The sequence below is a fragment of the Sphingopyxis sp. genome (assembly GCF_034380315.1).
In the GTDB taxonomy this organism is placed as follows: Bacteria; Pseudomonadota; Alphaproteobacteria; order Sphingomonadales; family Sphingomonadaceae; genus Sphingopyxis.
Map to the genome: position 1 here is coordinate 340,267 of NZ_JAXMPB010000003.1, position 57,671 is coordinate 397,937.

At 60.2% G+C, this 57,671-nt stretch carries 53 protein-coding genes, 1 pseudogene and 1 riboswitch (2 of these 55 only partly in view); of the genes and pseudogenes, 22 read left to right on the forward strand and 32 right to left on the reverse strand.

Annotation, left to right across the window (positions count from 1 at the left end):
* The 3 genes in view from U0S50_RS07515 to U0S50_RS07525 are tightly spaced (at most 51 nt apart) and all read right to left on the reverse strand, a layout consistent with a single transcriptional unit that may run on beyond the window.
* Positions 1-702: the beginning of a translocation/assembly module TamB domain-containing protein gene (locus tag U0S50_RS07515; RefSeq protein WP_322308149.1), read on the reverse strand. The gene continues 3,549 nt to the left of window position 1, outside the view; only the first 702 of its 4,251 coding nucleotides appear in the window; the start codon lies at positions 700-702; its stop codon lies off the left edge, out of view.
* Positions 702-3,212, reverse strand: a complete 2,511-nt coding sequence (locus U0S50_RS07520; protein ID WP_322308150.1) for a BamA/TamA family outer membrane protein — start codon at positions 3,210-3,212, stop codon at positions 702-704. Before U0S50_RS07520 ends, U0S50_RS07515 begins: the two co-directional genes overlap by 1 nt.
* A gap of 51 nt (positions 3,213-3,263) precedes the next feature.
* Positions 3,264-4,727 (reverse strand): protein adenylyltransferase SelO, encoded by a 1,464-nt coding sequence (locus U0S50_RS07525; protein ID WP_322308151.1) that lies wholly within the window; start codon positions 4,725-4,727, stop codon positions 3,264-3,266.
* Positions 4,728-4,810: 83 nt separating this feature from the next.
* Positions 4,811-5,000, forward strand: a riboswitch (cobalamin riboswitch).
* A gap of 76 nt (positions 5,001-5,076) precedes the next feature.
* Between U0S50_RS07525 and U0S50_RS07530 the strand changes: the two genes are divergently transcribed.
* From U0S50_RS07530 to U0S50_RS07555, 6 genes are read left to right on the forward strand one after another with little or no spacing between them, the layout of a single operon-like run.
* A complete protein-coding gene (locus U0S50_RS07530) occupies positions 5,077-7,071 on the forward strand; it encodes a TonB-dependent receptor plug domain-containing protein (protein WP_322308152.1) in 1,995 nt (664 codons plus the stop codon).
* Positions 7,071-7,895 carry an ABC transporter substrate-binding protein gene (locus U0S50_RS07535; protein WP_322308153.1) on the forward strand — a complete coding sequence of 275 codons (825 nt, stop codon included), beginning with the start codon at positions 7,071-7,073 and terminating at the stop codon, positions 7,893-7,895. Before U0S50_RS07530 ends, U0S50_RS07535 begins: the two co-directional genes overlap by 1 nt.
* Positions 7,892-8,875, forward strand: a complete 984-nt coding sequence (locus tag U0S50_RS07540; protein WP_322308154.1) for an iron ABC transporter permease — start codon at positions 7,892-7,894, stop codon at positions 8,873-8,875. The genes U0S50_RS07535 and U0S50_RS07540 overlap by 4 nt, the downstream gene beginning before the upstream one ends.
* A complete protein-coding gene (locus U0S50_RS07545; RefSeq protein WP_322308155.1) occupies positions 8,868-9,644 on the forward strand; it encodes an ABC transporter ATP-binding protein in 777 nt (258 codons plus the stop codon). The genes U0S50_RS07540 and U0S50_RS07545 overlap by 8 nt, the downstream gene beginning before the upstream one ends.
* 58 nt (positions 9,645-9,702) lie before the next feature.
* Complete coding sequence (galE, locus tag U0S50_RS07550; protein ID WP_322308156.1) at positions 9,703-10,722, forward strand: UDP-glucose 4-epimerase GalE; 1,020 nt, start codon at positions 9,703-9,705, stop codon at positions 10,720-10,722.
* Positions 10,719-11,714 (forward strand): NAD-dependent epimerase/dehydratase family protein, encoded by a 996-nt coding sequence (locus U0S50_RS07555; RefSeq protein WP_322308157.1) that lies wholly within the window; start codon positions 10,719-10,721, stop codon positions 11,712-11,714. Before galE ends, U0S50_RS07555 begins: the two co-directional genes overlap by 4 nt.
* 10 nt (positions 11,715-11,724) lie before the next feature.
* Here the strand turns inward: U0S50_RS07555 and U0S50_RS07560 are convergent.
* The 4 genes and pseudogenes from U0S50_RS07560 to U0S50_RS07575 all read right to left on the reverse strand — a co-directional run bounded on the left by U0S50_RS07560 (position 11,725) and on the right by U0S50_RS07575 (position 14,405).
* Positions 11,725-12,862: pseudogene (locus tag U0S50_RS07560) on the reverse strand (nucleotide sugar dehydrogenase).
* Positions 12,863-12,958: 96 nt separating this feature from the next.
* The gene (locus tag U0S50_RS07565) at positions 12,959-13,267 is read right to left on the reverse strand and encodes a hypothetical protein (protein ID WP_322308158.1); all 309 of its coding nucleotides are present in this window, start codon (positions 13,265-13,267) and stop codon (positions 12,959-12,961) included.
* A complete protein-coding gene (locus tag U0S50_RS07570) occupies positions 13,234-14,037 on the reverse strand; it encodes a protein adenylyltransferase SelO family protein (protein WP_322308159.1) in 804 nt (267 codons plus the stop codon). The genes U0S50_RS07565 and U0S50_RS07570 overlap by 34 nt, the downstream gene beginning before the upstream one ends.
* Positions 14,038-14,042: 5 nt before the next feature.
* A complete protein-coding gene (locus U0S50_RS07575) occupies positions 14,043-14,405 on the reverse strand; it encodes a protein adenylyltransferase SelO family protein (protein ID WP_322308160.1) in 363 nt (120 codons plus the stop codon).
* Between the two features lie 240 nt (positions 14,406-14,645).
* On the opposite strand from U0S50_RS07575, the gene U0S50_RS07580 reads away from it, so the two are divergent.
* Entirely contained in the window at positions 14,646-16,577 is a 1,932-nt protein-coding gene (locus U0S50_RS07580) for a nucleoside-diphosphate sugar epimerase/dehydratase (protein WP_322308161.1), read from the forward strand.
* Positions 16,578-16,584: 7 nt separating this feature from the next.
* Here the strand turns inward: U0S50_RS07580 and U0S50_RS07585 are convergent, their stop codons facing one another.
* The 18 genes from U0S50_RS07585 to U0S50_RS07670 all read right to left on the reverse strand — a co-directional run bounded on the left by U0S50_RS07585 (position 16,585) and on the right by U0S50_RS07670 (position 35,582).
* Positions 16,585-17,091, reverse strand: a complete 507-nt coding sequence (locus tag U0S50_RS07585; RefSeq protein WP_322308162.1) for a hypothetical protein — start codon at positions 17,089-17,091, stop codon at positions 16,585-16,587.
* An 11-nt stretch (positions 17,092-17,102) separates the two neighbouring features.
* Complete coding sequence (locus tag U0S50_RS07590) at positions 17,103-18,041, reverse strand: hypothetical protein (RefSeq protein WP_322308163.1); 939 nt, start codon at positions 18,039-18,041, stop codon at positions 17,103-17,105.
* Positions 18,042-18,157: 116 nt separating this feature from the next.
* Positions 18,158-19,402 (reverse strand): DegT/DnrJ/EryC1/StrS aminotransferase family protein, encoded by a 1,245-nt coding sequence (locus U0S50_RS07595; protein ID WP_322308164.1) that lies wholly within the window; start codon positions 19,400-19,402, stop codon positions 18,158-18,160.
* A gap of 1 nt (position 19,403) precedes the next feature.
* Entirely contained in the window at positions 19,404-20,060 is a 657-nt protein-coding gene (locus U0S50_RS07600; protein ID WP_322308165.1) for an acetyltransferase, read from the reverse strand.
* Positions 20,061-20,072: 12 nt separating this feature from the next.
* Complete coding sequence (locus tag U0S50_RS07605) at positions 20,073-20,693, reverse strand: sugar transferase (protein ID WP_322308166.1); 621 nt, start codon at positions 20,691-20,693, stop codon at positions 20,073-20,075.
* A gap of 15 nt (positions 20,694-20,708) precedes the next feature.
* Entirely contained in the window at positions 20,709-21,938 is a 1,230-nt protein-coding gene (locus U0S50_RS07610) for a glycosyltransferase family 4 protein (RefSeq protein ID WP_322308167.1), read from the reverse strand.
* Entirely contained in the window at positions 21,935-23,764 is a 1,830-nt protein-coding gene (locus U0S50_RS07615) for a hypothetical protein (RefSeq protein ID WP_322308168.1), read from the reverse strand. The genes U0S50_RS07610 and U0S50_RS07615 overlap by 4 nt, the downstream gene beginning before the upstream one ends.
* A gap of 72 nt (positions 23,765-23,836) precedes the next feature.
* A complete protein-coding gene (wecB, locus tag U0S50_RS07620) occupies positions 23,837-24,940 on the reverse strand; it encodes a non-hydrolyzing UDP-N-acetylglucosamine 2-epimerase (RefSeq protein ID WP_322308169.1) in 1,104 nt (367 codons plus the stop codon).
* Complete coding sequence (locus tag U0S50_RS07625; RefSeq protein ID WP_322308170.1) at positions 24,937-26,043, reverse strand: glycosyltransferase; 1,107 nt, start codon at positions 26,041-26,043, stop codon at positions 24,937-24,939. Before U0S50_RS07625 ends, wecB (U0S50_RS07620) begins: the two co-directional genes overlap by 4 nt.
* 60 nt (positions 26,044-26,103) lie before the next feature.
* On the reverse strand, positions 26,104-27,261 hold the full coding sequence (locus U0S50_RS07630; protein WP_322308171.1) for an N-acetyl sugar amidotransferase: 1,158 nt from the start codon (positions 27,259-27,261) through the stop codon (positions 26,104-26,106).
* Between the two features lie 167 nt (positions 27,262-27,428).
* Positions 27,429-28,652 (reverse strand): hypothetical protein, encoded by a 1,224-nt coding sequence (locus U0S50_RS07635; RefSeq protein ID WP_322308172.1) that lies wholly within the window; start codon positions 28,650-28,652, stop codon positions 27,429-27,431.
* Positions 28,653-28,820: 168 nt separating this feature from the next.
* On the reverse strand, positions 28,821-29,573 hold the full coding sequence (locus tag U0S50_RS07640; RefSeq protein ID WP_322308173.1) for an AglZ/HisF2 family acetamidino modification protein: 753 nt from the start codon (positions 29,571-29,573) through the stop codon (positions 28,821-28,823).
* Positions 29,570-30,184: an imidazole glycerol phosphate synthase subunit HisH gene (hisH, locus tag U0S50_RS07645; protein WP_322308174.1), complete on the reverse strand. Its 615-nt coding sequence runs from the start codon at positions 30,182-30,184 to the stop codon at positions 29,570-29,572. The genes U0S50_RS07640 and hisH overlap by 4 nt, the downstream gene beginning before the upstream one ends.
* Positions 30,168-31,412: an oligosaccharide flippase family protein gene (locus U0S50_RS07650; RefSeq protein WP_322308175.1), complete on the reverse strand. Its 1,245-nt coding sequence runs from the start codon at positions 31,410-31,412 to the stop codon at positions 30,168-30,170. The genes hisH and U0S50_RS07650 overlap by 17 nt, the downstream gene beginning before the upstream one ends.
* A gap of 31 nt (positions 31,413-31,443) precedes the next feature.
* The gene (locus U0S50_RS07655; protein WP_322308176.1) at positions 31,444-32,562 is read right to left on the reverse strand and encodes a DegT/DnrJ/EryC1/StrS aminotransferase family protein; all 1,119 of its coding nucleotides are present in this window, start codon (positions 32,560-32,562) and stop codon (positions 31,444-31,446) included.
* Positions 32,563-32,567: 5 nt separating this feature from the next.
* Positions 32,568-33,143 (reverse strand): acyltransferase, encoded by a 576-nt coding sequence (locus U0S50_RS07660; RefSeq protein ID WP_322308177.1) that lies wholly within the window; start codon positions 33,141-33,143, stop codon positions 32,568-32,570.
* Between the two features lie 16 nt (positions 33,144-33,159).
* The gene (locus U0S50_RS07665; RefSeq protein ID WP_322308178.1) at positions 33,160-34,125 is read right to left on the reverse strand and encodes a Gfo/Idh/MocA family oxidoreductase; all 966 of its coding nucleotides are present in this window, start codon (positions 34,123-34,125) and stop codon (positions 33,160-33,162) included.
* Positions 34,122-35,582 carry a nucleotide sugar dehydrogenase gene (locus tag U0S50_RS07670; RefSeq protein ID WP_322308179.1) on the reverse strand — a complete coding sequence of 487 codons (1,461 nt, stop codon included), beginning with the start codon at positions 35,580-35,582 and terminating at the stop codon, positions 34,122-34,124. Before U0S50_RS07670 ends, U0S50_RS07665 begins: the two co-directional genes overlap by 4 nt.
* Before the next feature lie 317 nt (positions 35,583-35,899).
* On the opposite strand from U0S50_RS07670, the gene U0S50_RS07675 reads away from it, so the two are divergent.
* Genes U0S50_RS07675 through U0S50_RS07685 form a run of 3 tightly spaced genes read left to right on the forward strand, consistent with a single transcriptional unit; the run spans position 35,900 to position 36,950 of the window.
* Entirely contained in the window at positions 35,900-36,217 is a 318-nt protein-coding gene (locus U0S50_RS07675; protein WP_322308180.1) for a hypothetical protein, read from the forward strand.
* A 26-nt stretch (positions 36,218-36,243) separates the two neighbouring features.
* Complete coding sequence (locus tag U0S50_RS07680; RefSeq protein WP_322308181.1) at positions 36,244-36,522, forward strand: hypothetical protein; 279 nt, start codon at positions 36,244-36,246, stop codon at positions 36,520-36,522.
* Between the two features lie 35 nt (positions 36,523-36,557).
* A complete protein-coding gene (locus U0S50_RS07685; RefSeq protein WP_322308182.1) occupies positions 36,558-36,950 on the forward strand; it encodes a hypothetical protein in 393 nt (130 codons plus the stop codon).
* A gap of 262 nt (positions 36,951-37,212) precedes the next feature.
* Here U0S50_RS07685 and U0S50_RS07690 read toward each other — a convergent pair whose 3' ends face one another.
* The 5 genes from U0S50_RS07690 to U0S50_RS07710 all read right to left on the reverse strand — a co-directional run bounded on the left by U0S50_RS07690 (position 37,213) and on the right by U0S50_RS07710 (position 43,805).
* Complete coding sequence (locus tag U0S50_RS07690) at positions 37,213-38,379, reverse strand: hypothetical protein (protein WP_322308183.1); 1,167 nt, start codon at positions 38,377-38,379, stop codon at positions 37,213-37,215.
* A 44-nt stretch (positions 38,380-38,423) separates the two neighbouring features.
* On the reverse strand, positions 38,424-40,610 hold the full coding sequence (locus U0S50_RS07695) for a polysaccharide biosynthesis tyrosine autokinase (RefSeq protein WP_322308184.1): 2,187 nt from the start codon (positions 40,608-40,610) through the stop codon (positions 38,424-38,426).
* 18 nt (positions 40,611-40,628) lie between these two features.
* Positions 40,629-41,366, reverse strand: a complete 738-nt coding sequence (locus U0S50_RS07700; protein WP_322308185.1) for a polysaccharide biosynthesis/export family protein — start codon at positions 41,364-41,366, stop codon at positions 40,629-40,631.
* A 66-nt stretch (positions 41,367-41,432) separates the two neighbouring features.
* Positions 41,433-42,608: an O-antigen ligase family protein gene (locus U0S50_RS07705; protein ID WP_322308186.1), complete on the reverse strand. Its 1,176-nt coding sequence runs from the start codon at positions 42,606-42,608 to the stop codon at positions 41,433-41,435.
* Positions 42,609-43,028: 420 nt separating this feature from the next.
* Complete coding sequence (locus U0S50_RS07710; RefSeq protein WP_322308187.1) at positions 43,029-43,805, reverse strand: metallophosphoesterase; 777 nt, start codon at positions 43,803-43,805, stop codon at positions 43,029-43,031.
* Between the two features lie 264 nt (positions 43,806-44,069).
* Here U0S50_RS07710 and wecB (U0S50_RS07715) point away from each other — a divergent pair, with 264 nt between their 5' ends.
* From wecB (U0S50_RS07715) to U0S50_RS07765, 11 genes are all read left to right on the forward strand, one after another.
* On the forward strand, positions 44,070-45,185 hold the full coding sequence (gene wecB, locus U0S50_RS07715) for a non-hydrolyzing UDP-N-acetylglucosamine 2-epimerase (protein WP_322308275.1): 1,116 nt from the start codon (positions 44,070-44,072) through the stop codon (positions 45,183-45,185).
* Complete coding sequence (gene wecC, locus U0S50_RS07720) at positions 45,175-46,470, forward strand: UDP-N-acetyl-D-mannosamine dehydrogenase (protein WP_322308188.1); 1,296 nt, start codon at positions 45,175-45,177, stop codon at positions 46,468-46,470. Before wecB (U0S50_RS07715) ends, wecC begins: the two co-directional genes overlap by 11 nt.
* Before the next feature lie 7 nt (positions 46,471-46,477).
* Positions 46,478-47,326 (forward strand): class I mannose-6-phosphate isomerase, encoded by an 849-nt coding sequence (locus U0S50_RS07725; protein ID WP_322308189.1) that lies wholly within the window; start codon positions 46,478-46,480, stop codon positions 47,324-47,326.
* Positions 47,327-47,383: 57 nt separating this feature from the next.
* Positions 47,384-47,950 carry an ATP-dependent protease subunit HslV gene (hslV, locus tag U0S50_RS07730; RefSeq protein WP_322308190.1) on the forward strand — a complete coding sequence of 189 codons (567 nt, stop codon included), beginning with the start codon at positions 47,384-47,386 and terminating at the stop codon, positions 47,948-47,950.
* A 5-nt stretch (positions 47,951-47,955) separates the two neighbouring features.
* Positions 47,956-49,257, forward strand: coding sequence for an ATP-dependent protease ATPase subunit HslU (gene hslU, locus U0S50_RS07735; protein WP_322308191.1), 1,302 nt, complete (start codon positions 47,956-47,958; stop codon positions 49,255-49,257).
* Between the two features lie 152 nt (positions 49,258-49,409).
* The gene (locus U0S50_RS07740; RefSeq protein WP_322308192.1) at positions 49,410-50,273 is read left to right on the forward strand and encodes a helix-turn-helix domain-containing protein; all 864 of its coding nucleotides are present in this window, start codon (positions 49,410-49,412) and stop codon (positions 50,271-50,273) included.
* 127 nt (positions 50,274-50,400) lie between these two features.
* Positions 50,401-51,360 (forward strand): YbgF trimerization domain-containing protein, encoded by a 960-nt coding sequence (locus U0S50_RS07745; protein WP_322308193.1) that lies wholly within the window; start codon positions 50,401-50,403, stop codon positions 51,358-51,360.
* Positions 51,314-52,318, forward strand: a complete 1,005-nt coding sequence (tilS, locus tag U0S50_RS07750; RefSeq protein WP_322308194.1) for a tRNA lysidine(34) synthetase TilS — start codon at positions 51,314-51,316, stop codon at positions 52,316-52,318. Before U0S50_RS07745 ends, tilS begins: the two co-directional genes overlap by 47 nt.
* 82 nt (positions 52,319-52,400) lie before the next feature.
* Positions 52,401-54,344 (forward strand): ATP-dependent zinc metalloprotease FtsH, encoded by a 1,944-nt coding sequence (gene ftsH, locus U0S50_RS07755; RefSeq protein ID WP_322308195.1) that lies wholly within the window; start codon positions 52,401-52,403, stop codon positions 54,342-54,344.
* 46 nt (positions 54,345-54,390) lie between these two features.
* A complete protein-coding gene (locus U0S50_RS07760; protein WP_322308276.1) occupies positions 54,391-54,786 on the forward strand; it encodes a hypothetical protein in 396 nt (131 codons plus the stop codon).
* A gap of 30 nt (positions 54,787-54,816) precedes the next feature.
* On the forward strand, positions 54,817-55,422 hold the full coding sequence (locus U0S50_RS07765) for a DUF3800 domain-containing protein (RefSeq protein ID WP_322308196.1): 606 nt from the start codon (positions 54,817-54,819) through the stop codon (positions 55,420-55,422).
* Between the two features lie 141 nt (positions 55,423-55,563).
* Here the strand turns inward: U0S50_RS07765 and rpoZ are convergent, their stop codons facing one another.
* Positions 55,564-55,908 carry a DNA-directed RNA polymerase subunit omega gene (rpoZ, locus tag U0S50_RS07770; RefSeq protein ID WP_322308197.1) on the reverse strand — a complete coding sequence of 115 codons (345 nt, stop codon included), beginning with the start codon at positions 55,906-55,908 and terminating at the stop codon, positions 55,564-55,566.
* 154 nt (positions 55,909-56,062) lie between these two features.
* Here rpoZ and U0S50_RS07775 point away from each other — a divergent pair, with 154 nt between their 5' ends.
* A complete protein-coding gene (locus U0S50_RS07775; RefSeq protein WP_322308198.1) occupies positions 56,063-57,259 on the forward strand; it encodes a cardiolipin synthase B in 1,197 nt (398 codons plus the stop codon).
* Between the two features lie 3 nt (positions 57,260-57,262).
* On the opposite strand, the gene U0S50_RS07780 is transcribed toward U0S50_RS07775, so the two are convergent.
* On the reverse strand, positions 57,263-57,671 hold the 3' portion of the coding sequence (locus U0S50_RS07780; RefSeq protein ID WP_322308199.1) for a class I SAM-dependent methyltransferase. It continues 230 nt past the right edge of the window; 409 of the gene's 639 nt are visible here — the last part of the coding sequence; its start codon lies beyond the right edge, outside the window — the gene reads right to left on this strand; it ends in the stop codon at positions 57,263-57,265.

The window sequence follows — 57,671 nt, forward strand, 5'->3', positions numbered from 1 at the left end:
CGCGCGGATATCCAGCGTCATCGCCAGGCGGTTCGTCTCGGGCACCGCATCGACCAACAGCTTCAGCGCGTCGCCCTTGCCATTCGCTCCGATCGTCTCGGCATCGGCGCTGATCTGCGCGCGGCGGTCGGCGATCGCGACCTTGCCGGCGATCCGGACATCCTGTCGTTCGCCCGCGACGGCGGGCGCAAAGATGAAACGGTCGACGCGCACCGTCCCGACATCGATATCGAGGTCGGGCAACAGCGGCTCGCCGGTGTCCGGAACCACCTTGAACTCGGGAAGGCGCTGCAACGTCATCGTCTGCGCGGTGGCGGTGCGGACATCGACATGATTGGACAGATAGGCAAAGGGGCGCCAGTCGATCCGCACCTCGGGCGAGGCCAGAAACACGCCTTTGGTATCGGACAGGCTGAAATCGCGAACGACCATCGCGCCGTACAGCGATCCGTCGAGCCGGCCGATGCCGATCTTCATCCCATTTTCGAATTCATATTTCTCGATCTGGGTGATGACGAAACGGCGACCGGCATCGCTGTTGAGGCCAATCAGGAACAGGACGACCGCTGCGGCCAGGCCCAATATCGCCAGACCGGTCCAGCGCGCGATCCGGCGCGGCCATGACATCGCACCGGCTGCCTGCGTCGGCGCCGCCGGGACGACCGGGGGCGCTTCGGGGGCCACGGGCTCCTTGCCCGCCATCAAAAAGCCTGCCCGATCGAAACATAGACGCTTATGCGCGATTCACCCGGACGGCGGTTGATCGGGGTCGCGATATCCAGGCGCATCGGCCCGAAATTGGTATAGAACCGGCCACCGATCCCGGCGCCAAAGCGCAAATCGCTGAAATCGGGGGCCGAACTGCGATAAACCTGTCCCGCATCGACAAAACCCACAATCCCGAAATTGCCGAAGCGATAGCGCGCCTCGACCGCCACTTCGTTCAGGCTGCGCCCCCCGATGGGGTCATTGTCCGGGTCCTTGGGCCCCAGTTCCTGATATCCGAAGCCGCGTACCGATCCGCCGCCGCCTGCATAAAAGCGCCGCGACGGCGCCAGCCGTTCGCGCGCGGCCCCCAAAATGCTCCCGACACGCACCCGGCCCGCCAGCACGATATTGTCGCTGACCGGATAATAGCCGCTCGCGTCGATCCGCGTCCGGGCATAGGGGGAAAAGCGTCCCGCCATCGACCCTTCGGGCTGGATCAGCGTCGTCAGACGGAACCCCTTGGTCGGATCGAGCAGGCTGTCGGTGCGGTCGATCCCGATCTGTCCGGTCAGTCCCAGGATCGTATAAAAGTCGCGTTCCCGCGCGCTGCGTGCGAAATTATAATCGTCCTCGCGGGTCGCGATCAGTTCGATGCCATAGGAATAGGTCAGCTTTTTCTGCCAGATCGGCGTTGAATCATAGCTGACACGGGCGCCGACGCGCCCGGTAATCGCGTTGAAGGCGTCATAGGTGCTGCGCGTAATCTCGCTGACCAGTTCAAAGGTGCGATCGCGGCGCCCCGCGTTCGACCGGCGCATGGTGACGCCCAGTCCCTGCTCCTGCGTCCCCGCGACCCCGCGTACGATCAATGCACCTTCGGCAGGGAACATGTTGCGGTGGGTCCAGCTTCCTTCCAGCCTGATCCCCTCGCCGGTTCCATAACCCGCGCTCGCCGCGATGGTGCGCGGGGGGCCGGCCTGCTGCGTCACCATCATCGTGACATATTCGGTGCCGTCACCGGCGCTTTCACCGGTTGGCTGCGGTTCGGCGGCGACGGTCGCGAACAGGCCCGTCGCGACCAGCGCCTGCCGCAGATCGTCGACCTTGCGGCTGTCATACAGGTCGCCGCGCTTGAACCGCGCCATGACCGCAATATGGTCGGCGTCAAAGGCCAGATCGCCCTGCGTTTCGATCCCCCCGAAACGCGACCGCTGGCCGATCTCGATGGGCAGGGTGTAAACCCCCTCGCCCAACTCGCCATCCAGCAGAATGTCGCGCTGCCCCAGCTTGGCAAAGGGATAGCCTTCCTCGGGCAGCTTCAGCGCGATGGCCGCCTCGGCGCCCTGGACGCGCTCGGCGACGATCGGCTCGCCGATGCTCAGCGGGAAATTGTCGGCGATCAACCCCGGCGGCACGGTGGGGTCGGCCTCCAGCACGATATCGGAAAAGGTGTAACGGACCCCCGGCGTCACATCGATGATCGCGGTCAACGGGCGCGCGGTGCCGCGCTCGGTCCGGTCGATGCTGGTATCGATCAGCGCGTCATAATAGCCTTCCGACGCCAGGATGCGCCGCATCAGCTCGCCGTCGGCGGACAGGCGCGCCCGGACCATCGCCGCATTGTCAGCCTTGCCGTCACCGTCATAAAGCGCCGACAGATTGCCGAACAAGCCGGCCAGATCGACATCGGTGCTGTCATCGGCCGACGCCAGGCCGTTGACCTGCACGGAATAGGCCACGCTGACGTTGCGTTCGTCGCCTTCGGCTTCCGCAAATTCAACGGGTTCAACGTCGAAGCTGTCGAGCGGGGGCAAGGGGGCGGCGAGCTCGGGGTCGCTGATCGGTGCGTCGCCGATCGCCTCGACGGGATCTCCGTCGGCCAGCGCGGGGACAGCGACACCATCGACCTCGGGCGGCGCGTCGCTCACCTCCTCGTCGGTGCTTCCGCGTGCCGCTTGCCGACGTTCGAACTCGGCGATCGATTCGAGCGGCCGGTCGAGTTCGGGGTCGTCCTCGGCGCTGATCGGGGGGATCGCGCGCCGAAACTCCTCATCCTCGATGATCGGTTCGACCTTGGGCAGCTCGACCGTCGGCGGGGGCGGCGACGGCGCGGCGATATCCTTGCTTTCGCGGTTCGCCTGCCTGTCGCTCCGCGCGCCGCCGTCGTCGGCCTCATTCTCCGCTGCGTCGGGCGTTTCCTGGCTTTCCGCGCCATCGCCCCGGGGCGTCTGCACTGCGGCTTCGGTCCCGGTTCGGGGCGTCGCGGCCTGCTCCTGCGCGGCCGCCGCCGCGCTCCAGCCAAGGCCGATCAGCGACGCCGATACCAACAGCGAACGACAAAGGGCCACGGCGGTTATCCCGGCGGTGCTGCGCGATGTTTCGGGCGATTTTTCAGAATATTGCATCAATGGCCAGCCGATCGCCTGCTTTTGGCGTGCGGCGCATGGCCGCGCAACCGGTTTCTGGCGCCGCTGCGGCCAATCGTGCCAATGGCGATGCATCATTCCGGCCCCCTGTTTGCCGCCTCCCGCCCCCGATCAACGAGCGCGCGCGGGTCAGGTTCCGCAAAAGGTCCTGTACGGTGCGGCATCGGCGGGGCCGGGCCCTTCATAGTCCGCGGCATCGTCCCGCGGGACGAAGGGAGTCCGAACCACGTCCAGCAGGCGCGTCCACGGTGCCATGTCGCCGGCTTCGGCGGCGGCCAGCGCCTCCTCGACCTTGTGGTTGCGCGGGATATACAGCGGGTTGATCGCATCCATCGCGGCCGCGCGCTCGGCCGGGTCGACACCCTCGGCCTCGATCCGCGTCCACCAGTCGGCGATCCATGGCGCCATGGCATCGGCCGACGGCAACAGCGCCGCCATCGGCGCGCCGTCGCCGCGCAGCAGCATCGCCAGCGCGCGAAAGAACAGGGTGAAATCGACCGCCTTGTCCTCCAGCTCGCCGAACAGCGCATCGATCAGCGCGGCATCGCCCTCGTCGCCGGTGCCAAGGCCCAGCTTGGCTCGCATCCGGTCGTGCCAGATGCCGCGAAAGCGTTCGGGAATTGCGTCGACCAGCGCCTTCGCGCGCTCGACATCGCCCGGGGCGACGGCGTGGATCGCGGGCAGCAACGCCTCGGCAAAGCGCGCCATGTTCCAGTGCATGATCTGCGGCTGGCGGCCATAGGCATAGCGGCCATTGGCGTCGATCGAGCTGAAGACGCTGTTCACGGCAAAGCGGTCCATGAAGGCGCAGGGGCCGTAATCGATCGTCTCGCCGCTGATCGCGACATTGTCGGTATTCATGACGCCATGCACGAATCCGACGCCCAGCCAATGTGCGACCAAGACACATTGCCGGACAATAACCTGGTCGAGCAGCGCCAGATGCGGGTTGGCTGCGCCTGCGATTTCGGGGAAATGGCGGCGAAGGCTGTAATCGGAAAGCTGGACCACATGATCGGCCCCGAAATGCGCGGCGAAAAATTGGAAAGAGCCAACGCGAATATGACTGCTCGCCACCCGCCCCATCACCGCGCCGGGATGCGCACGTTCGCGCTGGACCCGGTCGCCGGTCGCGACAGCAGCGAGCGCGCGCGTCGTCGGCACGCCCATCGCCGCCATGGCTTCCGACACCAGATACTCGCGCAAAACCGGCCCGATAGCGGCCTTTCCATCGCCGTTGCGCGAAAAGGCGGTTCGCCCCGATCCCTTGAGCTGGAGGTCAAAGCGCGCGCCGTCCGGCGCCACGATCTCTCCGATCAGCAGCGCCCGGCCGTCGCCTAGCTGGGGCGAGAAATGGCCGAACTGATGCCCGGCATAGGCCAGCGCGAGCGGATCGGCCCCCTCGGGCAGTTTTCCGCCCGAAAGCAGCGCGGCGAGCGCCGCATCGTCCAACCCCGCGCGATCGAGTCCCAGCCGCGCCGCGAGCGCGTCGTTGAACGCGAGCAGCCGCGGTGCGGAGGGCCGCTCCGCTTCGGCAGGCGCGTAAAAGCCTTCCATCGTGGCGAAAAAACTATTGTCGAAGGCAAAATCCATGCGCGGCTCCTTGCTGGCTATGTCGAACCTCGCCAACGCGAATTCAAGTTTGACGATTGCAGGCTTTCCACCCATTTGCTAGCGGATCGCGCGTAGCCTCGGGTTGCCTGGAAACGGGCATGAAAAGGGAAGTCCGGACAGACCGGCGCTGCCCCCGCAACTGTGGCCGGCGAGGCGGAAGCGTTTATGCCACTGGGGGCTTTCTCCCCGGGAAGGCCGCTTCCTCCAGCGACCCGGCGAGCCAGGAGACCTGCCTGAGTGCTGCCGTTATCTGCGGTGGGCGGGGCGTACCACGAGCAGGCGAGAATCCTCGCGCGACGGCATGGCCGTTATGCTGTGGAGGATTGTCGTGCCTTTCCCGTTTCGTTCCGCCAGCCTTCTCGCGATCGCCATCGCAGTCCCTACCGTATCACAGGCCGACGAGGGCGTATTACGAAAGAGTGATCGTGAATATTCCATAACCGTAACAGGCGAACGACTGGACCGCGAACGAAGCAACGCCTCGTGGTCGCTCATCGACGCCGCGGAATTGCAGCGGGCCCAAAATGGCAGCGCCGCCGACCTGATCGCCCGGCGCCCCGGCGTCAGCATAACGCGCAACGGCACACTGGGCGCGGTCACCGCCCTGCGCATCCGCGGCGCGGAAGGCGAACAGACATTGGTGGTGATCGATGGCGTTCGGGTGGGCGACCCCTCCTCCCCCGGCGGGGCTTTCGACTTCGGCAATCTGATGTTGGGCAGCATCGACCGCATCGAGTTGCTGCGCGGTGCCAACAGCCTGGCGTGGGGCAGCCAAGCGATCGGCGGCGTCGTGTCGATCAACATGACTCAACCTGTTACCGGTGATGCAGGAGCAACAAACGGTCAGATCAACGCCGAATATGGCGCGCATGACACCACCCGCCTGAACGGCCAATTGCGCACCGGCCCGATGGGACCAACGCAATTCGGCATCGGCGCGGGCTATGTCCGCACCGACGGTATCAGCAACGCCGCCGCCGGCACTGAACGCGACGGTTATCGGCAATATTCACTCAATCTTTCGAACCGAACCGAAATCGGTGAAACGCTGTCCTTCAGCGCCTTTGGTCTTTACGCCAACAGCCGCGTCGACCTCGACGGATTTGCTGCGCCGGCATTTACTTTTGGGGACACCGGCGAGTTTCAGAAGACCAGCGAACATTACGCCGCAGCGTCGATCGAGCATCGGCCGGGCGCTCAGGCAAGTACGACCGGTTTTTCGCACAAGCTCCAATTCGGGATAGCCGACATCAATCGCGACAATTTCGACCCGGCCAGGGGTGAAACACCCAGTTTTCGCGCCCGCGGACGCAGCAAGCGTTTAAGCTACAGCATCGATTGGGGTTTTGGTGGGGCCAGCGACAATGGAGCGAGCAACGGACTCCGCCTGATCGCGGGGGCCGAACGCGAATGGACACGTTCGCAAACCGCGGACGCATTTTCGGCTGATGCGGGACGAACCGTAACGACCGGTCTTTGGGCGATGCTTGCTGGACGCCCAACCAACGGCCTGTCCTTGACCGCCGGCGTGCGTCATGACGATCATCGCGATTTTGGCAGTGAAACCAGCATTGCGCTTGATGCCGGGCAACAGTTGGGGGATCATGTCACGGTGCGCGCCAGCTATCGTGAAGGTTTCAAGGCGCCGACGCTCTTTCAACTTTCCGAAGCGATGGGCGCCTATGGCAACCCCGCCTTGCGCCCGGAACGCGCACGTTCCTATGAAATTGGTGTGCGACTTTCCGATGGCCCGTGGTGGTTTCTCGATGTCGCATGGTTCCGCCGCGACAGTCGCGACTTGATCGACTTTGTGACTTGCCCAGCCGGGGCCAACGCCCTGCCCGCAATCTGTGCGACCGGAAAGCGACCTTTCGGCACCTACGACAATATCAACCGGGCCCGCGCACAGGGTGTCGAAGTTGATGGCGCCATTCAAGTGACGGATCGCCTGCTTCTACGCGCCAATTACAGCTTGATCTCCACTGCTGATCGGACAGCCGCTTCCTCATTGGAGGGCAAACAATTGTCGCGGCGCCCCAAGCATCTCGCCAATGCCGAGATAATGTGGTCACCTGGGGACGCATTCGCCGGAACCGAACTGTCGGTAGCGGCCCGCTATACAGGTGCCAGCTACGACGATCGCGCGAACAGCCGACGGCTTGGCGAATATTGGCTGGTCGACCTGCGGATCCGCTACCCCCTGGTTTCCGGAATCGATGTGTTCGCTCGCCTCGAGAATCTGCTCGATACAGATTATCAGGCTGTCGCTGGCTACGGCACGACCGGCCGGTCAGCCTATGCCGGGATTCGTTGGGCATTCTGATGCACATGGCGAAGGCCCTTGCCCTGCTGATACTCCTTTCAGGATGCCAGCAGCGCGCCCCGTTGGCCGACCGGCATGGCGTGGTCAGTATCGACTATTGTGCCGATCAGATGGCAATCGGCCTGCTACCGCGCCGCGACATTCGCGCCATATCGTTCGAAGCCAACAGCGACGTCAGCTTTTCTGCTCCCCGCGCAAAAGGCATCGCACGCTTACGCCCGACGCTGGAAGAAATCATTGCCCTGCGTCCAGCGGTGGTGATCCGCTCCTACGGCGGCGACACGAAGTTGGCGGGCCAGCTTGAAAAGCTCGGCATCCGTGTCGTTCAATTGGGTTATGCTGTCACCTTGACCGACGTGCGCACTGAAATGTTACGTGTCGGACACGAACTGGATGCCGATCCACGCGCTCGTGCACTCCTCGCGCATTTCGATGCCGAGCTACAGTCCGTACCAACGCGATCCTCTGCCCCTCGCCCTCGTGCGCTTTACGTAACGCCCGGCGACGTCACGACCGGCCCCGGATCACTCGTCGCTTCGGTGATCGAAACCGCAGGCTTCGTACCTTATCGGCAGCGCCCGGGCTGGGGAACGCTGCCGCTCGAAGACATGGCACGCCGCCCTCCTGATCTGATGTTCCGCGCCTTTTTCGATAGCTCTCGCTATCAGCAGGATCGTTGGACATCCTCTCGTCATCCGGTGGTCGCTCGCGTCGCGTCAAAGGCGATGGAGGTCGAGGTACCCGGCGCATGGCTGGCGTGCGGGAACTGGCTCAGCGGACACGCCGTCGCACGGTTGGCGGCCGCGCGAAAGCAAATGCAATGACTCGCATAAACTCCGTTCTGTTCGCAATCCTGATCCTGATTGCAGCCACCGCATTAATGTCGGGCCCATCCGGTTTCTCGCCCATGTTACTGAGCGATTGGATAGCCGGCCGTGACGCGGCGGCGGCCATGATCATATTGGACATCCGCCTGCCGCGCGTGCTTGCCGCCGCGATCGTCGGGGCAGCCCTCGGGCTTTGCGGGGCGGCACTCCAAGCCTTGACCCGGAACCCGCTCGCGGAACCCGGCGTGCTCGGCGTATCCGCCGCCGCGACCTTGGGAGCCACCTTGACGCTCTATTTCGGCCTGGCAGCCGCCTGGGCGTGGGCCCTCCCGATCGGCGCAGTGTTGGCAGCTGTCCTGGCAACCGCCCTGCTCGCCTCCGCGGCCGTCCGGACCCAGGGGATGGCGACACTGATCCTGATCGGCGTCGGACTGTCGAGCCTGTCCGGGGCGTTGATGGCTCTGATCCTCAACTTCGCCCCCAACCCTTTTTCGCTATCCGACCTCGTCAACTGGACGCTCGGGTCGGTGGCAAACCGCAGCCTTGCCGACCTCGCCTTTTCCGTACCGCTGATCCTGATCGGCGCATTATTGCTGCTGGGACAGCGCGCCAACCTGTCGTTGCTTTCGATCGGCGAGGCAGCCGCGACCGCACACGGACTTGACGCGCGCAGGTCACGCATAGCGGTGATCGTCGGTACAGGCCTTGTGACAGGCGCTGCCGTTGCGCTCGCCGGATCCGTCGGCTTCGTGGGCATCGTTGCACCGCATCTCGTCCGTCCGTGGGTCGGTCACGATCCCGGCCGGACCTTGTTCCCCGCAGCCTGGCTCGGCGCAATCTTGCTTGTGCTCGCCGACCTTTTTGTTCGGCTGTTGCCGACTGAGGACGAACTGCGCCTTGGCGTTGTTGCGGCGCTGGCTGGCGCGCCTATTTTTGTTGCCATCGTGCTTCAGCGCGGAAGGATACGTCGTGGCTGAACCATTGATTCTCAGCGGGCTAACGGTGCGCGAGGGCCGTCTGTCGTTGATCGAGGGCATCCACGCAACGATCACGCCGGGTCGGCTCACCGCTATAGTCGGCCCCAACGGCGCCGGAAAATCGACGTTGCTGCGCGCGATCGCGCGGATCGTTCGCGCCGAAGGACGGGTGACGTTCGGCGGCACCGATATGGCTTCCCTTTCCCCCATCGCGCGCGCGCGGTGCATGGCCTATCTGCCCCAGACCCACGAACTGGCATGGGATATCAGTGTAGGTGACATGGTCGCGTTGGGGCGCTTCGCCTATGGCGCCGTGCCTGGGAAACTGGCTCCCGAGGATCGCCAAGCGATCGACGACGCGATGACACGCACGGGATGTGCGCCGTGGCGGGACCGCGGTGTTGCCAGCCTGTCCGGCGGCGAACAGGCACTCGCCTGCCTTGCGCGCGTGCTAGCGGCCCAAACGCCGGTGCTGCTGGTCGACGAACCCGTGGCGGCGCTGGATCCCGCCAATCAATATCGCGTGATGGAATGCCTCGCAGCATGCGCTGATGCCGGACGGACGGTGATTGCTGTGCTGCACGACCTATCGCTCGTGGCGCAGTTCGCCGACGAAATTCTGTGGCTTCAGAATGGCCATATTGTTGCTCAGGGCGCCGCGACACCCGAAGCCTTTGCTCGCCACGTCCCTGCGCTCTTCACACGGACGCCCACTCTTGCCACCGACGGATCCGATGCACTCTACTTCCGGCGAACCGCAAAGAATTAACCCGCTCTTTCAAAGGCTATGCTAGAGCCGCGCCCGCAGCATAGCCGAAGGAACTCACATGAGAATATTTGTCACCGGCGGGGCGGGATATATCGGCAGCCACACCCTCGTCCAGTTGCTCGGCGCGGGACACGATCTTTGCGTGCTCGACAATTTCTCCAACAGCTCGCTCGAAGCGCTGAGGCGCGTGCGACAGTTGACCAACCGCGACTTTGCGCTTGTGGAGGCCGACATTCGCGATACCGCCACACTAACCGAAGCAATGTCGGGCTTCGCTCCTGACGCCGTGGTTCATTTCGCGGGTCTGAAAGCGGTCGGCGAATCCGGCGAGAAGCCCCTGCTCTATTATGACAATAATGTCACCGGATCGGCGAACCTGCTCGCCGCGATGGATACGGCGGGATGCCGCCGGATCGTCTTTTCCTCGTCCGCCACCGTTTACGGTGAAGCACAATATCTGCCCTTTGACGAAGACCACCCGATCGCGCCTACCAATCCCTATGGCCGCACCAAGGCAATGGTAGAAGAAATGATCCGCGACTGGACCGCCGCAACGGATGGCGCATCGGCTGCGCTGCTGCGCTACTTCAACCCGGTGGGTGCGCATGAATCGGGTCGGATCGGCGAGGATCCACGGGACATTCCCAACAACCTGATGCCATTCATTGCCCAGGTCGCAGTCGGTCGGCGCGCCAAATTGTCGGTGTTCGGCGACGATTATGAAACGCGCGACGGAACGGGCGAGCGCGACTATATCCACGTCGTCGACCTTGCCGCAGCGCACTCGGCCGCACTCGAATATTGCGCCCGCACAGAAGGCTGTGAGGCGATCAACGTCGGAACCGGCCGAGGGATCACCGTCATGGAAATGGTGGCGGCCTATGAAGAGGCTTGCGGCCATGCCATCGCCGCTGAAATCGCGCCGCGCCGCCCGGGCGACGTCGCAAGCAGTTATGCCGCCACCGCAAAGGCCGCGCGACTGCTGAACTGGCACGCAGAGCGCGGCGTCGACGCGATGTGCGAGAGCAGCTGGCGTTGGCAATCGACGAATAGCGAAGGTTACGGAGAAAAAGCATGACGATCCTGGTGACGGGCGCCGCGGGCTTTATCGGCATGCATGTTGCCGCGGCGCTGCTTGCGCGCGGCGAGCGCGTGGTCGGGATCGACAATTTCACCCCCTATTATTCGGTCGAACTCAAACACGCACGCATCGCCCATTTGGAACAGTTGGGCGGCGAATTTCTGTTTCGCAATATCGATTTCGGCAATGCGGAAACGCTGAACGAAGCGCTCGCCAGAGAAGACATCGATCGGATCGTGCATCTCGGCGCGCAGCCGGGAGTGCGCTATTCACTCGAAAATCCCGCAGCATATATTCATTCGAATATTGCAGGCCATCTCAACATCCTCGAATTCGCCCGCCACCGAGGTACCTCGCATCTGGTTTATGCCTCGTCATCGTCAGTTTATGGCATGCGCAGTGATACCCCTTTTCGGGTAGAGGACCGCGCCGACACCCCCATTTCACTGTACGCCGCGACCAAGCGCGCCGACGAGTTGATGAGCGAAACCTACGCCCATCTCTTCCGAATCCCGCAGACCGGCCTGCGCTTTTTCACCGTTTATGGCCCGTGGGGTCGGCCTGACATGGCAGTCTGGAAATTTACCGAAGCCGTTCTCGCCGGACAACCGATCGACGTTTACAACCACGGCGACATGCTGCGCGACTTTACCTTCATCGACGATATTGTGAGCGGGATTCTGCTAACGCTCGACAACCCGCCGGCGGACGACGGGAAACTCAAGCCCGGCGGCTTCGTGTCACCACACCGGCTCTACAATATCGGCAACAACCGCCCGGAACAGCTCATGGACCTCATCAGCACCATTGAAGCGGCATGTCAGCGAAGCGCGACGATCAACCTGCTGCCGATGCAGGACGGGGACGTCTATCAGACCTTCGCCGACATCGACGATATCGCAAACGATCTGGGCTTCGCGCCAACGACGCCGATCAGCGTGGGCGTTCCGGTATTCGTCGGATGGTATTTGGCCAGGACCGAGGCGTGACCTGACAATATCAGGGGCGTCGGCTGTCGGCGCCAAAGATGTCGCGGCTGTAAACCGTTTCCACTACGCTGGCGAGTTCGTCGGTGACCCGGTTCGCGGTGATGACGTCGGCTTCGGTCTTGAATGCGTCTAGGTCGCGGATCACCCGCGAATTGAACAGCTGCTCCTCTTCGATCAGCAGCTCATAGACGATCACCTCTATTCCCTTGGCCTTCACGCGCTTCATCACCCCCAAAATACTGCAGGCGCGGAAATTGTCTGACCCCGCTTTCATCGCAAGGCGGTGGATACCAACGACGCGCGGGCTGCGCTTGATCACCTCGGACGCCACGAAATCCTTGCGCGTCGCGTTCGACGAAACGATCGCCTGGATCAGATTCTGCGGCACGTCCTTGTAATTGGCGAGCATCTGCTTTGAGTCCTTGGGCAGGCAATAGCCGCCGTAGCCGAAGGACGGATTGTTGTAGAAGCTGCCGATCCGGGGATTGAGACACACGCCCCCGATCACCTGACGCGAGTCCACGCCGTGTGCAGCAGCATAGGTGTCGAGCTCGTTAAAGTAAGCGACGCGCATCGCAAGATATGTGTTCGCGAACAGCTTGATCGCCTCGGCCTCGGGATTGCCCGTCTGCAGGATCGCGAAATCGGCTGCACGCGGGTGCGTGTTGCCGACGATGATCCGAGAGGGATATAGTTTACGCGAAGCGCGCGTCCATCGCGCAGGAACTCGGGCGAAAAGACGATATCGTTGCTGCCATGTTCGGCGCGCATCTGTTCGGTGAAACCACCGGGACTGTCGATTTGACGATAATCAGCGCGCCGGGTGCCGTGACCATCGCATCGGCGAGGACGCTTTCGACGCTGCCCGCGTTGAAATAATTGGTGTCGGGATCATAATCGGTCGGCGTCGCAGCGATGACGAAATCCGCCCCCTTATGGGCCGCCTTGAGATCGGTCGTCGCGACGAGGTTTAGCGGCTTGTTCGCCAGATAATCCTAGATCTCCGCATCGGCGATCGGCGACTGCTTCGCATTGAGCTGCTCGACCTTGCGCGCATCGATGTCGAGCGCGACGACTTCGTTGTGCTGCGCCAGCAGAATCGCATTGGAAATGCCGACATAGCCCGTGCCGACAACGGCGATTTTCACGGGCGGCTTCTGTGCTGACTTCAATGCCTTATCCTTTTGCGCACGCTGAACATTGCCGCGCCGTCCGTAGCAATCGCCAGGCGGCCGCTCAATGCGTCATGTACCGCAAAATGTCGTATAGGGCGCGGCATCGATCGGCCTTAGCTCCGCGAAACGATCCAGCCCCGGCCGCGCGTCGAACGGACGGCGCACGACCTCAAGCAGTTCATGCCAAGGTGCAAGGTCGCCGGCTTCGGCCGCGTCAAGCGCCGCCTCGACCAAATGATTTCTCGGGATGTAGAGCGGATTTACATGCTCCATCGCATCGGCAAGGTCCAGCAGATTTCCTGCACCCTGCTCGATCCGTTGCCACCAGCCCGCGATCCATGGCGCTATCGCATCGGGCGCCGGCAGCAGCGCCTGCATCGTCCCGCCTTCGCCGCGCAGCAGCATCGCCAGCGCGCGAAAGAAGGAAGTGAAATCGACGCTGTTCTTTCGAGTTCGTCGAACAGGCTGTCGATCAGCTCGGCATCGTCGTCCGCGCCTTCGGCCAGACCCAGCTTCTGCCGCACATGCGCCTGCCAGCGAGCACGAAACTGGTTGGGAATCGCATCGACCAGCGCTTTCGCCGTATCGACGTCGGCGGGCGTAATGCGGTGGATCGCGGGCAACAACGCCTCGGCAAAACGCGCCATGTTCCAGTGCATGACCTGCGGCTGGCGGCCGTAGGCATAGCGGCCGCCCGAATCGATCGAACTGAAGACGGTGCCCACGGCAAAGCGGTCCATGAAGGCGCACGGACCATAGTCGATCGTCTCACCGCTGATCGCGACATTGTCGGTGTTCATCACGCCATGAATGAAGCCGACACCGAGCCAGCACGCGATGAGCCCGCATTGCAGGTCGATCACCCGCTCGAACAGCGCAAAGTGCGGATTTGCCGCACCGACAAGATCGGGGAAACGCCGTCCAACGCTATAATCGGACAGCCGAATGACGTGGTCGGCGCCATAATGGGCAGCAAAAAACTGAAAGGTGCCGACGCGGATATGGCTGTTTGCGACGCGGGTGAGCACCGCACCCGGATGCGTCCGTTCGCGCTGCAAGCGCTCCCCGGTCGCCACTGCGGCAAGCGATCGCGTCGTCGGCACACCCATCGCGGCCATTGCTTCGGACACCAGAAATTCGTGCAGCACCGGGCCTATCGCCTCCTTCCCAAGGCAGTCGGCCCCGAACCTTTGAGCTGGATGTCAAAACGCGCGCCGTCCGGCGCAACGACCTCGCCGAGGAGCAGCGCGCGGCCGTCGCCGAGCTGCGGGGAAAAATGGCCAAACTGGTGCCCGGCGTAGGCCAGCGCGATCGGGGTGGCTCCGGCGGGAAGCGTAAATCCCGAAAACAGTTGAGCCAGCTTTTCGTCAGATGCGCGGGCGCTTTCCAGTCCCAACTGTTCCGCCAGCGGGTGGTTGAAGGCGAGAGCTCTCGCAGCCAACAGCTTCGCAGCGTCGGCTGGGGCGTAGAGCCCCTCCATCTGATTGTAAAAACTGTTATCAAAACCGAAATTCATGCTGGACTCCTGCCGGATTCATATCTCGATCCTCAAGGCAGCGAATGCAAGGCTTGCGAAACCTGTGGGCGCGCGAAACCGGAGTCGGATATCCCAACAGACCTTGGCGACTATCCGCGCAATTGAATTTGTTGCCCCTTTCTGCCATTCGGCGTCCGCATGGTCAGCAAGTCGCGGGCGCATGTAGCTAATCCATCCGCGATGAGTTATGATCTGATGGAAAAAGACCGGGACATTTCTATGCTTGACGAAACTGCGTGGCAGACCATCCCGGCGCGAGTGGTTCGTCTTGTGGTTAATCAGACGCGCGACATGCGTCGCTTCGTCGCCGCGATCATGGACGGCGTTCTTTGCATCGTCGCGGTCTGGATTGCCTACTCGCTTCGTCTTGGCACGTGGAATCTCTTTTCGGCGCCGGTCATCAGCTTCGCCGGCGTAGCGTTGCTGTTTTGGTATCCGATCGCCATCCTGTTTGGAATCTATCGTTCGCTGATACGTTTTTCAGGGGCACGCACGGTAGCCGGACTTGCCATGGCATGCGCCGCGCTTGCCATACCGCTCCTGATCGTATTCGTTGTCTTCCGGTGGCCGGTGGTCCCGCGGACGCTGGCGATCCTTCATCCGATCATCTTTCTAATGCTGCTCGCATCGAGCCGAATCACTATCCGTTTCGTCCTGCTCGACCTACTCAACATCATCTCCACCAAGGCACGCCGTGTTCTGGTCTATGGCGCGGGGCGTGCAGGACAACAGCTCGCACTCTCGTTGCGCCACGAAACGCAGGTTTATCTCGTCGGCTTTGTGGACGACGACATTCGCCTAGACGGTCAGCGGCTGGATGGTATTCCGGTGTTCGGTTCAAACCGTCTCGAAGGCCTGCTCGCCGATACCGATGTTGATGAAGTGCTTCTTGCTATTCCCAGCGCATCGCGGGCACGGCGCCGTGCCATCATCGAGCGCCTGCAGCAGACCGGCGTCTATGTCCGCTCGCTCCCCAGCCTGACCCACATTATCGAGGGGTCAGTCACAGTAAACGATCTGCGAGAAATCCAGATTGACGAACTACTTGGACGCGAAGCAGTGGCGCCCAACGAAGTCCTGATGGGGAGGACAATCGTCGGAAAGACGGTGATGGTTTCAGGCGCCGGCGGATCGATCGGCAGCGAACTGTGTCGACAGATTCTACAATGCCATCCAAAGACGCTGATCCTGCTCGAGCAGTCCGAATTCGCGCTCTATGCGATCGAACAGGAATTGCGGAGCATGATCGCCTCGGCGGGGCGTGACACGCCACTCGTACTCGAGTTGGCCAACGTCGCCGAACGGTCGACGATGATGCGCATCTATGGTCATCGTCGGCCCGATACGGTGTTTCATGCCGCCGCCTACAAACATGTTCCGCTGGTCGAGGCCAATCCCGTTTCGGGCTTGCGGAACAATGTGATGGGCACGCTGCACAGCGTCGAAGCCGCCGAGGCCCATGGCGTCTCCAACTTCACCTTGATCAGCACCGACAAGGCCGTGCGGCCGACAAATATTATGGGCGCATCAAAGCGCGTCTGTGAACTCATTCTTCAGGCGCGGGCCCAGGCCCAGGAAAGCTCGACGATTTTCAGCATGGTACGCTTCGGCAACGTGCTGGGGTCGAGCGGGTCGGTCGTTCCGCTGTTCAAAAGGCAGATCGCGGCGGGAGGCCCGATCACGATCACCCATCGCGACATCACACGTTACTTCATGACGATTCCCGAAGCCGCGCAGCTCGTCATTCAGGCGACGGCGATGGCAAAGGGCGGCGAAGTATTCGTCCTCGATATGGGGCAGCCGGTTCGCATCATCGATCTGGCGCACAGCATGATCCGCCTGTCGGGCCTCAATGCCCGCGACACCGAACAGCCTGAAGGCGACATCGAAATCATCGAAACCGGACTGCGTCCGGGCGAGAAGCTTTACGAAGAATTATTGATCGGGAACAATCCAGAGCCGACCAACCATCCCCGCATTCTGCGCGCGCAGGAAAAGCTCTGGCCATGGTCCGAAATGAAGCAGGCGCTTGAAGAGCTTGACGGGATCATCAAGGGAGGCGATCGACTGGCCATGATGCAGGTCGTCAACAAGCTGGTCCCTGAATATAGTCCGTACGAGGTGTCAGGTCAGCAGTCGGTAGAATGTTAGCCCTCAATCAGGAGCGCCCCCTAAGAACGGCGCCAACCGCGGGCCCCGTCAATCTAGTGGCATTGCCGATGGACCAGTGAATGGGAACAGCGTCATCAACCAGATTGAGCCGACCGAACTCGACCGACGGAAGTTCGTTACCGTTACCGACAATTTTGTATAGCGCCACGATCCGGGTCTTCGGATGCGCTTCCATGATATCGAGCTTCAGCTTCAAACAGACGTCGGCGCGGGTCAGTCCGAGTGGGCGCCAGACAAGGATCCGCGTGGCTTTGGAGACATACATTTTGAGGTCAATGGTCGCAACGCCGCCGTAGCGCGCATATGTGCCAAATTCCGCCTGATGAAACGCCCCCACGTTGTTCGCGAGATCGACCCTGCTAGTCGTGCGCAGAGTTCCCGTAATCGTAAAGCTGTGCCCATGCATTTCGGAGAGCACGATCGGCGGGCTGCCGCTCTTGATAAACTCGCCATGGGCTTCGTTCTTGTCGCCGCCCATAGAGACACCGTTCAAGAACACTCCATTCAGGCTGCAATACTCGGAGTTACCGTGAAGATTCCCCCCGACAGCCCCGCAGTCGGATGGCTTCCGGCCCTGCCGAAAAAATGGCAGTCGCGATTCATGCCAACCTTGCCGTTGATCGGGTTGTCGCCGCCGACGGTAAAACCGTTGAAATGGCCGTAACACTCACCCCGAATGGTCACGTCCTGGCTATTTCCTATAATGCAGCCATAGCGGTCGAGCCCGCCATTTTCCGTCTGCCACGCGCGCACATTCTCCCCGAATGACTGGAAGCAATCATCAATGTACAGCGCGGCTAGTCGCCCGCCCTCGCACTTGAAATTGCTAAGGATGGACCGGTCGAGATTTTTGACTAACGCCGCATAGTCGACACCATCATGGCCAATGATGGTCAGCGACGTGCAGCGCTGCGTGAAACGATCCCCTGTGCGCTTCCATATTTCCGTCCCGGCCACGGTATATGTGTCACGGCAGCCGTTCTCCACCCGAAGTCCGGTTGAATCCAGGATTTTCGCAACGCGGAACATCTCACCCTTGCGATAATAGGAGCGGGCTCCGTTCCCTGCAAAATCGACGGTTCCTGAAAGCTGGAAGGCGTCGCCCGCCAAAAGCCCGTGAGGCCCTTCAAATCTGAACATTCGCGTTCCAACAGACAGATTCCGCTGCAAGCTCGGAAGTTTCATTCTTGGCCCGCCCTTTACGAGCAGGCAGATTCCGCCGGGAAAATCCCCAGGATTCGCTTCGCGAAAATCAAAGACCGCGTCACCGCCCTCGATTACACCCGCTGGGATCACAAGCGGCTTTGAAACCTTATACATGCCGCCTGGCAGAACGGCGCGCCCTGTCTTGGCCATGTCGGCAAATATCTCGATCAGGGCGGCGCTGTCATCGTCGTCCCGCTTGCCGGGGCGCGTTTGCGCGACCACTTCCGGGGGAAGCAAACGCCGTTGCCGCGATGAGCGAAATTGCTTCTCGACGTTTGATCAACATGCAATCTACCTAGCTTTAGAGAATCAGAAGCCCCCGTTGCACTGCTCATGCTTCTGCCATCAGTCGTTCACGGGAACGTCACTCCTCCTTTGACCGCCGATCCCCTCAGTGCCGCGGCGCGTAGCACCTCGCCCGTTACTGTTGCCGCCAACGCCATTTGTTCTTCGGTCAATGTCGGATGGACAAGCCACATCAAGCTTGTGTCTCCCAACTCGCGCGCCGCCGACAAACGCTGGAGCGGACGCAGATCGGTATCGTCGAACGCTTTTTCCAGATAGACCTCAGAACAGCTGCCCTGAAAACAGGGAACGCCGCGCGCGTTGATCTCGCCGACGATGCGGTCGCGATTCCACCCGTCGGCCAGTCCCTCGGGGCGAACATAGGCATAATGCTTATACTCAGCGTGAATATTGCCCTCTCCTTTCAACTGCGGCACGCGAACCGCCCCATGCTCCTCCGAAAAGGGCGCTAGCGCCTCGCGAATGATATCCGCATTGCGCAAGCGCGCCGCAGTCCATTCCGCCATCTGGCGAAGCTGAATGCGGCCGATCGCAGCCTGCATTTCAATCATCCGCCAATTGGTCCCGAAGCTCTCATGTAGCCAACGGAATCCCGGGGGATGGACGCGCTCGTAAACGGCTTCCCAGCTCTTGCCATGATCCTTGTACGACCACATCCGCGACCAGAGCCGACGGTCGTTGGTGGTCACCATCCCACCCTCGCCGCCGGTCGTCATGATTTTGTCCTGACAAAAGGACCAGGCGCCGACATGTCCGATTGATCCGACGCTTCGCCCCTTGTAGCGCGCACCATGCGCCTGGGCGCAATCCTCAATCACCGCAAAGCCGCGGGCGTCGGCCAGCTCCATGATCGGGTCCATGTCGCACGGCCAGCCACCGAGATGGACGACAATGGCCGCGCGTGTCCGCGGTGTGAGGACCGGCGCGATCGTCGCCGCCGAAAGATTGCCGCTGTCACGGTCGACATCGGCGAATACAGGCTTTGCGCCCGCGTTCACCACGCACGAAACCGAAGCTAGGAAGGTTCGTGGCGTCACGACCACTTCGTCGCTTGGCTGTCCGCCGTTCACCGCGCCGATGCCAAGTCCGTGCAGCGCGAGGTCCAGCGCAACGGTTCCGTTGGCTAGCGCAATCGCATAGTCGCAATCAGCCCAAGCGGCGAACTCGCGCTCAAAGGACCGACATTCCTCGCCAGTCCAATAGTTCACGCGGTTCGACCGCAGGACGCCCGCGACAGCCGCGGCCTCCTCCTCGGAAAAGCTGGGCCAGGGCGCAAAAGCCGTATTCAACATGTCATTTCTTTTCCAAGGGGCGCGCTGGGTTCCCGACGACTGTTACGCCGGGTGGCACATCCTTGGTAACGACCGCTCCCATACCGATGGTAGCGCCCGCGCCGATCATGAGCGGCTTGTCCGGCGTTCCCTGGCGAAGGATCGCGCCCGTACCTATATAGGCGCCATCGCCGATATGAACATTTCCGTTGCATTTGACGCCCGGCGCAAAGGTCACGAAATCGCCGATGATGCAGTCGTGCGCGACATAACTGTAGATATTCGCATGAAAACCCCGGCCAATCCGCAGATCGGCGGTCAGCGCGACGAACGGCTGGAGAATAGCACCTTCGCCGATCGAAACATTATCGCCGGACACGACATTTGCGGCGCGAACATCGCAGGAAGCGACTCCGGCTTCGGCGCAGCGGTCGATCAGCCTTTCGCGCACCGCGGCATCGGCGATAGCAACCGTTACCGCACCGTTGTTCTCCGCCTGCTCGACAAAGGCTCGCCAGGTCAGAATATCATGCCCGTTGATCTGCGTGCCTGGCTCCGCGACATTATCGTCGATGAAGACCAGGCGCACGTCGTCGCGCGCATATTGGACTCGCGCCACGGGCATCACCTCCCGCCCAAAACCGCTCGCGCCGTAAACGCCTATCAACCTCGTCATCATCCTCTCCCAGTCCTAGTCTCGGCCGTTTTGCGAACCGCCGCCTGTTCCTTTGAATTTCGACATGGTTGCCTCGCCCTCGGCGCTGATTCCCTCGCGCTTGAGCACCTTGAGAAATGTCATGAAGAGAATCCGCATATCGAGCACCAGGTTCCGGTTATCGACATACCAGACGTCGAGGGCAAATCGCGTGTCCCAGTCGAGCGCGTTGCGGCCATTGACCTGCGCCCAACCTGTCAATCCGGGACGCACCTCGTGGCGCCGCGCCTGCTGAGCGGTGTAGAGCGGCAGGTATTCCATCAGCAGCGGACGCGGGCCGACAAGGCTCATATCTCCTTTGAGCACGTTCCACAGCTCGGGCAACTCGTCGAGGCTGGTCGCACGCAGTATATTTCCGAGCGGGGTAATCCGCTCGCGATCAGCGAGGAGATTACCCTTCCGATCCGTTGCGTCACGCATAGAGCGGAACTTCAGCATCTCGAACGGCGTACCATGGAGGCCGGGCCGGGTCTGCCTAAACAGGACAGGGCGCCCCATGCTGAAGCGGATGAGAACGGCGAGCACGGCCAAGACCGGCAAAAAAATCAATGCGATCGCAAGCGAAGCAAAAAAATCAAATGCCCTTTTCATGCTCATACCAACCAAGCGCCCTTATGCGGTGATCGGTGCCGGCAATGCAATGCGGAGATAGTCCTGCGCCAGACGATCATAGGTTCGGTTACGCAACAGCCAATCGCGCGCTGCAGTGCCGATTGCACTGCGCTCGACAGCACTCATCTCAACATAGCGGAGGATTTCCGCGCGAAGTGCCTCGACATCACCCGCAGGCACAAAAGAACCGCCGCCCGATTCATCGACCATCGAGGGATAGCCGGAATAGGAGGCGAGGATCGGCCTGCCCGCCAGCATGTAATCGATGACCTTGTTGAGCGACTGGCCATATCGCCATACTCGGGACATGTGAACGGCGAAATATAGCAAGTCGCATCGCTCCAGCACGTCCTGGACCATTGTTTTGGGCACCGCCGGCGCGAAGCTGACATTAAGGAGGTCGGAGCATATTGCCTGATAATGGGCTTTGAGATCGCCATCGCCGACAATCAGGAAGTGAACGTGCCGTTGATCGCGCATGGCGCGCGCGCAGTTGAGCAAAGTATCAAGCGCATTTGTGATGCCAATCGTACCCGCATGGCAAACAAGAAATTTGCCTTCGGGAATATTGGCTGCGACATAATCGGGCGGCAGCGGTTCGGCAGCAGCGATCCGCTCCTGGCTGAGGCCCATCGGAACACAATAGACGGGGGGCGAGGGCCCGATCTGCTCTACGACATGTTGGGCAAGGTTCGGCATCGTACCGATAATCGCATCGCTGCGCCGATAGGCCAGTCGCTCAACCATCCCGAGTGCGGCAACAAGCGGGTTGCGGGGCGAGAAGCCTCCCTCATCGATCAGGGTCAGCGGCCAGATATCGCGAACTTCGAAGATCAGGCGGCAACCGTAGCGGCGGCGCAGGAAGAGGCCGTTGAAGATCGTCAACAGCGACAGGCTGGACACAATCACGGTGTCGGGTTTGCGGAAGCCCTTTTTGGGGAGCCGCCACAACCGCCATTCGAAATGAAACCAACTGAGGATGCGGCCCAGCGACTTCGCGCCACGATATTTGAGTGCCTTAAGTCGGCAGATCTCCACGCCTTCGACCTGCTCGGTCCTGTGGGAGCCGTCAAAACCGGGCCGCTCGATCAGATGGTGCGAATTCGAGGTGAAAAGGATGCAATGATGGCCCTTTCGCGCCATTGCACGCAGCAGCTCAAACGATCGTTCGCCGACCCTATCACCAGGCAAACCCGTATATTTCGAGATATACCAAAGGCATGCGCTCACCGGCGCGCATCCTTGTACAGGCGAGGAATGGCGTTCACGATCTGGATCGTCGCAGAGAAGTCGAGCCCGACCGCGTCGAGATACCATTTTATGTTCGCGTAGCGCGGGCGATTCTCATCCTCGATCAATGCCAGCGCCTCCGGCCGCGTCATCTGCCCTTCGCGAATTTGGTTGCTGCGGAAAGTATCGTGCTCGGTGAAACCGCCGACCGTGTGATAGACATAGTTGTAGAACGCGGCCGTGCCGTCACCGATCCGCCAGGTCGTCGCCGTATCAGGCGCCTTTTCCCAATCGTACATGGCTAAACACTGATCGACGACCGGTTCTTCCCATGTCCAATAATCAAAGACATGAAAATAATCGGTCTTGGTATGAAAGCTCCGATAATATTCACCCGACAGCGTGTCCCAGAGCGAGCTGTTAAAGTATCCGGGACTGCGGGTCATCGCCTTGAAGCGCAGATACTGATAGCGAAGCTGCTTCATCGCACCATTGCTGTAGACCTTGTCTTCCGCGAAATCGGGCGGGACGCCTAGAAAACCGGCCTTGAAGTGCGTCGTCTCTAGCGGATTGACCCCCCACAAGTTCAGCGAGATGCCGGTCTGCTTCTTGACCGTTTCGACGTGGCGAAAGAAGTGCTTGTCGCCCGCCATCAGAATGTTGATCATCCCTAGGTCAGGAGCCTTCAGCCACGCGGTCAAATTCTTGCGGATATTGTCGCGCTTCTTCGTGATGTCGGCGGCGACGATGATATTCTCGACACCCAGCTCCGCACTCATCCGGCTGATGTTGCGGCGACCAAGGTCCGTCACCATCCCCCAATCATAGGTATAGGTGATCGGCTTCATATGAAGCTCGTTGACGATCAGGTGCAGGGCGTAGCAGCTGTCGCGACCGCCCGAGAAAGGCACGACGCAGTCGGCGCCGGCCGCCCGACGAAACGGCGCCATCAGGTCGAACAGCTCCTGTTTGGGTTTCGGGGCGTTACGCCGCCGATAGTTCGTGCAATAATTACACACGCCGTCTTCGTCGAAACAAATGTAAGGCATCGTTTCCGGCAAGATGCAGCGCGTGCAGCGACGCACTTCCGGCTTCGCATCGACGAGGAGTTTTTCTTCCGACGACGACAGTATCAGGTCGGGGATGAGATTTGTTCCACGTCCGCCTTTATCGGCTACGACATAGGCAGCGTCTGAGGCCGGAATGTCGATGATCCGTCCTTCTTCCCGGACCTGTTCGATATCGGTGCATTCGACCTGAGCGAGCGGCCAAGATTCCGAGGAAAAATAGACCGCCTCGCCCTTCCGGCCAACATACAGACTGCCATTATTGGAAAAGAGGCACAGCCGCCCCTGCCGAGGCAGCGCAAGCGCGCACGCGACGACGCCCTTACACAGGCCCAAGACGGCCGCCGCAATGCCATCGACCGTGCCGCCCTGTCGCAAATGCCGCGCGGCGATCGCTGGTATCACTTCGGAGTCGATCTGCTGATGACGCTCCTCGCCGATCTCGTCCCATATCGCTTCGTGATTGACCACAATGCCGTTGTGCAGAACGCATATTTCTTCGCGGAGCACGGGTTGGTTGTCGCCAAGGCCGTTTGTGATCAACCGGCTATGTCCCATCACGATCGGCGTATCGTAAGGATCCACCTCATCCAAAAGCTGCGAAATCAGAAAATCGGCACGATGGACATGATAGGCGTCGTCTGCGAAGAACAGCAGCCCACTGGAATCCCGGCCGCGCTGCTGCGCATAGCGCGTCAACTCGACCAAATCCTGTTTCAACCATGGCGCGGGCGATATAATCCCGAATATCCCACACATATTAGGTCTTTATCTTTCAGAGGAGCAACGCGAGTGCCGCAGAACAGGTGACTACAGATATCCGTTGCCAAATCAAGGTGTCAGCGATGCTTCTAGACAGGCAACGATCGTCTCGGCTGCCTTCCCCTCTCCATAGGGCGTGACAGGTCGACCCCGGCTACCGAGCGCCGCGTGAAAGGCCGCGGTCATATCGGCTGATGAAACAGGAGGGGCAAGCCGGTTCCATCCGGCTTCTATCAGCTCATTCCACTCGGTTTCGTCGCGCAACGTGACGCAAGGAACCTTGTGGAAAAAAGCCTCCTTCTGGATGCCTCCGGAATCCGTAGCGATCAGCGCGGCGAATTTTTCCAATTGCACGAAATCGAGATAGCCCGCCGGGTCGATGAGGCGGATCGCTCGCTCAGCCTCTGCCAGCCGCCCCGATTCCGTGAGGATAGCCCGAGTCCGCGGATGCACCGGCCATATCACACTGATGTCCTCCGCTAGCGCGATCAGCGCGTCCAGGATGGTGGAGAGTCGATGCGGATCGTCGGTATTCTCCGCACGGTGAACGGTCGCCAAGGCATAGTTCCGCGGGACGAGGCCCAGCCGCTCCAGCATGCGGCCGCTTTCCGTCACCCTGCCGCCGTGCAGCAGTGCAACGTCAAACATTACGTCGCCGACATTGTGGATTCTCTCCGGCACCGTGCCCTCGCGTCGCAAATGGTCGCACGCCTCCTCGGTCGGAGCAAAGAGCCAGTCAGAGATGCGGTCGGTCATGACACGGTTCACCTCTTCCGGCATCTTCATATTGAAGCTGCGCAGCCCCGCCTCGACATGCGCGACCGGGATGTGCAATTTCGCCGCCGCGAGCGCCCCCGCCAATGTAGAGTTGGTGTCGCCATAAACCAGCACAGCGTCAGGACGCAGTTCGACAAGCAACCGCTCGACACCTTCCAACATCCGTCCCGTCATCGCGCCATGTGGGCCGCCATGCACATCAAGATTGTGGACCGGGCGTGGTATGCCCAGTTCATCGAAGAACACATCGGACATATTGGCGTCATAATGTTGTCCGGTATGCACAATGGTTTCTTGTAGAGCGCTCGATGCCATAATGACCGCCGATACTGCGCTTGCCTTGATGAACTGCGGCCGCGCGCCGACTATTGTAACGATGGTGCGTTTTCCGCTCACGCCAGAATTTCCTTGTAAAGTTGCAGCAGCTTTTCCTTTTCCCTGGACCAGTTGAAAACAGCCTGAACCGCAGCGCGGCCGTTGCGCCCCAGCTGTTCGGCGCGCGCACGGTCCGACAAGAGTGTGTCGATCGCGGCCGCGATGGCTGCGGGGTCCTGTGGGTCGACGCAAATACCGCAATCATACCCAACGATGATCTCCCGCCACAACGGAAAGTCCGAGGCGATCACCGGGATACCGGCAGACATATATTCGAACATCTTGTTCGGTTGTGCGTCGACGTGGTTCGGCAAGGGTAAAAAGGTGACCATCCCAGCCACCGAGCGAGCCAATATGTCGCGCACGCCCGCCCTGTCGAGAAAACCGACGGGATTCACCTGTTCCCACCCAATCTGGTTCTTGGCCCTTCGCTCTGAATCGCTATCCCCGAAGTCGCCCACGAGATTGAGCCGGGCGCGTGACTTCGTATTTTCGACAGCCTCGACAAGTTCAACAATGCCCCTGATCGCCGAAATGCCTCCAACATAAGCGATTTCATTCGCCTTGCCGTCCCAAGGCAGCGAGCTTTCCAGCTCGCCAAGTTGCGGGAAATTGTTGATATTCTCGGCACGCCGTACCCGATCGCTGAATTTTTTCGTAATCGTCGGCGTCGCACCAATGATGGCATCGAATTTCGTTACGGCCCATGCCTCGTAACGAGCGAATATCCACGACAACAATCGCGAAACAACAGGATTCAGGTAGGGTTTGCTCAACAACTGCTTCGGTACATCTTCGTGAAAATCGAATACAACCCGCTTGCCGCGTCGTTTCAGCGTCAGGCCGATCGGTATCAACTCCGGATCGTGAAGGTGATAAAGGTCAGCATTGAGCGCAAGCGCCGCGTCCCTCACCTTTCGGGTCGCGCCGAACATCCTGTCGAGCCGGCCTCTCGGCCGGCCGACATCCACGATAGAGACACCGCTTTCTGAGGTTTGGTTGCCCTTCCCGTCTGCAACAATTTGCGAAACGGAATAACCCGCCTCGACTGAACTATTGCACATTTTCCTGAATATGCGCGTGTCGAAACGCGAATGCGCTGACGTCAGATGAACAACTCTCATGCCAGCCTCCAGTATGCCCCGGCCTCCACAAATATGAGCGCTTCACGCGCCAGCCCATTTTTACGAGTACACGCTGACCTTTCGCCCGCGCAGCCTTTCCAACACGCTTTGGGCCTTTTTCGCCAACTGCTTGCGTCGTTCCCATGTCGGAAAATCGGAATGACTCCTGACTGGCTCCGCCAGAATGGCGTCGAAATCCTGGCGCGAAATCCTCAACTTCTTGCAGAAATAGCTGATGTCGGTCTCAAGCTCGGTGGGGTCATAAAGCGGTTCCTCCAGCGCTTTGATCGCATTCTCGCGGCTCATCTGGCCCGAGACGATCAAGCTTGAATAATGAGGCCTGCGCTTGTCGTAACCAAAACGCTTCGGAAGCAGATGGTTCTGGAACAGTCTGGTGAACAGCGATTCGCCATGTTTCCTGCCATAGCCCCGCCAGCGGCATTTTGCCGCCAGTTCGGCCATGGCGTCCTCCTTATTATAGCTCATGTAATTGAGAGGACGGACGGTCCGCATTTTTCTGACAAAGGGAAAATAGAAATAATATTCAAGAAAGTTGATCGTTGGATAAGACTTCAACTTCCTAGAACCGAATCTTTTGTGGATGGCTTTCAGGTTTACGACGTCCATGGCATCGCCCTGCCACGACGCCGGGAAAATTCCTTCCGTTGCCAGATTTCCACCCGAAAACACCGTCTGGATACCGTTATCGACCGCGAACCTGTAAAGACTGGCGAAAAAAGCATGATCCTGCGGGACGTCCTGATTGGAAACGCCTGAACGCAGAAATGCCAACTGCAGGTCACGCATATCCTCCCAATTGATGACATCCGTGTGGAGATCGAAATCGCAATGTTCGACAATCGCTTCGATATTGGCGACGGCAAGCTCGCTGTTCCACCCGGCATCGACGTGAACGACCAGCGGCCGGAGTCCGGCCTCATGGATTTTCAAGGCCAGATAGGAACTGTCGACGCCGCCGCTCAGTCCCAAAATCGAATCATAGGGCTTGTCTTCGCCAGCGCGCTTGATCTGCTCCACAAGCGCCGCCCATTTGCGGCCCCCTTCTTCATTGGGAAACCATCTGTTCGCTGCCAGCTCCGCAAAGCCGCTGCAATGATTGCATACCCCGTCCGCATCAAACGTGATTTCGGGGTCGGACGTGTCCATCACGCAATAGGTGCACAGCTGATATTTTCGAGAAGAGGAAGAGTCGGTCATAATTCTCACAGGGCCAATCGCCGAACGGCTTAAATGCAACGAATCCCAAGCATCTTATCCGGCACGGCGTCGCAGCGCCCACCCCTTACCGGAAAGCAGTATGATGACGAACAAAAAAAATGGGCGGTCGAGGCAATCTAAGCACAGTCTGCTTGAGACTCTTTTTGTCAATCGTCCACACTCATACGCTTCACAGACATTGAATTCCCGGAAACGAGATTGAAATTTCGGCGACGACGGCGCTCCACGAGCGCGGCCAACGCCAATCCCCAGGCTAAACCCGGCACCTCCCAGAAGACCGCTTGAGAGGCGATAATCAGCAGGGCAGTCGCGAAGTTCACCATTGCCGCCATCCGTGCAAGCCGTGAACTCGGATTCCCGATGAGGCAGCGCAGGGAACTCACTGACCCAACAGCGCAGAGAAACACGTACAATAGGAACCCCGGAAGCCCGAGACTAACCCAAGCCGACAATGCGTTGTGAGCATAATCGCCTTCCCCAAGAACAAAATGGCCGCCATACACTCCAAATATTGGGTTACTCTTTATCTGAAATATCGCAAATGTTTGAAAATATTGCCGCGCTTGCCAGGAAGCTGAATCCGACAAATTGAAAACTTCAAATTGGCGAGATACACTGAGATATTCAAAATTGTTAGCGACGACGGCTACTATAACAAATAATGCAACAGCAAATCCAGCACGTGAAATAATAGAGTTTCGATTTAGAACAAACTCAAAAACTGTGTAGGCACCTATAAATCCATATAACTCCGACCTGGCTCCAATTAAAAATAGACTAAGGATTGAAATACCGGCAAACGCCCAGCGGATACCGGTTTGCCGCATGCACGACAATACAAAGAAACTTGTGATCATCAAACTTCGCGCCAAACCTTGGTACGTAGCAGATTCTTCGCTGGTACCTTCTGTCATAAGCATGGCAGCATCCACGAAGCCCACGGACAAAAACACAATTCCGGCCCAGAGCAATGCGACAAAAATTTTCATTCTGTCAGAATAGATAGGAAAAAATACTCCAATGGAGAAAGCAGAAATCCAAAATACGCAAGTCTGTATAAGGCCTTGGTGCGCCGGATCATCGGGATAAAAAAATGCGTGCAGCGCTATCCAAAATATAGACCAAGAAACAAGTCCAAAAAATAGAAAAACTATTAGCTTTTCTTCTACAATCTCCGGCTGTCTTAGAAAGTTAAATAAAGACAAAATAAGAAATGGCAGAAAAAATACGGTAGCTGGACCAAAAAGGCCTCCAAAAATGGGCGCGATATATCCATTTGCTATAGAAAAATGATAGAAAAAGAACAATGGAAATAGTATCGTGAAGGCAATGGCACTCACGACATAAAGAAATTTTCGATAATAACTCATAAACACATACTATCCAACCCAGAGCGCTGTAGAACTGTCAATCATCACTCCGTCATCCCTATGGAATTCTTAAACTATTTCCTACATTTAAGATTGTCTCGCATCTAAATTTCGATTGAACCACCGAACGCATACGGTAGTGCCCGTTTGCACATCGTCTAGATTTGATCATGAAACATCGACGAAGGCGCCCCTGGGATAATTGATCAGGACCGCCTTATGCTTGCCGCGAAAAACAAAAATGCTGCCGGCGGCCACAGCGGAAGCGCCGCCCTTTTCAACTGCCTCAGCCAGATCGGCAACCGAACCCGCTCCGCCACAGGCGATAACCGGTGTTGGAGTGGCCGAGCTGACTCTCCGGATCAGTTCGATGTCATAACCGCTCATCTTCCCGTCTCGGTCGATACTGTTCACAAAAACTTCTCCGACCCCAGCGTCGACGAGAGCGGCGATATGATCGGTCAGCTTGACCTTTTCCTCGCGCGTTCCCGAACGGGAATATAGCTTGTAACCGCCAAGCAGCGCCTTCTTTGCGTCCACGGCTCCAACGACCGCCTGTGCGCCGTAAACGGCGGACACCTCCCGGATGACATCCAGCGAACGATAGGCCGTGGAGTTGATCACGACCTTTTCCACACCGGCCCGGATAACCCGTTGCGCATCCTCGAATGTCGATATCCCGCCGCCGTACGCGACCGGCATGAAGCTTTCGCCAGCGATTTCGTAAATAATCTCGAGGTCCGGCCCCCGCCCCTCGCGCGTCGCGTCGATGTCCAAAAAAATCAGTTCGTCGACTTCCTTGTCATTGAAGATACGAACGGCGTTTACCGGGTCGCCGATATAGACATCCGATCCGAACTGGACGGTTTTCACCAAGCCGCGATCGCGCAAGAGCAGACAAGGTATGACGCGAGGTATCATCCACAGAGATCCTTGAATGCACGAAGCAGGCTTTTGCCAAAACGATGGCTTTTTTCCGGATGGAACTGGACGCCATAAATGTTGCCCTCGACCACGCCAGCCGCAAAGTCGAAACCGTAATTCGCCTCGAGGATGACATTGTGCCTGAAAGCCGGCTTCAGATAATAGCTGTGAACGAAGTAAAAGCGCGAATCGGGTTCGAGCGCGCTGCCGATCGGATCGGTTCGCTGCGTGACGCGGACGCTGCCCCATCCCATATGCGGAACCCGCAGCGCGGGTGAGGCCGGGAACTTGTGCGCCGTCATATCCACCCACCCCAAGCCCTTTTCATTTCCTTCCTCGCTCCCCTTCCCGATCATTTGTGCGCCGACGCAGATGCCGAGAATCGGCACTTTGGCATCGAAAACGCGCTTTTCAATCGTCGGAAGCAGACCGGTGGCCCGGAGTCCGCACATACACGCATCGAACGAACCGTTCCCGGGCAAGATCAATCCCGTTGCGGAGCGGATCTTCTCCGCATCATTCGTAATCGCCGCCTTGGCTCCTAGGCGGGCCAGCATATTTTCTATCGCGCCCAGGTTACCGATGTCATAGTCAACTATGGCGATCATCGACGCGCCCCTTGCTGGCTGAATAGCTGAGAAAGATGTAGATGATGTACATCAGGCTGTATCCAAAGCTGTAAGCGAGGATCGTGCCTTTCACGTCCTGCGATATGAACAACGCCGTCAATACGACAAGGAACAGCCCGACCTGCCACATCAAATCGATGTTCTGGCGCCCCACGACATAAAAGACATAACTTAGAGGGCTCGCCATGAACCCCAAGGCAACCACCGGGGCCAGCCAGATGGCATAGGTGCCAGCCTGACGCCAAGCCTCACCGAACGCAAAGACAAACAGATATTCGGCGAACAGAAATGTTCCTGCGGCGAGCGAGATGGAAATCAGGAATAGAACTTTGATCGTCGAACGATATTCGGCGGTGCACTCGCCTCTCGTTCGAAAGGCGTCGGCAGAATAGCGCCGGAACACGTCCAGCACTGACCGCCCGAGCAGGCCCACCGGCGTAAGCAGCACGCGCATCGACAGCGCAAATATCCCCGCAACCTCGGCACCGAAGCGAGCCGACAGAATGAACAGCGGCATTTGAGCAGAAATCGAGCTTATCAGATCGGCCGGGAGCGCAAATGTGGGAAATCGGGAATAGCTGCGCCAGAATTTCCGGAGCTTGTACCGAAGGCCCGTCACCGCCGGAAACGGCAGAGGACGAACCCATTGCGCGAAAAACAGGGTGAGGCCTAGGCCGACAATATGTCCCAGGATCAGCGCTTCCGGTTCGCGAGATGTCAGAGCCGCCACGATCTGGCACACAAGTATGCTCGCTGCGCGTCCGATACGTATCTTTACCAGGATGCGGTAGGTTCCGTCGGCGGCGGCAAGGCCTTGCCACGTTTCCGAAGCAGCTGTCAGCATCGCAGCAAGGACGATGGCGGCGAGCAGCCACGGTCCGGCGAATTCGCTCGATATCACCCCGAGCCCCCAGAGCAGGAGGGAGACCAGCAACACACCGATTCCGACCGATAGGATGGTGACAAAAATCAGGGCGGCAGCTTCTTCGCGCTTCGGGCCATCGTCCATAACCGGAAGAGCCATCTCGAGGCGCAAAGTCAACAGGACCGTCAGGATCAGGACGAAGCCGAGCCAGACGGAATAACCACCAAATGCGTCCGGTAAAAATAGGCGCGCCAGAATCAGCGCGCCCAAGATCGGAATAGCCTGCGCCACGGCGGTGCCGGACAGCACGCCTGCTACGTTGGTCCAGAAACGTCCTTGCACGGCGTTTACACTCCGGGCACCTCGATCATGCCTATCTCAGCAGCGCGCCGATTATCTCATTCTGTTGTTCTTCGCCAAGATACGGGTGCATGGGCAGGCTGAACACTGTCTTTGCAAGGTCGACCGACGTCTGAAGGCCCGCCGGATCGGCAGGGTAGTCGCGATATGCCTGCTGCTGGTGCAAGGGCATCGGATAATAGACAACGCTGGGGATATTCTCCGCCTTCAGCGCCGCCATCGCCGCGTCGCGATCCTCGGTCGATGCGGCGCGTAGCGTGTATTGGGCCCAGACCGATCGCATCTCATTGGGGATGTGGGGTATCTGGAACCGCTCGCCCAGCGACGCCGAATAACGACCCGCCACCGTTTGCCTGGCATCGAGTTCGTCAGCGTAGATTGACAGCTTTTCCAACAGGATCGCAGCCTGCAGTGTGTCGAGCCGGCTGTTTACGCCTATCCGCACATTGTCGTATTTGTCGCTGCCCTTGCCGTGAACCCGCAGCGAACCGATCAGCGCCGCCAGCTCATCGTTGCTCGTGAACACTGCGCCGCCGTCACCATAGCAGCCCAGCGGTTTCGCCGGGAAGAAGGAAGTGGTCGCGATGTCGCCGATACTGCCGGTGGTGCGGTCCTTGTAGGTCGCGCCAAAACCCTGCGCGCTATCGGCAATGATCCACATGCCGTTCTCGCGCGCGATCGCCTCGATCGGTTCATAGTCGGCAGGCAGGCCGAACAAGTCGACCGGGATAATCCCGGCGGGACGCAGGCCCAGTTCCCTAGCGTGGACGATCGCGCGCTTCAGGCTTTCGACACACATGTTGAACGTGCGGTCGTCGACGTCGACAAAGACTGGCGTCGCGCGGACGTGCGGAACGATTTCTGCGGTCGCGGCAAAGGTGAAAGACGGGCAGAACACGGCGTCACCTTCGGTCGCACCCAGCGCCAACAGCGCGAGATGCAGGGCGTCGGTGCCATTGGCGCACGTCAGCGCATGCTTCGCGCCACAGAATGCCGCAAGCTGGTCTTCGAGTTCGCGAACCTCCGGGCCCATGATATAGGCGCAACCCGCCAGCACGGCCTGGATACGCGCGTCGAGCTTGTCCTTGATCCGGGCCTGCTGCGCCTTGAGGTCAATAAATTCGATCGTCATAGCTCTCAACCTTCAACCAAGCGCAGCGCGCCGTCGATTTCTTCATACACTTCCCCAGTGCGCGGACAGACGAGCGTCTCGTCAAGCCGCTCACCAGTTCGCGAAACCCAACCGATACGCCGCGCCGGGACACCCGCCACCAATGCGAAAGCGGGCACATCGCGCGTTACCACCGCCCCCGCCGCAACCATGCAATATTCGCCCAAACGGTTTCCGCATACGATCGTCGCATTGGCGCCGATGGTCGCACCCTTGCCGACCGGCGTATCGCGAAACTCATCTTTGCGTTCGACGAAAGCACGCGGCGTCAACACGTTGGTAAACACGCACGACGGGCCGCAGAATACATCGTCGGCCAAGGTCACGCCCTTGTAGAGCGCGACATTATTTTGAATCTTGCAATTATCGCCGATCGTCACATGGGGTCCCGCCATCACATTCTGGCCGAGCGAACAACGCGCCCCGATCGTCGTGTGGGGCAGGACGTGGACAAAGTGCCAGATGCGCGTGTCTTCGCCGATTACGACATTATCGTCGATATAGGCGCTCTCGTGCACGACGGCTTTGGGATGGATGGCCATGATGCGCCTTTCAGGGTTAAGCCGCGAGCGCGTCGGAGGCGCGGCGCAAGACATTCAGCACCGCGAGCCCTTCGGACCCGTCGGTCAGCGGTGTAGCTCCGTCCGCCACACAATCTAGGAAATGCTGACATTCGTTGCGCAGCGGTTCCGATCTCTCGACGATGATCGCTTCTGCCGCAGCCGGATGCGGCACGGGCACCGGACCATCCTTGTCGATGCGGTGACGGTAGAGCCGCAACTTGTTGTCCCATTCCGGTGCCGAATCCTCGAACACCAGCATGCCTTCGCTGCCGATTGCGACCAGACGCTGCTCCTTGAACGGATGTAACCAGCTCGTCTGGATATGCCCTTTCAATCCATTGGCGAAGCGGAGCTGCAGAAGTGCCCAGTCTTCGACCCCCGGCGTCACGATCGCTGCGCCTTGTGCGGTGACGCCGACGCAATCGGAATCGATGAGCGACAATATCATCGACACGTCGTGCGGTGCAAAGGACCAGAGGACATTTTCCTCGACCCGAAATTTGCCCAGCGACATCCGGTTCGAATAGACATAATTCAGCTGTCCGATCGCGCCCGAACGCACCAGTTCGCGCATCTTGCAAAAAATCGGATGATATTGCAGCAGGTGGCCAACCATCAGGCGCCGGTCGTGCCGCGAAGCCACTTCGATCAATTTTTCGGCGTCCTCCAGCGAGAGCGCGACGGGCTTTTCGACATAAACATGCTTGCCGCTTTCGAGCGCGCGCAGCGCGAGCGCGAAATGGGTTTCAGCAGGCGTGGCGAACGAGATGGCGTCGATCGCAGGATCGGCAAATACCTCGTCGAGGTTCGCGATCCGGGCGCCCGTGGCTTCCGAGATCCGCTCGGCCGTTTCGCGATGATTGTCGACGATGGCTTGGAGGGCGCCGAGCTCGGCGAAGTTGCGGGCGAGGTTCTTGCCCCAATAGCCGCAACCGACGTGGGCAATACGCGCTTTGGTCATGCTCGCACCACGTTCGGCAAGTTGAGGTCGAGCTTGCCGCGAGTGTCGATGACCAGCGACGCCTCTTGCGTCACCAGGCCATAATCAACGTCGCTATGGTCGGTCAGCAACAGCACCGCATCCTGCGAGCGCAGATTTTCGGCGGTGAGCGGAACAGAGGAAAGATCGAAGCTATGCTCGCGCATCGGCGGGAAGCGAGGAACATTGGAATCGCTGTAGGCTACGTCGGCGCTAAGGTCTCGGAGCAATTCCATGACCAGCACCGAGGGGCTTTCGCGCATGTCGTCGACGTCGCGCTTATATGCGATGCCCAAGACCAGAATCTTGGCACCTTTGACGGCTTTGCCTTTTTTATTCAGAGCCCAGATCGTCTTATCGACCACATATTGGGGCATCGCGGCATTGACCTCTCCTGCGAGTTCGATGAACCGCGTGTGTAGGCCGAATTCGCGCGCCTTCCACGTCAGGTAAAAGGGGTCGATCGGGATGCAGTGGCCGCCGATACCCGGGCCGGGATAATAGGCGGTAAAGCCGAACGGCTTCGTCGCAGCGGCGTCAATGACCTCGAAAATATTGAGGCCCATTTTGTCGGCGACGATCTTCATCTCGTTAACAAGGCCGATGTTTACCGATCGATGAATATTCTCAAGCAGCTTGACCATTTCAGCAGCCTTGGTCGAGCTCACTGGAACAACCTGATCGATAAATGCGGCATAGAGCGCCGTGCCGAGTTGCAGACAGGTTGGGGTGTGTCCCCCAATGACCTTGGGGATCGTCTGCGTATCAAACGACGCGTTGCCTGGATCTTCCCGTTCCGGCGAGTAGACAAGGAAGAAATCTTCGCCAACCCGCAGGCCTGCCTGCTCTACGAAAGGCAGTAACACTTCCTCCGTCGTTCCCGGCCAGGTCGTGCTTTCGAGCGAAAGGAGCTGCCCGCCCCGCAGATGAGGGAAAAGATTCTCCATCGTCGAAGTGACGAAGCTGAGATCCGGCTCGCGATAAAGATTCAGCGGTGTCGGAACGCAGATAATCAGCGCGTCGCACCCGGCCGCGCGGCTGAAATCGGTCGTCGCCTCGAAACCCGACGCGCGCATTTCCGCAATGTCGGCGTTGCTGAAATGCTTGATCGGACTAATGCCGCAGTTCAGCTCATCGACTCGTTCCTGAATGATGTCGAATCCGATAACCGGCAATCCAACAGACGAAATCCGCTTCGCCAACGGAATACCAACATAGCCCAGACCTAATATGCCGACACGCAGGGACTTGGCGGCGATGCCTTCGAGAAAGTTTTGCATGGGGGAGATCAGAGCCTTTTCAACTTGAAGCGTTCCCCTATGGAAGGGCGCAACGATTCGCAATCTTTTAACTTCCATGCCGAAGGCGGGGAGGGATTGCTGGGTCCGCGGTTCCGACTTGAAAGGCTTATAAAAAGAGTCGCGACGGAGGTTTTGCATATGCTCCCCGCCAAGCGCAGCAACGATGTCATCGCTCCCTTGATCGCAATTACTGATGATCGCGCCGAGAATCGCGGAGCGCCGCCATTGACGGTCTCTAGCTCATGCGTAACAATCTCCACCCGCGCCTGCTCGCCTTCTCTTCCGCAACCCGGATCGCAATCTAATTTGTTTATTATTTATCGATGAGAAATCTTTGGATTCTCAATCATTATGCACAGGAGCCGGGTGCCTTTGGGGGCACGCGGCATCTCGACTTGCCCAAGCATCTTTCCACATTCGGTTGAGCCGCGACGATCATCGCTGGCGGAACGGAATTGAACACCGAGCGGCAGCGTTTGAACCTTGTCGAAACGCACCGGCTCGATCGCTTCGACGGCATAAATTTTCTCTGGGTCACCACGCCATCCTATCAAGGCAATGGCTTGGGGCACCTCAGGAATATGGCTGCCTATTCGCTTCGCGCGCTCGGCAAGGCCAGCGACCTCCTTCCTCGCCCCGACACGATTATCGGATCGAGCGTCCACCCCCTCGCGGCCTGGTCCGGCGCTCGGCTCGCTTCCCGTTTCAACGTTCCGTTTTTCTTTGAAGTGCGCGATCTGTGGCCCGAAACGCTGATCACACGGGGTCCATAAGCCTCCATCACCCCGTCGCGATTGCGATGCGCGCGCTCGAGGGATTTCTCTACCGGCGCTCCGAAAAGATCCTCGCGCTCCTGCCGCACGCCTACCGCTGTATCAGACGCTTCGGCGTTCCCGAAAGCAAGCTCCTGTGGCTTCCCAACGGCATCGACCTCGACCGGTTTCCCCAGCCAGCACCGCCCTCCCCCTCTCGGCGCTCTACCTTCATGTATTTCGGCGCCCACGGCGGCGCCAACGGGCTGGACAATGTTGTTGCCGCGATGCGCCTGGTGCGCGACCGGCCGATCCCCTGCGATTGATCGGCGACGGGCCGTCCAAGGCATCGCTTAGGGAATTGGCGACCGATCTGCCGCATATTTCGTTCGAAGACCCGGTGCTGAAGGAGGAGATACCGGCGCTGGCGGTCGAAGCCGACGCCTTCATTTTCAATCTTATCGATGCGCCGGTGTTCAATTACGGGATTAGCAGCAACAAATTGTTTGACTTCATGGCTGCAGGCCGGCCGATCCTCTTCGCCTGCAACGCATCCAACAATCCCGTCGAGGACGCGCAGGCCGGCGATACCGTTCCTCCTTCCCATCCGCAGCAACTCGCTGCCGCCATGATCAATATGTCCCAAATGCCCCGAGGCGAGCGTGACCAGATGGACCGAAATGGCAGGAGCTATGTCGAAAATCATTATGGTTTTCGTGTTTTGGCGGAACGATTGGTAAACATTCTCGGTTAGGCCGGACTCATAGCTGTCGCACGGGAAGAAGGCCCGTAACGATCACTCCAGCCTCCGGCGAGGGGCAAGCGAGTTAAGGTGGAAACCGATGAAGTCCGCGGTGCCCGTTATGAATATGCGGCGTCCGCGGGGGCCGTCACTGCTCATCTCATGCCTGCTTTCCAACCCGCGCCCGGTCACCTCATCGCCGTGGCAGCGCGCCAGTCGGGACAAAAGTCCAGTCGGGCATCGTTGAAAAATCAGCAACGCCCGCAGAGTGCGATCACCGACGGATCACGCTGAAGGAAAGGTCCGACAGATTTGCATCGATGCCGCCGGCATCGTCAGGGACCGATACGTCAATCGAGAACCAATACCAGCTGCAATCCGAACGAGCCATGTCCGCGTCTGCCTGGTGTTGCCCCGCAGTCAACGTGATCGGCAGCACCGCGGCGTCGATCTTGGGATCGGCGCATCGAATTCGTAGGGAGAGCAAGCCGTCAGGCAATGGAGCGCTGCTGGCAAGCTTCCAACCCAGCCGGTAGCTGCCCGGCGACAATCGGACGAGTTGGCGGGCCGCTGGCCCCCGGGCTCCACCAACCGCCGAAATGATCAGCATTTTATCCTTCTTGTCGATCGACGCGCCAAGATTGCCGAGCATCGACAACTGCCAGTCAAAGGGAGGCAGCCGTGGATCGCTCAAAAAATTCGCGTTCACAAGCAGCGGTTCGTTCCGGGCGGTGGCGGGGCGAAGCGCATCGGCGAGGCGCCGGGCGGTGTCGAAATCCTGATTGTCTACCAGTCCCTGCACCAGCCCTTCGTCCGACGCCCTGATTTCCGTCTGAGCCCAAGGGTTCTTTGTGATCGCGATTCTCAGTTCCGCAGCGTTGGCCATACTGGCAGGTCGGCCATTAATCAGACGCCAGTACAGATCGGCCCAGCGCGGATTAGGGCCCAGAATTTCTACCAGCGCATCAACGGCTCCATTTCTGGCCGTCGCGTCGGCCAGCGCCGTGCCATAGACCTGTCCGGCATCGACATTCGTCAACATGACGCGGGAAATCCAGCGAAAGAAGGTACGATCGTCGCCGCGCAACGCGGCGGCCTCGATCAGCGAACTGCCGACCAGCGTACTGCGACGGGAGAGCTGACCTCCAAGTTGGAGCAAGGACAGCCGATCGGCGGCCTGCTCCTCCGACGTCATCGACATCGCCGTCAGCGCGACGGAGGTCGCGGATAATGGCTCCGAGCGATACGCTTCCATAGCCAAACGGCGTTCGATGTTATTAACGCCAGCTTCCGGATCGCGAGCGCGTCTGGCGGCGAGCGACTGAACGGCGAAGTTGCTGCTGGCGAGTGCGGTTGGTGGCAATCCCAGCGCGAGCGTTCGGGCCGGCGCCCGCGATTCATTGGAAATGGCGTAACTGGAAAGCCCAACGCCGAGGCCCAATGCAATCGCCGCCGCCCAGCCTATCTTTCGTGCCACACTCATTTTCAGCTCTTGTCTTCGCCGGACGCCCCGTAACTATAGCCATAACCGTAGCCGTAGCCGTAGCCGTAAGCGTGATTCTTCGTCCCTACCTTGGTCACGATCGCCCCGAACATTTTCGCTCCGGCCATCCGCAGACGGTTGAGCGACGTCGCGATAATCCGGTTCTTGGTGGAATTCGCTTCGATCGTGAACAAAACCCCTTCGACGCGACGCGCGATCAACGGCGCATCCGCCAGCCCGAGCAGCGGAGCGGAGTCGATCAGCACATGGTCATAGCGCGTCAGCAGATGCTCGATCAGTTTCGGCAAGCGGTCGCTTCCCAACAGCTCTGCGGCATTCGGCGGCGTTTTCCCCGCGGTCAGGAGCGAGAACCCATGGCTTGGCATCTCGACGATCATATCGTTCACATTGTCGTCGCCCGACAGATAGTGAGTCAACCCTGCCTTGGCTGGCAAGTCCAGATAGCGGTTCAACGACGGGTTGCGGACGTCCGCATCGATCAGGATGACCGACTTTCCGGTCGAAGCGAGAACCGTAGCAAGACTCAATGACGAGCTGCTCTTTCCTTCCTGCGGCCTCGACGAAGTCAGCATGACCGATCGAGGCGCGCCATGAGCCGTGAGGAAAGTCAGGTTCGTCATCAACGAGAAATAGGCCTCGTAAGTCGTCGAACGCTTGTTGAGGATTTCCGACGCGATTGGCAGATCCGTTTCGGGAATCGCCCCCAGAAGCGGCAGGTCGAAGCGATTTGCCACATCCTGCGGATCGCGGACAGAACTGTCGATCTTTTCGAGAAAGAAGATGAGACCGACGGCAAGAGCGATACCCGCCACGAGCGCGATGGCCACGTTCAGCAGCAGACGCGGACTCGACGGCTTGTCAGCTTTCTTCGCTACGTCGACAACCGAAATATTGTTCGTTCCGACGCCGGCAACGCCGATCTCCTTGTACCGCTGAAGCAGACCGTCATATAGCTGGCGGTTGGAATCGACCTCGCGCTGCAGGATCGCCATTTCGATCGATTCCTGCTGCTGCCTGTTATATTTCTGGGTCAGGCGATCCAGCTCGGCTTGTAGTTCGCGCTCGCGCTTAACGGCGGCATTATAGGCCTCCCGATTGCCTTGCGAAGAGCGGGTCGTTTCGCGGTCGATCGCGCGCCCGAGATTTGCGATCTGGGCGCGCAGCGACACCACGGTCGGATAATCGTCCGCCAAAATCGTTCTCTGCCTTGCAAGCTCGGCTTCGAGTTCCGCGCGCTTCTCGCGCATGCTACCGATCGTCGGAGCAACGATGGCAGCGCTGCCCGTCATCGTATTCGAAAGTTCGGCTTCAGCGGCAATTCGCAACTCGCGCGCGCGTGCAAGCCCCTTGCTGACCTCGGCGATATCGGAACTGACAAGGGTTTCGGTTTCGGTCCGACCGTTAGCGTTTCGTTGCGACGAGATCGTCACGATGCCCTTGTTCGTGCCATAGTTGATCAGCGATCGTTCGGATGCCTCCAAATTTTGGCGCAACGTCTCCAGTCGGCTCTCAAGATATTTACGTGCGTCGGACGTGGCGGCAAAGCGGCGATCGATACTCACCTGTACGAACTGCTCTGCCCACAGATTGGCCAGTTTAGCTGAAAGCTGGGGCACGGGGGTGGTAAAGCTGGCGTCCACCAAGCTGGAATTGCGAACCGGAGATATCGACAGCCGATCGAGTAATGTTTCGGTCGCCTCGCGCGCAAGATCCTGGCGCTCGGCGCTCGTCATCGACGCATCAGGGCTGTCGAGGTCGAATGCCTCCAAGAACGCCTTGTCGTTCGTCAGATTCCCGGCACGCACGACGCGTTCAGCCAACGTTTCCGAGCGCAGCAGCGAATATTGCGTATTGTAAAAAGAGATTTCATTTATCAACGCCTTGTCGCGTTGCCCCTCGACCGAGGTCGCCACCGGCGCGTCAGGAAGAATTTCGAGGCGCGTCGTCGAGGTATATTTCGGCGTCGCCAGAAACGTCGCGAGCAAGCCAAGTAGAAGCACGCCCAAAACGACCCCGATCGCCAGGTTGCGGTGGCTCAGGAACGCGGCCCATACCTGCTCGACGACGGGCATCATCCGCGCTTTTTCAGCCTCATCCCCCAGGCCGCTCGCAGTCAGCACTGGGCGCGTCGACGTCGAGTCAGCGCGTTCTTCAAGAAATTGATTCATTTCCGCGATCAAATCCTATTAAAATTCTCGAGCCAAAAGAATGATCGGCGAGAGGAAGGCTGGAACAACCTGCAAGATATCCTTGAACCGGCGGCGTGCAGGCGAATCTCCGACCACAACGACATCGTTCGGGAAAATCTCGGGATCGGGATAGTTCCCGCGCCGTATCGCCTCCAGATTGTAAATTCCGACATAACTGGTCGAATCGACATCCCGGAAGACGACAACGTCTTCCAGCTTGGCAAACTCGTTCACGCCGCCAGCCAAAGCAACGGCGCGCATCAGCGTGACTCTCCCGACAACCGGATAAGCGCCCGACTTGTTGACCTGCCCATCGACGGTCACCACCATCGATTGGACGGCCAACGGATTATCCGAGGATTTGAAGTTGACCGACACCTGCGGATCGCGAACATATCGCCCGACAAGCTTGTCCCGTATTTCGTCCGCGATCGTGGTCGGCGTCTTGCCGGCGGCGGCCACCGCTCCCACCAACGGAAACGAGAAATTTCCCTCTCCATCGGCCATGACATCGCGCTGCAATTCAGGCACGCCGAACACCTCGACGCGTAGTTCGCTGAAGGGGCCGACATAGGCCATGCGGGTCGAACGCATCACGTCTGACCCCGCTGGTTTCGGCAGGTCGCTCAACAATGTGGTGGGAGCATTCGGCACGCTCGCGACGGGAGCCCGCCCCTTGGCACAACCGGAAAGCAAGACTGCTGCAGCGACAGACGAAACGATGAAACGGTTCATGAACAAAACTTTTGATCCGGTTGAAAAGGACTTTCGGGCTATAGACATTATGAGTCCGGCTGCAAGCTAATCTCCGTGCGAAGTGCGCAAATTCGGACGACATAGAAATATCACCAAAAATATGGCGAAGGCCTGCAGTGACGGGACGCGCAGAGGGTATTCCACAAGGCTGACCACCGTCAGAATGGCGATGATTGCCGTCACCCCCAAACGCAGATCGCCGCGGTAGCCCTTGACCAGATTCCGGGTGCCTCCCTTCAGCGCCTGTCGCGCGAACCAGATCAGTGCGACAAGGATGATCAACACAAATGGGGCACCTCCAACGATTATGACTTCCGCCCAATCATTGTGCGCATGATTGAAATAGCTGGGCTGCAAAAGATGATCGGGCTCGAACATCTTATAGGCTCCCGGGAACGAGCCGAACCCGCTTCCGACGCCCCAATATGCCTCGATCATCGACTGCGTGGTCGGCCACGCGGCCACCCGCAAATCTTCTCCGGCGCTCTCCTCGACGAGCCGGGACAGGCCGGTAGGCCGACCCGACATCCAGAACGTCACACCCACCAACAGAACCACAACGGCCGGTGGGGCAAACCGCAGAAGGCGCCGTCGCTGCGAAGCCTTGTGGGCGACGCGGCTGCTCGCCCCGTTATCGATCGACCGCGTCCACGAACCCACGGTGCAAAAATAACCGATCAGAAAAGCAACCGCACCCGCGACCAGTCCCGCCCGCGATCCGATCAGAACGGTGAGCAGCGTGAACGTGGCGCCGATGACCGCCAGCGCCTCCCGAGCTCCGGCGCGGGAACGGCGGCGCGTCAGTTCGTCACGTAAAAGCATGCCTACCACGGGGATCATACAGGCCATAAAAATCGCGTGATGATTTCGATTGGCAAAAAGGCCGACCATCGATCCCGTGCTCACGATGCGGTACAGATAAACGGGGCTGGACGACCCCGACAATATCTGGACAAGCCCCAACAAGGCGCTGAAACAGGCGATGACGACCAACGCCCAAAGGATCCTGGGATAATCGTCCGCGCCTATTTGCGCGGCAACCAGCAGAGCTGCGATCGGGACGGTCATGGCCAGAAGGCTGTTCAGTGTCAGGGACGGGGTAAGCGAGAGCGGACGCCACAAATCAGGCTGCCCCAACAGGCGGTCGATTGCCACAATGGGCTCGCGCGTCGGCAACCCTTGCCATATTTCGGGCGGAAGCGGCACGAGTTGCAGCGCCATCCAGACCGTCAAGCCTGCCAGCAACGCAAGCGGAACGCGAATGCGGCGCCAGTCATCGCGCCCCATTCTCGTGATTGCCCAGAAGGCGAACAGCACGCAGCCGCCGCGCAGCAGGGGGAGAGAGGCAATGTCGGCTCGCGATCCACCGCCAAGAAGGAAAACCATGGCTAGGAAGAAGACCGGTATCCAAGTCGCCATAACTCTCGGAGCAGGAAAGAAGTCCATCCGTCGCGAAGCGGTTTTGGCGGGCTGCGATCTATTGGTCATCGATCTCGTTTTTCATTATGGAAACAGTAGCCAGATGTTTGGGAACGAGCTCGATTCCCCGGGAAGGGCCGACACGTAGACGCTCAAATATCGGGTGGCAAGCAAAGGACTTTCGACCGGCAACGCGCCTTCTTTCTCGAAACGAATAACAAATCATCCCGGCGCGTCAGTCGCAATAATGTACCAGCGATCGGTTCCCTCCAGTCCAAGGGCGGCCAGCGACCCGCTACGATAGGCACCGATATCGATACCGATCCGATTTGCCTGCTCGTCCGGGTCCGCGCTTATGCTGTGGCCATGAACAATCATTTTCCCATGGTCGCTGATGCTGTCGAGGAACTCGTCCCGAATCCATCGCAGATCGCTCAATTCCTGCTTCTGCAAGGGGACGCCCGGCCGAACGCCGGCGTGGACAAAAGCATAGTCGCCGATTTCGATCAGGTCGTCGCCGCCACCAAGAAACTTCACATGGTCGGCGGGCACCATGGAAGGGAAACGTTCGGCGACCTCCTCGAACGTCGCCCTATCCAAATTTATATCGCTGTTCCAATAGCTTCGCACGGTAGCTTCGCCGCCAATCCGCATGAAATAGCGCAGGCGCCGAACGTCCCCGGTGAGCGCGGCGAGCAAGCACTCCTCGTGATTTCCGATCAGCAGCCGCGTATCCTCGAACTCGTCTCCGAGACGCATCGCGCGCTCGACGACCTCGGCGGATTGAGGACCGCGATCGACCAGGTCGCCAAGCAGGATAAGCGTGATTTTAGCGGGTCGCCGCGCAGCATTGTCAGCACGGATAAGCTCGACGAGCTGAGCGAACAAATCGTCGCGGCCGTGTATATCGCCGATCGCATATACGCGTCGCCCAGCGGGAATCGCGAAGCTCGCCCGGGCCGGGGGGACGGCCGTTTTGGTGTTACGCTTCCAGAACATGAAAAGAGTCCAAATTGCAAAAAAAAATTGATTTCGACGCTTGAAACTCGGGGCCGCCTGTCAACCGATACAGCGCCACTAGCGCCCCAGGCAGCGACTGACAACAACGGCTTTACGGCGTCAATGTTGCATCGCACGCGTCCCGGATGTCAGGCGGAACGGTGCAAGCTTAAGAGAGTTGCAAGCTTTGCCAACTACTTGGACAACGGCTATCGCCGCAGCCCGATCGCGAAAAAATGATCGCGACAGCCGGAGAACCTGATGATCAAGATAGTGAGCGTTTTCGGCACCCGGCCCGAAGCGATCAAGATGTTTCCGGTCGTCCATGCGCTGCGCGACCAGCCCGGCATCGACGCGCGCGTCTGCGTCACGGCCCAGCACCGCGAAATGCTCGACCAAGTTCTGGAAATCGCACGAATAACACCCGACATCGACCTTGACGTCATGACCCCCAACCAGTCGCTCGATGCCCTGCTCGGCCGCCTCGTCACCGGTCTTGGCGAAACCTTCGACACCGAAAAGCCCGACCGCATTCTAGTCCACGGCGATACGCTGACGACAATGGCTGCCACCCTCGCCGCCTATTTCCGCAAGATCCCGGTGGGGCATGTCGAGGCGGGGTTGCGCAGCGGCAATATCTATCATCCCTGGCCCGAGGAGGTGAACCGCAAGGTTGCAGGCGCGATCGCCGATCTGCATTTCGCGCCGACCGAAACTGCGGCGGCGGCGCTCCGTGCCGAAAATGTGCCGAACAGCCGGATTCATATCACGGGCAATACGGTGATCGATGCGCTGCTCGCGACCAAAGCGCGGATCGACGAGGAAGCGTCACTCGCTGCCGGGCTCGATCCCCTGCTAGATCGCTTCGCTGGCAAGCGCATCGTCGCCGTCACCTCCCATCGGCGTGAGAATTTCGGCGACGGTATGAAGGCGATTGCGGATGCGATCGCAGGGATCGCGGCGCGTGACGATGTCGCGGTCGTTTTTCCGATCCATCCCAACCCCCATGTCCGCAGCGCGATGGAGCCGATTCTCGGCAATCTCGCCAATGTCGCGTTGATCGACCCGCTCGATTACCCGCATTTCGTCCGCCTACTCGGCATGAGCACGCTCGTGCTCACCGACAGCGGCGGGGTGCAGGAGGAGGCGCCGTCGCTCGGCAAGCCGGTCCTCGTGATGCGCGAGACGACCGAACGCCCCGAAGGCATCGCAGCAGGCACCGCCCGCCTCGTCGGCACCGACAAAAATCGTATCGTTTCAGAAATATTCAGCCTTTTGGACGATGAAGGCGCCTATAACGCCATGGCGCGAGCTCATAATCCCTTCGGGGATGGCCGCGCGGCGGAACGAATAGCGGAGATTGTTGCGCGTGCCCATTGATACGGAACAGAAAGTCACGGTCCTCGGGCTAGGCTATATCGGCCTGCCCACCGCTGCGCTGATCGCGCGCTCGGGCAACAAGGTCACCGGCGTCGACGTCAGCCAGCATGTCGTCGACACCGTCAACAACGGCAAGGTGCATATCGAGGAAGTCGATCTCGACGGGCTTGTCCAGGGCGTCGTGTCGCGCGGGGCGCTCGTTGCTTCGACCGAGGTCGCCCCCGCCGACGTGTTCGTCATCGCCGTGCCGACGCCGCACGACGAGGAGCATCGCCCCGACATCGGCCATGTCCTGTCGGCCGCGCGCGCGATCGCGCCGAAGCTCAAATCCGGCAATCTCGTCATCCTCGAATCGACCTCGCCCGTCGGCACCACCGAAAAGGTCGCCGCATTGCTCGCCGAGCTCCGCCCCGACCTCAAGGTGCCGGGCGCCTGCTCGGGCGCCGCCGACATCTTCGTCGCCTATTGCCCCGAGCGCGTGCTCCCCGGGCGCATTCTCGTCGAGCTCGTCGATAACGACCGCTGCATCGGCGGCATCACCCCGCGCTGCGCGCGGCGCGCGATGACCTTTTATCGCCAGTTCGTCCGTGGTGCCTGCGTCACCACCTCGGCGCGCGCCGCCGAAATGGTGAAGCTCGTCGAGAACAGCTATCGCGACGTGAACATCGCCTTCGCCAACGAACTGTCGATGATGGCCGAGCATCTGGGCGTCGATGTGTGGGAGGTGATCCGCCTCGCCAACCGGCACCCGCGTGTCAACATCCTCCAGCCCGGCCCCGGCGTCGGCGGTCATTGCATCGCGGTCGATCCTTGGTTCCTGGTGCATGGCGCGCCGGACCACAGCCGCCTGATCCGCACCGCGCGCGAGGTCAATCTGGCCAAAACCGCGCATGTCATCGGTGCCGCCGAAATGCTGGTGTCGCAGCACCCGGCGGCGCGGGTCGCCTGCCTCGGCCTCGCCTTCAAGCCCAATATCGACGATTTCCGCGAAAGCCCCGCGGTTGAAGTCGCCGCCGCCCTCGCCCGCCGATTCGGCAAGCAAATTCAGGTGGTCGAACCCTATGCGCGCGGGCTGCCGATGGAATTTGCGGGCACCGGCGCCGAGTTGATCGACCTAGACAGCGCGCTGGCCGACTGCGACCTGCTGATCGTGCTTGTCGATCATGACCTGTTCAAATCAATCCCGCTCGAGGAGCGCGGCGACAAGATCGTCTATGACACCCGCGGGCTCTGGCTCGATCAGCCGGGACCGGCGGCAAGCGTTCCGCTCCACCAGGTTGCGTGACGGAACCATGTACGTGCCACCCCGCCAGCGCTTTTCAAAGGATGCCACCAAAGCACGGCGACTGGATTTGGTCGTCGTCGAAAAGCCCTGGGGACGAAGCGACATCCCAGCCGCATTCGGCAATTTCGGCGACCGTCGGATCGGCGAAATCTGGCTGGTGCATCCCGACGGCGATGCCGCGCCGCTCATGGTCAAATTTCTCTTCACCTCCGAACGCCTGTCGGTCCAGGTCCACCCCGATGAAACAGCGGCCCAAGCGGCCGGTTTGCGATCGGGCAAGGATGAATGCTGGCTGGTGCTCGCCGCCGACGCAGGCGCCGAGATGGGCGTCGGCCTGACCGCACCCAGCAATGCCGACGAGCTGCGCGCCGCGGCGCTCGACGGATCGATCGCCGCCATGGTCGATTGGCGCGCTCCCAAGGTCGACGATTTCATCTACAACCCTGCCGGAACCATCCATGCGCTCGGCGCCGGATTGACGATTGTCGAGGTTCAGCAGAATCTTGATCTGACCTATCGGCTTTATGATTATGGTCGCCCGCGCGAATTGCATCTGGAACAGGGGCTGAAAGTCGCCAACCCCGGCCCCGTCGCCGATCCCCGCGACTGTTCGGTTTCGCCGTCGACGTCGCAAAAGCTGGTCAGCGGTCCGCATTTCCATGTCCTGCACCTCGCCGCGCCCTTCGATCCCGCCGCCATCGACCATGCGAAAAGCGAACTTACTTTCGTTCCCCTTTCCACCGGCTGCCACGCCGCGGGTGAATCGCTCCGTCTGGGCGAGGCGATATTGCTGGACGATCCCCGGCTGATCGCCATGGCGCCGGGCAGCCGGGCGCTGCTCTGCTGGGCCGACTAGCCCCCCTTTGCCCTCCCCTTCTTGCGCGTGGCCCACCGCCATCCCATATCGCGCCGCATGACCAATCCCCACGCGCAAAGTGCCGCGCCCTGGCACGGAACCACCATCCTTTCCGCCCGCAGCCCTGACAAGGTCGTCGTGATCGGCGATGGACAGGTGTCGATGGGCCAGACCGTGATGAAGCCCAACGCTCGCAAGGTTCGCCGCCTCCACGACGGCAGCGTGATCGGCGGCTTTGCGGGTGCGACCGCCGACGCCTTCACGCTATTCGAGCGGCTCGAAGCCAAGCTCGAGCGTCACAACGGCCAGCTGCTGCGCGCCGCGGTCGAGCTGGCCAAGGATTGGCGCACCGACAAATATCTGCGGAATCTGGAAGCGATGATGATCGTTGCCGACAAGGAAGTGACGCTGGTCATCACCGGCAACGGGGACGTGCTCGAACCCAAGGGCGGTATCGCCGCGATTGGATCGGGCGGCAATTTTGCGCTGTCGGCGGCTCGTGCGCTCGTCGATTATGAACAGGATCCAGCAATACTGGCAAGAAAGGCGATGGAGGTCGCGGCCGACATCTGCGTTTACACCAACGACCAGTTCACCCAGGAAGTAATTGAGATTCAGGTATAATATCAATGAACAAGGATTTGACCCCGAAGGCGATCGTCGCCGCGCTCGACACCCATATCATTGGCCAGGATGCGGCAAAGCGCGCGGTTGCGGTGGCATTGCGCAATCGCTGGCGCCGCCAGCAACTCGGCGCCGATTTGCGTGACGAGGTGAGCCCCAAGAATATTCTGATGATCGGCCCCACCGGCTGCGGCAAGACCGAGATTTCGCGGCGCTTGGCCAAGCTGGCCGACGCACCCTTCATCAAGGTCGAAGCGACAAAGTTCACCGAGGTCGGCTATGTCGGCCGCGATGTAGAACAGATCGCCCGCGACCTCGTCGAAGAGGCTGTGCGACTCGAAAAAGACCGTCGCCGTGAAGCCGTCCGCGCCGCCGCCGAAGAGGCAGCGATGGAACGACTGCTCGACGCGCTGACCGGAAAGGGAGCCAGCGAGGCCACCCGGCAGAGCTTCCGCCAGCGCATTCGCGAAGGACATCTCAACGACAGCGAGGTCGAGATCGAGGTTGCCGATACCCCGAACATGCCGTTCGAGCTTCCGGGCCAGCCCGGACAGATGAACATGATCAACCTTTCCGACATGCTCGGCAAGGCGATGGGCGGCATGGCAAAAAAGCGCCGCAAGCTTACCGTGCTCGAAGCCGCCACGCGCCTGATCGAGGAAGAGCAGGATAAACGGCTCGACCAGGATGATGTCGCGCGCGTCGCGCTCGCCGACGCAGAGGCGAACGGGATCGTCTTCCTGGACGAGATCGACAAGATCGCGGTCAGCGACGTACGCGGTGGATCGGTCAGCCGTGAAGGTGTGCAACGCGACCTGCTGCCGCTGATCGAGGGAACGACCGTCGCGACCAAATATGGCCCGATGAAAACGGATCATGTGCTGTTCATTGCCTCGGGCGCCTTTCACGTGGCGAAGCCGAGTGACCTGTTGCCCGAACTGCAGGGACGCCTTCCCATCCGGGTCGAACTGAGCGCGCTCAGCGAGGCCGATTTCGTCCGCATTCTGACCGAAACAAAGGCCGGGCTTCCGGAACAATATTCGGCTTTGATCGCGACCGAGGGCGTAACGCTGACGTTTACCACCGATGCCATCACGCGCGTCGCCCGCCTGGCCGCAGAGGTTAACGAGAAGGTCGAGAACATCGGCGCCCGTCGCCTTCAAACGATCATGGAACGGCTGGTAGAGGAAGTCAGCTTCACCGCCGAGGACATGGTCGGAACAGCAATCGACATCGATGCGGCCTATGTAGACCGCCAGCTCGCGGAGGTGGTGGGCGACACAGACCTCAGCAAATATGTGCTCTAGCCCCCTGGCCGGCGGCCATTGGATCGAACGGGCGTAAATCCGCTTCTTTTCAACTGGTCGTTTACCGAACTCCATTTGACTTTGCCGCGTCGTCAATGCGATGAACGATGCGACACGGTCGATATGGGTTGCGGACCGGCACGGAGACAGCAATGGCAGAGGAAGAGGTCGCCGAACAGGGCGAGCTGGCAATCACGCGTACCGGTGACAGGCTGCGCCTGGCGCGTGAGGCAGCAGGCCTGTCGCTGGCCGATGTCGCAACGCGGACCCGCATCACGCAGCGGCATCTGCGCGCCATCGAAAGCTCCGATTTTTCCGAACTGCCAGGACGCACCTATGTGACCGGCTTTGCCCGTGCATACGCCCGCGCCGTCGACCTGCCCGAAGCCGAAATCGGCGCGGAAATCCGCCGCGAGCTCGAAGAAGAAGAATATGGCGCGCGGCCGCTGTACGAAGCCTATGAGCCGACGGACCCCGCTCGCCTGCCGACCGCGCGCCTGACGTGGACGCTCGTAATCATCGCCCTGCTGCTCGTTTCCGCCTATGGCGTCTGGCGTTTCCTGTCGGTTGAACCCGACGAGGCTTTGATCGCCGCTCAAAATCGCGCCGCCGATGAATCGGAAGCTCCGGCGATCGAACCGGCTGATGGAACGGCGCCCAAAGCAGGATCGGTTGCCTCCCCTGTGGCAACCAATGCTCCGGTTGTTCTGACGGGCGTATCGGAAGTCTGGATCGGCTTTGACGATGCCGAAGGAAAAACCGAAAATTGGCGCACCCTTGATCCGGGCGAAACCTATGAAGTTCCGCCAGCTTATATTGAACAGTTCACGCTCCGCACGAGCATTCCGCAAGCCCTGAAAGTGACGGTCGGCGGCCGCGATGTGGGGGCGATCGGTCCGGCCGACACGCTGGTCAAGGGCATTTCGCTGAAACCTGCGGATCTGGTTGCTCGCGCCGACGGGCACGCAGCCAACCCCGGAAGCACTCCGAACGCAGCATCGCAGCCGCGCCGCTGACACGAGCCTGACGCCTCCTGTCCGACGGGACGACGCACCGGCGCGCCGAATTGGGTTTGCGCTGGCGCCGGTTGCAGCGTTAAGGGTGATATGCCAATATAGTTAACCGTGGGGAGCCGATCGGCAGATGACGAAGCGTCACATCTTTTTTCTTGGAGCAGCCGCCTTGGGCCTGTCGACAGTCGCACCCGGCGCATCGGCGCAGGATGGAGCTATCGACAAGCGTGTCGAGCGACTGGAAAAGGAAATGCGCGCGGTTCAGCGTTCCGTCTTTCCCGGCGGCAGCCCGGCTTTCTTTGAAGGCGAAATCGCGCCCGATAATGTTGCGGGCGAACGGGTGCGCAGCAACGCTCCCGTCATCGACCTGACGGCGCGTGTCGACGCGCTCGAGGCGCAGCTTCAGACCCTGACGGGTCAGACCGAGCAAAACGCCTTTCAGCTTCGCGAACTCGAAAAACAGTTCGCCGCCTACAAGGCGGAAATGGACCGGCGCCTGACCAGCGCCACCGCCACGCCGGCCAGCCTGGAACCTGCGCCAGCCGCCGTGGAACCGGCCCCGCTTGTCAAACCGGCGGCAACCGCAACCACCGCTCGCGCCACGCCTGCAAAGAAGCCGGCGTCCACGGCCAGCACATCAGCGACCAAGCCCGACGCATCCAGGCTAGCCATGGTCAAGAAGGTCGAAATTCCGGCGACGGGCAATGAAGTCGATGACGGCTACACCTATGGCTACCGCCTGTGGGAAGCAAAGCTGTACCCGGAGGCTCAGGCACAGCTGAAAACAGTTGTCAGCAAATGGCCCAGCCATCGGCTAGCCAGTTTTGCGCAGAACTTGCTGGGCCGCGCCTATCTCGACGAAGGCAAGCCCAGCCTGGCGGCCGTCGCATTCTATAATAATTACAAGGACCGGCCGAGCGGCGCCCGGGCGCCGCATAGCCTGATGTTCATGGGCGTGGCGCTCGACAAGCTGGGCCGCAAGGCCGATGCCTGCAAGGCATTCCGCGAACTGGATGAAGTTTATGGGGACAAGGCGCCCCAGGATGTACGTTCCGATGCTGCCGCCGCAAAAGCAAAAGCAGGCTGCTGATACCGACAAGGTCGAGCGTTTCGGCGCCGACCTTGCCCGCGTAGCCGGGGCGGACTGGCACCGACGTCACTATGGCGTCGCGGTTTCAGGCGGCCCCGACAGCATGGCCCTTCTCTGGCTGCTGACGTCGCTGCTGCCCGGACAAGTCTGGGCGGCAACGGTCGATCATGGGCTGCGCCGTGGGTCGGATGAGGAAGCCCGTATGGTCGAGGGCTTTTGCGCACGCGAACACATCCCTCACACAACGCTGCGCCCGGCGACTCCCATTCGCGGATCGCTGCAAGCTGCGGCGCGTGCTGAACGTTACCGGCTGCTCGAACAATGGCGCGAGGCAAAGGCTCTCGACCACATCGTCACGGCGCACCATGCCGACGACCAGCTCGAAACGATCCTCATGCGGCTCAATCGCAGCAGCGGCGTCGGAGGGCTGGCCGCGATTCGCGCCAGCAACGGCATGGTCGTGCGTCCCTTGCTCTATTGGCGGCGTAACGATCTGGTCCGCGTCGCTCTCGACAATGACCTGCCCTTCGTCGATGACCCGTCGAATAGCGACAGCCGTTTCGATCGCGCCCGGCTGCGCCAAGCCCTGAAATCCCAGTCTATTCTCGATCCCGAGGCCGCGGCACGCTCCGCCGGCTGGCTTGCAGAGGCAGACGAAGCACTCGATTGGGCCACCGAATGCGTCATCGCGTCCTGGCCCGATGCGTCCGACATCGCGGTCATCCGTGACCAGGGCTATCCCGCCGAATTGTTCCGCCGCGTCGTGACCGCGCGGCTACAGGCCAATGACCCCGAACTCGCGCTGCGCGGCGCGTCACTCGACGGCGTGATCGCCGCCATGCGCGAAGGCCGCCGGGCCATGGTCGGGTCGTTGCTGATCGACGCCGTTCGCGGTCTGGATGGGACCATTTGGCGCATTTCCGTCGCGCCGCGCCGAAAAGCGCGCACAAAGGGCTGATTGGCTCATTGTCATTTAACGCGTTTATCCTATCTAGTCGGATAGGACCGCGACATTCGCGACGTTTTTGGAAAGAATCCGCATGCAGGACGACAAGGAACCGCAGGGCAACCCCTGGATGAAGAGTGTGATGATCTGGAGCGGCATCTTGCTGGCCATGCTCCTCGTCGCCTCGATGTTCGGCGGCACCTCGCAGCCTGCGGGTGCCCCGCTTGCCTATTCCGAGTTCCGTCAGAAGGTCGAGGAAGGTTCCGTGAAGGAGGTCGTCCTTTCCGAAGATCGCCTTACCGGCACCATGTCGAACGGCGATCGCTTTTCCACCAATGTCGTTCGCGATCCCGAACTGCTGAAGCTGCTCAACGACAACAATGTCAAATATGACGGCAAGCCGGCCGAAGTCCCCAATTTCTGGATGTATATGCTCGTCCAGTCCTTGCCCTTCCTGCTGATCCTTGCCGTGGCCTTCTTCGTCTTCCGTCAGGTGCAGAAAAACAATGGCTCGGGCGCGATGGGTTTCGGCAAGTCCCGCGCCAAGATGCTTACCGAAAAGCAAGGTCGCGTCACTTTCGATGATGTCGCAGGGATTGATGAAGCCCGCGAAGAGCTCGAGGAAATTGTTGAGTTCCTGAAGGATCCCACCAAATTTTCGAAACTCGGCGGGCAAATTCCCAAGGGTGCGCTCCTCGTCGGTTCGCCTGGCACGGGCAAGACATTGCTTGCCCGTGCAATCGCGGGCGAAGCGGGCGTCCCCTTTTTCACCATCTCGGGCTCGGACTTCGTTGAAATGTTCGTCGGCGTTGGCGCGAGCCGCGTGCGCGACATGTTCGAACAGGCCAAACGCAATGCCCCGTGCATCGTCTTCATCGACGAAATCGACGCGGTCGGCCGCCATCGCGGTGCGGGACTTGGCAATGGCAATGATGAACGCGAGCAGACGCTGAACCAGCTTCTCGTCGAAATGGACGGGTTCGAGGCGAATGAAGGCATCATCATCGTCGCCGCGACAAACCGCCCCGATGTGCTCGATCCCGCCCTGCTCCGTCCGGGCCGTTTCGACCGTCAGGTTGTCGTGCCCCGTCCGGATATCGAGGGCCGCCAAAAGATTCTCGAGGTGCATACGCGCAAAAAGCCGCTCGCGCCCGACGTCGACCTGCGCCGGATCGCGCGCGGGACACCGGGCTTTTCGGGTGCCGATCTTGCCAACCTCGCGAATGAGGCTGCGTTGCTCGCTGCCCGCAAGGGTAAGCGCCTGATCGCGTCGAACGAGTTTGAAGAGGCTAAGGACAAGGTCCTGATGGGCGCCGAACGCCGTTCGATGGTGATGACCGAAGACGAGAAGAAGGCAACCGCCTATCACGAGGCCGGCCACGCCCTCGTCTCGCTCCACGTCGAAGGCAATGACCCGCTGCACAAGGTGACGATCATCCCGCGCGGCCGTGCATTGGGCGTGACGTGGAACCTGCCCGAACGCGACCGTTACTCGACGAACATGAAGCAGATGAAGGCGCGTCTTGCGCTCTGCTTCGGCGGCCGCATCGCGGAACAGCTGATCTATGGCAAGGACGAGCTCAATACGGGTGCATCGAACGACATCCAGCAGGCGACCGACATGGCCCGCGCCATGGTCATGGAATATGGCATGTCCGAAAAGCTCGGATGGCTTCGCTATCGCGACAATCAGGACGAGGTATTCCTGGGTCACAGCGTGTCGCGAGCGCAGAACATGTCGGAGGAAACGGCCAAGCTGATCGATGCCGAGGTTCGTCGCCTGGTCGAAGAGGGCGAGAATGTCGCGCGCAAGGTGCTGACCGACCATATCGATGAACTGCACCTGCTTGCTGCAGCGCTTCTTGAATATGAAACGCTGTCGGGTGAAGAATCCCGGCGCGCGATCAAGGGCGAAGACATTGGCCGCGACAGCGATCAGGACAAGCCCGGCACACCGGTTCAGGGGCATGCGGGGTCGCTCCCCCAGATCAAGCGCAAGCCGCGTCCGTTCGGCGACGCCAACCCCCAGGGTGCATAGTCGAACCCTGACAGCTTTGCCTGGCAGCACGGCGCTCTGCGCCTTGATGGCCACGCGCCTGCCCCGACGGCCAGCCGCCGCAGTTTCGGCGATGGCCGCCGGGGTCATGCTATCCGGCATGGCTCCCGGCGATATGAGCGTTGCCGCCTTTCTTGCGCGGGCGGATGCCGTGATGCGGCTCGGCCCGCTCGCCATGGCGACGCCCGACGCGCATCGGCTGAAAGGCGAGGTCATCGCTGCGGGAAAACGATATAAGGCGCGGATCGACGCACAGCGTAAAGCCGGCCAGAAAACGACGAGTTGCCCTCCTGAAACTGGGACGCTGACGCCCGAAGAATGGCTCGAGCATCTGCGCAGTTATCCCTCGGCGCGGCGCAAGCTGATATCGGTCTATGTCGCGTTCGATGGACTCATGCGAAAACGATACCCCTGCCCTGCTTGATATGCGGGAAAAGCGAACCAGAGGGCGAACATGACGATTTACTGCGACGAATCGGGTGGTTTGAATGCGGGCGCAATGACCTTCGCCGCCGTGATGTTGACGCCCGAAGATGCGGCGGAAATTCACGAACGCTTTCGTTCCGTCACCGGACTGCGCGGCGAACTCAAGGGCAGTCGGATCAGCCTCGTCGAGCGGGCCTATCTGCTCGAACTGTTCGATCGCGCCGGCGGGCGCGCGTGGGTTGCCGTCGCAAAACGTGATCATCTGGCCGAGGGTACAGGAGGCACTCTGCCTAGCGACCTGTCGCTCTATGCCGCGCTTTTGAATCTGGCGATCGGGCGCTGGCTTCCGGAAACCGGCGGCGTTTGCGCCGACGTGGTCATTGACGATGGCCGCTATGACCCAACGATACTGGCCGCTGTTCGCGAAGAAATACAGGCGGGGCTTGGCACCTGGGGCCGCGCATCGCTAGCCGACAGCCGCCGCAGCGAAGGCGTGCAGATCGCTGACGTCGTCGCCAACAGCCTGTTCAATGTCACCGCCCAATCGCCGCGGGCTGGGCGCATAGAGCGCATCATCGCACCCTTGCTGGAATCCAAAACCATTCGGGTCGCGGAGCTAACCCAAGTCTCATAGATAGCTCAGCGAAGCGCGGTCCCCATTCTCAAAGGACGCAGCTTCAGATTTGCATCCCGATGGGATCATTATCGCGATATGCAAATGCAAAAGGGCCGCAGTTTCCTGCGGCCCTCAAATGCATTTTCTGGAACGAAGCGCTTATTCGAAATCTGCGCCGCCGCCAGCAGGGCTGCGCGGCGGAGCGGCTGCGGTCAGGCGAAGCGCTTCTGCCGAGCGGCTGATCGAGCTGATTTCGTCCGGCGTATCGTCATCATCGACAACGACCTTCTGCAACGACCCGATGAGCGCATCGTTGAGGTCCACGGGACGCACGGTCTGCTCGGCGATTTCGCGCAGCGCGACAACCGGATTCTTGTCGCGGTCGCGATCTACGGTCAGCTCCGAACCGCCCGAGATTTCGCGCGCGCGATGCGCGGAAAGCAGGACGAGGTCGAAACGGTTGGCAACTTTGTCGACGCAATCCTCGACGGTAACGCGGGCCATATGAATTCCTTAAATGCGGCAGGGGCCAGCCCTAGGCATGGCGGCAAGCGCTGCGCGCTACCAGCAGGCCCGACAAATGTCAACGAAAGCCCCTGCCGCCACTCCGGGTCCGGCCCCCTTGCCCCGGTCGCACGGAGCATCCTATGACCGCAGCATGAGCGCCATTTCCTCGCCCACCACGTCCGCCGACGGAATGACCGCGGATGTGGCGGACCACAGGCTGGAAATCATCGTCGACGGCGACAAGCGGCGCGAAACGCTGCTGACGCTGATCAATGGCGCGATCCGCAGCGTCGACCTTATCATGTATATTTTCGACAATGATGCCGCTGGTAACGAGATTCTCGCGGCGATGCTGGCAGCCGCACAGCGCGGGGTACGGGTACGCGCCGTCATCGACAGCTTCGGATCGTCCGACACTCCCGATGCGATCTTTGCGCCGCTGCGTGCCGCTGGTGGCAGTGTCACCTTTTTTTCGCGCAAATGGCGATCGAGTTACCTGATCCGAAACCACCAGAAACTGATCATCATCGATCAGAATATTGCCGTGACCGGCGGGTTCAATATCGCCGATGCCTATCTGGATAATCAGCGACCCGGATGCTGGTTCGACCTTGGCATAATCATACGCGGCCCGACCGTCGAACACATGACCGGCTGGTTCGCCAAAATTCACCATTACACGGTGCATCACGACGGTAAATTGTTTATGCTGCGCCGCCTGATCCGCGAATGGCCGGTCCGTAATGCTCCCGTGTCATGGCTGGTGGGGGGGCCGACGCAACGACTGTCACCCTGGGCTCGAGCCTTGCGCGCCGACATGGACCGCGCCAGTCAACTCGATATGGCAATGGCCTATTTCTCGCCCGGGCAGGGAATGCTGCGCCGTCTGGGCCGGGTTGCGAAACGCGGGCGACTGCGCTTCGTGATGGCGGGAAAGTCGGACAACCCCGCCACCATTGGCGCCTCTCGGCTACTCTATGGCTATCTGCTTCGCAAAAAGGCCACGATCTGGGAATTCAAACCCTGTCGCCTGCACATGAAGCTCATCGTCATCGACGATGTCGTCTATATCGGAACCGCAAATTTCGACATGCGAAGCCTGTTCGTAAATGTCGAGGTGATGCTGCGTATCGCCGATGTCAGCTTCGCCGAGCAGATGCGCACCTTCGTCGCCAATCTGGAAAGCGAATGCGACGTCGTGACATCGGCCAGCCACAAGGCGCGCGCCAGTTGGCTGACACGACTGCGCTGGACGCTGTCATGGTTTGTGGTCGGCGCCGTTGACTATACCGTCACGCGGCGGCTCAATTTCGGTCTGGGCGAAGCCGACCCCGAAACCGAGGCCTGATTCTCAGTCCTTCCAGCCCCAGAAGAGGAAACAGGGCGGGACGTTCACCCACTCGAACGCATTGTCGATGCGCTGAAAGTGAGTGGCCAGAAAATCACGGGCGCGGGCGCGGAACTGATAGACCAGAAAGGCGCCGCCCGGCCGCAGGGCGCGGTGTGTCGCCGCTGCAATGGCTGGCCCCACGCCCGCCGGCAAAGTCGAAAAAGGCAAGCCCGACAGGACATAATCGGCATGTTCGAAACCATGCGCCGCGATGATGTCTTCGACATCGGCGGCCGATCCATGAACCGCCACGAAGCGGCTGTCGCGGATATCCTTGCGCAGATAGTCGATGAAATCCTCGTTGGTGTCGATCGCGATCAGCATCGCATCGCCCGGCAGCCTTTCAAGCACGGGGCGACAAAAGGTGCCG

Bases quoted from the DNA above. Each gene is read 5' to 3' on its own strand.
- U0S50_RS07520 (WP_322308150.1), bottom strand. From the start codon at position 3,212: ATGATGCATCGCCATTGGCACGATTGGCCGCAGCGGCGCCAGAAACCG.
- U0S50_RS07525 (WP_322308151.1), bottom strand. From the start codon at position 4,727: ATGGATTTTGCCTTCGACAATAGTTTTTTCGCCACGATGGAAGGCTTT.
- U0S50_RS07535 (WP_322308153.1), top strand. From the start codon at position 7,071: ATGCACATGGCGAAGGCCCTTGCCCTGCTGATACTCCTTTCAGGATGC.
- U0S50_RS07540 (WP_322308154.1), top strand. From the start codon at position 7,892: ATGACTCGCATAAACTCCGTTCTGTTCGCAATCCTGATCCTGATTGCA.
- galE (WP_322308156.1), top strand. From the start codon at position 9,703: ATGAGAATATTTGTCACCGGCGGGGCGGGATATATCGGCAGCCACACC.
- U0S50_RS07555 (WP_322308157.1), top strand. From the start codon at position 10,719: ATGACGATCCTGGTGACGGGCGCCGCGGGCTTTATCGGCATGCATGTT.
- U0S50_RS07565 (WP_322308158.1), bottom strand. From the start codon at position 13,267: ATGCAGGCGCTGCTGCCGGCGCCCGATGCGATAGCGCCATGGATCGCG.
- U0S50_RS07575 (WP_322308160.1), bottom strand. From the start codon at position 14,405: ATGAATTTCGGTTTTGATAACAGTTTTTACAATCAGATGGAGGGGCTC.
- U0S50_RS07580 (WP_322308161.1), top strand. From the start codon at position 14,646: ATGCTTGACGAAACTGCGTGGCAGACCATCCCGGCGCGAGTGGTTCGT.
- U0S50_RS07595 (WP_322308164.1), bottom strand. From the start codon at position 19,402: ATGTTGAATACGGCTTTTGCGCCCTGGCCCAGCTTTTCCGAGGAGGAG.
- U0S50_RS07600 (WP_322308165.1), bottom strand. From the start codon at position 20,060: ATGATGACGAGGTTGATAGGCGTTTACGGCGCGAGCGGTTTTGGGCGG.
- U0S50_RS07605 (WP_322308166.1), bottom strand. From the start codon at position 20,693: ATGAGCATGAAAAGGGCATTTGATTTTTTTGCTTCGCTTGCGATCGCA.
- U0S50_RS07615 (WP_322308168.1), bottom strand. From the start codon at position 23,764: ATGTGTGGGATATTCGGGATTATATCGCCCGCGCCATGGTTGAAACAG.
- U0S50_RS07625 (WP_322308170.1), bottom strand. From the start codon at position 26,043: ATGAGAGTTGTTCATCTGACGTCAGCGCATTCGCGTTTCGACACGCGC.
- U0S50_RS07630 (WP_322308171.1), bottom strand. From the start codon at position 27,261: ATGACCGACTCTTCCTCTTCTCGAAAATATCAGCTGTGCACCTATTGC.
- U0S50_RS07635 (WP_322308172.1), bottom strand. From the start codon at position 28,652: ATGAGTTATTATCGAAAATTTCTTTATGTCGTGAGTGCCATTGCCTTC.
- U0S50_RS07640 (WP_322308173.1), bottom strand. From the start codon at position 29,573: ATGATACCTCGCGTCATACCTTGTCTGCTCTTGCGCGATCGCGGCTTG.
- hisH (WP_322308174.1), bottom strand. From the start codon at position 30,184: ATGATCGCCATAGTTGACTATGACATCGGTAACCTGGGCGCGATAGAA.
- U0S50_RS07655 (WP_322308176.1), bottom strand. From the start codon at position 32,562: ATGACGATCGAATTTATTGACCTCAAGGCGCAGCAGGCCCGGATCAAG.
- U0S50_RS07660 (WP_322308177.1), bottom strand. From the start codon at position 33,143: ATGGCCATCCATCCCAAAGCCGTCGTGCACGAGAGCGCCTATATCGAC.
- U0S50_RS07665 (WP_322308178.1), bottom strand. From the start codon at position 34,125: ATGACCAAAGCGCGTATTGCCCACGTCGGTTGCGGCTATTGGGGCAAG.
- U0S50_RS07670 (WP_322308179.1), bottom strand. From the start codon at position 35,582: ATGCAAAACCTCCGTCGCGACTCTTTTTATAAGCCTTTCAAGTCGGAA.
- U0S50_RS07680 (WP_322308181.1), top strand. From the start codon at position 36,244: ATGCGCGCGCTCGAGGGATTTCTCTACCGGCGCTCCGAAAAGATCCTC.
- U0S50_RS07695 (WP_322308184.1), bottom strand. From the start codon at position 40,610: ATGAATCAATTTCTTGAAGAACGCGCTGACTCGACGTCGACGCGCCCA.
- U0S50_RS07700 (WP_322308185.1), bottom strand. From the start codon at position 41,366: ATGAACCGTTTCATCGTTTCGTCTGTCGCTGCAGCAGTCTTGCTTTCC.
- U0S50_RS07705 (WP_322308186.1), bottom strand. From the start codon at position 42,608: ATGGCGCTGCAACTCGTGCCGCTTCCGCCCGAAATATGGCAAGGGTTG.
- U0S50_RS07710 (WP_322308187.1), bottom strand. From the start codon at position 43,805: ATGTTCTGGAAGCGTAACACCAAAACGGCCGTCCCCCCGGCCCGGGCG.
- U0S50_RS07725 (WP_322308189.1), top strand. From the start codon at position 46,478: ATGTACGTGCCACCCCGCCAGCGCTTTTCAAAGGATGCCACCAAAGCA.
- hslV (WP_322308190.1), top strand. From the start codon at position 47,384: ATGACCAATCCCCACGCGCAAAGTGCCGCGCCCTGGCACGGAACCACC.
- hslU (WP_322308191.1), top strand. From the start codon at position 47,956: ATGAACAAGGATTTGACCCCGAAGGCGATCGTCGCCGCGCTCGACACC.
- U0S50_RS07740 (WP_322308192.1), top strand. From the start codon at position 49,410: ATGGCAGAGGAAGAGGTCGCCGAACAGGGCGAGCTGGCAATCACGCGT.
- U0S50_RS07745 (WP_322308193.1), top strand. From the start codon at position 50,401: ATGACGAAGCGTCACATCTTTTTTCTTGGAGCAGCCGCCTTGGGCCTG.
- tilS (WP_322308194.1), top strand. From the start codon at position 51,314: ATGTACGTTCCGATGCTGCCGCCGCAAAAGCAAAAGCAGGCTGCTGAT.
- ftsH (WP_322308195.1), top strand. From the start codon at position 52,401: ATGCAGGACGACAAGGAACCGCAGGGCAACCCCTGGATGAAGAGTGTG.
- U0S50_RS07760 (WP_322308276.1), top strand. From the start codon at position 54,391: ATGGCCACGCGCCTGCCCCGACGGCCAGCCGCCGCAGTTTCGGCGATG.
- U0S50_RS07765 (WP_322308196.1), top strand. From the start codon at position 54,817: ATGACGATTTACTGCGACGAATCGGGTGGTTTGAATGCGGGCGCAATG.
- rpoZ (WP_322308197.1), bottom strand. From the start codon at position 55,908: ATGGCCCGCGTTACCGTCGAGGATTGCGTCGACAAAGTTGCCAACCGT.
- U0S50_RS07775 (WP_322308198.1), top strand. From the start codon at position 56,063: ATGAGCGCCATTTCCTCGCCCACCACGTCCGCCGACGGAATGACCGCG.